54 protein-coding genes and 2 pseudogenes (1 of these 56 only partly in view) are annotated in these 56,643 nt (G+C 70.3%); 22 read left to right on the plus strand and 34 right to left on the minus strand.

Features of this window, described 5'->3' with window-relative positions:
• The 3 genes and pseudogenes from AU196_RS26120 to grcC1 form a co-directional block, all read right to left on the minus strand.
• Positions 1-184 (minus strand): annotated as a pseudogene (locus tag AU196_RS26120) (hypothetical protein); the annotation flags it as partial.
• A 108-nt stretch (positions 185-292) separates the two neighbouring features.
• Positions 293-1,171, minus strand: coding sequence for a zinc metalloprotease HtpX (htpX, locus tag AU196_RS13510; protein ID WP_059095590.1), 879 nt, complete (start codon positions 1,169-1,171; stop codon positions 293-295).
• Positions 1,172-1,237: 66 nt separating this feature from the next.
• On the minus strand, positions 1,238-2,245 hold the full coding sequence (gene grcC1, locus AU196_RS13515; RefSeq protein ID WP_197415782.1) for a nonaprenyl/(2E,6E)-farnesyl/geranylgeranyl diphosphat synthase: 1,008 nt from the start codon (positions 2,243-2,245) through the stop codon (positions 1,238-1,240).
• 14 nt (positions 2,246-2,259) lie between these two features.
• On the opposite strand from grcC1, the gene menJ reads away from it, so the two are divergent.
• Positions 2,260-3,486, plus strand: a complete 1,227-nt coding sequence (gene menJ, locus AU196_RS13520; protein ID WP_197415783.1) for a menaquinone reductase MenJ — start codon at positions 2,260-2,262, stop codon at positions 3,484-3,486.
• Here menJ and AU196_RS13525 read toward each other — a convergent pair.
• Positions 3,479-3,706 carry a hypothetical protein gene (locus tag AU196_RS13525; protein ID WP_059095593.1) on the minus strand — a complete coding sequence of 76 codons (228 nt, stop codon included), beginning with the start codon at positions 3,704-3,706 and terminating at the stop codon, positions 3,479-3,481. The genes menJ and AU196_RS13525 overlap by 8 nt on opposite strands.
• A 41-nt stretch (positions 3,707-3,747) precedes the next feature.
• Between AU196_RS13525 and AU196_RS13530 the strand changes: the two genes are divergently transcribed.
• From AU196_RS13530 to ygiD, 5 genes are all read left to right on the plus strand, one after another.
• The gene (locus AU196_RS13530) at positions 3,748-4,188 is read left to right on the plus strand and encodes a hypothetical protein (protein WP_059095594.1); all 441 of its coding nucleotides are present in this window, start codon (positions 3,748-3,750) and stop codon (positions 4,186-4,188) included.
• A 69-nt stretch (positions 4,189-4,257) separates the two neighbouring features.
• Complete coding sequence (locus AU196_RS13535) at positions 4,258-6,450, plus strand: phosphatase domain-containing protein (RefSeq protein ID WP_197415784.1); 2,193 nt, start codon at positions 4,258-4,260, stop codon at positions 6,448-6,450.
• A 22-nt stretch (positions 6,451-6,472) separates the two neighbouring features.
• Positions 6,473-7,111: a trimeric intracellular cation channel family protein gene (locus AU196_RS13540; RefSeq protein WP_059095596.1), complete on the plus strand. Its 639-nt coding sequence runs from the start codon at positions 6,473-6,475 to the stop codon at positions 7,109-7,111.
• Positions 7,112-7,174: 63 nt separating this feature from the next.
• Positions 7,175-7,777 (plus strand): DedA family protein, encoded by a 603-nt coding sequence (locus AU196_RS13545; RefSeq protein ID WP_059095649.1) that lies wholly within the window; start codon positions 7,175-7,177, stop codon positions 7,775-7,777.
• 29 nt (positions 7,778-7,806) lie between these two features.
• Positions 7,807-8,646, plus strand: a complete 840-nt coding sequence (ygiD, locus tag AU196_RS13550) for a 4,5-DOPA-extradiol-dioxygenase (protein ID WP_502687259.1) — start codon at positions 7,807-7,809, stop codon at positions 8,644-8,646.
• 4 nt (positions 8,647-8,650) lie between these two features.
• On the opposite strand, the gene AU196_RS13555 is transcribed toward ygiD, so the two are convergent.
• Positions 8,651-10,369, minus strand: coding sequence for an FAD-dependent oxidoreductase (locus AU196_RS13555; protein WP_059095598.1), 1,719 nt, complete (start codon positions 10,367-10,369; stop codon positions 8,651-8,653).
• Between the two features lie 97 nt (positions 10,370-10,466).
• Entirely contained in the window at positions 10,467-11,159 is a 693-nt protein-coding gene (locus tag AU196_RS13560) for a demethylmenaquinone methyltransferase (protein ID WP_059095599.1), read from the minus strand.
• Positions 11,160-11,230: 71 nt separating this feature from the next.
• Between AU196_RS13560 and AU196_RS13565 the strand changes: the two genes are divergently transcribed.
• Positions 11,231-12,055: an SDR family oxidoreductase gene (locus AU196_RS13565; protein WP_059095600.1), complete on the plus strand. Its 825-nt coding sequence runs from the start codon at positions 11,231-11,233 to the stop codon at positions 12,053-12,055.
• Positions 12,056-12,065: 10 nt separating this feature from the next.
• On the opposite strand, the gene AU196_RS13570 is transcribed toward AU196_RS13565, so the two are convergent.
• The 6 genes from AU196_RS13570 to AU196_RS13595 all read right to left on the minus strand — a co-directional run bounded on the left by AU196_RS13570 (position 12,066) and on the right by AU196_RS13595 (position 27,099).
• Positions 12,066-13,193 carry a glycosyltransferase family 4 protein gene (locus AU196_RS13570; RefSeq protein ID WP_059095601.1) on the minus strand — a complete coding sequence of 376 codons (1,128 nt, stop codon included), beginning with the start codon at positions 13,191-13,193 and terminating at the stop codon, positions 12,066-12,068.
• Positions 13,194-13,255: 62 nt separating this feature from the next.
• The gene (locus AU196_RS13575; protein ID WP_059095602.1) at positions 13,256-14,947 is read right to left on the minus strand and encodes a hypothetical protein; all 1,692 of its coding nucleotides are present in this window, start codon (positions 14,945-14,947) and stop codon (positions 13,256-13,258) included.
• Complete coding sequence (locus tag AU196_RS13580) at positions 14,944-19,392, minus strand: hypothetical protein (RefSeq protein ID WP_059095603.1); 4,449 nt, start codon at positions 19,390-19,392, stop codon at positions 14,944-14,946. Before AU196_RS13580 ends, AU196_RS13575 begins: the two co-directional genes overlap by 4 nt.
• A complete protein-coding gene (locus AU196_RS13585) occupies positions 19,389-22,493 on the minus strand; it encodes a hypothetical protein (protein WP_059095604.1) in 3,105 nt (1,034 codons plus the stop codon). Before AU196_RS13585 ends, AU196_RS13580 begins: the two co-directional genes overlap by 4 nt.
• Positions 22,490-25,531 carry a DUF6603 domain-containing protein gene (locus AU196_RS13590; protein ID WP_231737562.1) on the minus strand — a complete coding sequence of 1,014 codons (3,042 nt, stop codon included), beginning with the start codon at positions 25,529-25,531 and terminating at the stop codon, positions 22,490-22,492. Before AU196_RS13590 ends, AU196_RS13585 begins: the two co-directional genes overlap by 4 nt.
• Positions 25,516-27,099 carry a M14 family zinc carboxypeptidase gene (locus AU196_RS13595; protein WP_353647247.1) on the minus strand — a complete coding sequence of 528 codons (1,584 nt, stop codon included), beginning with the start codon at positions 27,097-27,099 and terminating at the stop codon, positions 25,516-25,518. Before AU196_RS13595 ends, AU196_RS13590 begins: the two co-directional genes overlap by 16 nt.
• Between AU196_RS13595 and AU196_RS26350 the strand changes: the two are divergent.
• A pseudogene (locus AU196_RS26350) lies at positions 27,073-27,267 on the plus strand (DsbA family protein); the annotation flags it as partial. The gene AU196_RS13595 and the pseudogene AU196_RS26350 overlap by 27 nt on opposite strands.
• Here the strand turns inward: AU196_RS26350 and AU196_RS26355 are convergent.
• The gene (locus AU196_RS26355) at positions 27,253-27,429 is read right to left on the minus strand and encodes a hypothetical protein (protein WP_353647248.1); all 177 of its coding nucleotides are present in this window, start codon (positions 27,427-27,429) and stop codon (positions 27,253-27,255) included. The pseudogene AU196_RS26350 and the gene AU196_RS26355 overlap by 15 nt on opposite strands.
• Between AU196_RS26355 and AU196_RS26360 the strand changes: the two genes are divergently transcribed.
• The gene (locus AU196_RS26360; RefSeq protein ID WP_353647249.1) at positions 27,428-27,568 is read left to right on the plus strand and encodes a hypothetical protein; all 141 of its coding nucleotides are present in this window, start codon (positions 27,428-27,430) and stop codon (positions 27,566-27,568) included. The two genes, AU196_RS26355 and AU196_RS26360, sit on opposite strands and share 2 nt — an antisense overlap.
• Here the strand turns inward: AU196_RS26360 and AU196_RS13605 are convergent.
• The 12 genes from AU196_RS13605 to AU196_RS13660 all read right to left on the minus strand — a co-directional run bounded on the left by AU196_RS13605 (position 27,565) and on the right by AU196_RS13660 (position 39,910).
• On the minus strand, positions 27,565-28,095 hold the full coding sequence (locus tag AU196_RS13605) for a DUF3592 domain-containing protein (protein WP_059095605.1): 531 nt from the start codon (positions 28,093-28,095) through the stop codon (positions 27,565-27,567). The two genes, AU196_RS26360 and AU196_RS13605, sit on opposite strands and share 4 nt — an antisense overlap.
• Entirely contained in the window at positions 28,092-29,723 is a 1,632-nt protein-coding gene (gene menD, locus AU196_RS13610; protein WP_059095606.1) for a 2-succinyl-5-enolpyruvyl-6-hydroxy-3-cyclohexene-1-carboxylic-acid synthase, read from the minus strand. Before menD ends, AU196_RS13605 begins: the two co-directional genes overlap by 4 nt.
• A 2-nt stretch (positions 29,724-29,725) precedes the next feature.
• Positions 29,726-30,508: an alpha/beta fold hydrolase gene (locus AU196_RS13615; protein WP_059095607.1), complete on the minus strand. Its 783-nt coding sequence runs from the start codon at positions 30,506-30,508 to the stop codon at positions 29,726-29,728.
• A gap of 70 nt (positions 30,509-30,578) precedes the next feature.
• The gene (locus AU196_RS13620; RefSeq protein ID WP_059095608.1) at positions 30,579-31,082 is read right to left on the minus strand and encodes a nitroreductase/quinone reductase family protein; all 504 of its coding nucleotides are present in this window, start codon (positions 31,080-31,082) and stop codon (positions 30,579-30,581) included.
• 9 nt (positions 31,083-31,091) lie between these two features.
• Positions 31,092-31,829, minus strand: a complete 738-nt coding sequence (locus tag AU196_RS13625) for a DJ-1/PfpI family protein (RefSeq protein ID WP_059095609.1) — start codon at positions 31,827-31,829, stop codon at positions 31,092-31,094.
• Positions 31,830-31,840: 11 nt separating this feature from the next.
• Positions 31,841-32,806, minus strand: a complete 966-nt coding sequence (locus AU196_RS13630) for a GlxA family transcriptional regulator (protein ID WP_059095610.1) — start codon at positions 32,804-32,806, stop codon at positions 31,841-31,843.
• Between the two features lie 160 nt (positions 32,807-32,966).
• Positions 32,967-33,548, minus strand: coding sequence for a TetR/AcrR family transcriptional regulator (locus AU196_RS13635; protein WP_059095611.1), 582 nt, complete (start codon positions 33,546-33,548; stop codon positions 32,967-32,969).
• A gap of 4 nt (positions 33,549-33,552) precedes the next feature.
• On the minus strand, positions 33,553-34,476 hold the full coding sequence (locus AU196_RS13640; protein WP_059095612.1) for an oxygenase MpaB family protein: 924 nt from the start codon (positions 34,474-34,476) through the stop codon (positions 33,553-33,555).
• A gap of 60 nt (positions 34,477-34,536) precedes the next feature.
• The gene (locus tag AU196_RS13645) at positions 34,537-35,673 is read right to left on the minus strand and encodes an LLM class flavin-dependent oxidoreductase (protein WP_059095613.1); all 1,137 of its coding nucleotides are present in this window, start codon (positions 35,671-35,673) and stop codon (positions 34,537-34,539) included.
• Between the two features lie 45 nt (positions 35,674-35,718).
• The gene (locus AU196_RS13650) at positions 35,719-36,681 is read right to left on the minus strand and encodes an o-succinylbenzoate synthase (protein ID WP_059095614.1); all 963 of its coding nucleotides are present in this window, start codon (positions 36,679-36,681) and stop codon (positions 35,719-35,721) included.
• A 19-nt stretch (positions 36,682-36,700) separates the two neighbouring features.
• Positions 36,701-38,269 (minus strand): long-chain-fatty-acid--CoA ligase, encoded by a 1,569-nt coding sequence (locus AU196_RS13655; RefSeq protein ID WP_059095615.1) that lies wholly within the window; start codon positions 38,267-38,269, stop codon positions 36,701-36,703.
• A gap of 30 nt (positions 38,270-38,299) precedes the next feature.
• On the minus strand, positions 38,300-39,910 hold the full coding sequence (locus AU196_RS13660; protein ID WP_059095616.1) for an amidohydrolase: 1,611 nt from the start codon (positions 39,908-39,910) through the stop codon (positions 38,300-38,302).
• A gap of 170 nt (positions 39,911-40,080) precedes the next feature.
• Here AU196_RS13660 and AU196_RS13665 point away from each other — a divergent pair, with 170 nt between their 5' ends.
• The gene (locus AU196_RS13665; protein WP_059095617.1) at positions 40,081-40,545 is read left to right on the plus strand and encodes a YciI family protein; all 465 of its coding nucleotides are present in this window, start codon (positions 40,081-40,083) and stop codon (positions 40,543-40,545) included.
• On the opposite strand, the gene AU196_RS13670 is transcribed toward AU196_RS13665, so the two are convergent.
• Positions 40,542-40,793, minus strand: a complete 252-nt coding sequence (locus tag AU196_RS13670; RefSeq protein ID WP_059095618.1) for a DUF3253 domain-containing protein — start codon at positions 40,791-40,793, stop codon at positions 40,542-40,544. The two genes, AU196_RS13665 and AU196_RS13670, sit on opposite strands and share 4 nt — an antisense overlap.
• A 60-nt stretch (positions 40,794-40,853) precedes the next feature.
• On the opposite strand from AU196_RS13670, the gene fadD8 reads away from it, so the two are divergent.
• The 7 genes from fadD8 to AU196_RS13705 all read left to right on the plus strand — a co-directional run bounded on the left by fadD8 (position 40,854) and on the right by AU196_RS13705 (position 47,273).
• Entirely contained in the window at positions 40,854-42,494 is a 1,641-nt protein-coding gene (gene fadD8, locus AU196_RS13675; RefSeq protein ID WP_502687258.1) for a fatty-acid--CoA ligase FadD8, read from the plus strand.
• Positions 42,495-42,567: 73 nt separating this feature from the next.
• The gene (locus tag AU196_RS13680) at positions 42,568-43,824 is read left to right on the plus strand and encodes an RNA polymerase sigma factor (RefSeq protein ID WP_197415786.1); all 1,257 of its coding nucleotides are present in this window, start codon (positions 42,568-42,570) and stop codon (positions 43,822-43,824) included.
• A gap of 12 nt (positions 43,825-43,836) precedes the next feature.
• Complete coding sequence (locus AU196_RS13685; protein ID WP_059095620.1) at positions 43,837-44,529, plus strand: HAD family hydrolase; 693 nt, start codon at positions 43,837-43,839, stop codon at positions 44,527-44,529.
• A gap of 7 nt (positions 44,530-44,536) precedes the next feature.
• A complete protein-coding gene (locus AU196_RS13690; protein WP_059095621.1) occupies positions 44,537-44,995 on the plus strand; it encodes a nitroreductase family deazaflavin-dependent oxidoreductase in 459 nt (152 codons plus the stop codon).
• An 11-nt stretch (positions 44,996-45,006) separates the two neighbouring features.
• On the plus strand, positions 45,007-45,918 hold the full coding sequence (locus AU196_RS13695) for a 1,4-dihydroxy-2-naphthoyl-CoA synthase (protein WP_059095622.1): 912 nt from the start codon (positions 45,007-45,009) through the stop codon (positions 45,916-45,918).
• 85 nt (positions 45,919-46,003) lie between these two features.
• Entirely contained in the window at positions 46,004-46,879 is an 876-nt protein-coding gene (locus AU196_RS13700) for an SDR family oxidoreductase (RefSeq protein ID WP_059095623.1), read from the plus strand.
• A gap of 22 nt (positions 46,880-46,901) precedes the next feature.
• Complete coding sequence (locus AU196_RS13705; RefSeq protein ID WP_059095624.1) at positions 46,902-47,273, plus strand: VOC family protein; 372 nt, start codon at positions 46,902-46,904, stop codon at positions 47,271-47,273.
• 5 nt (positions 47,274-47,278) lie between these two features.
• Here AU196_RS13705 and AU196_RS13710 read toward each other — a convergent pair whose 3' ends face one another.
• The 3 genes from AU196_RS13710 to AU196_RS13720 are packed head-to-tail and all read right to left on the minus strand — an operon-like array spanning position 47,279 to position 49,161.
• Entirely contained in the window at positions 47,279-47,584 is a 306-nt protein-coding gene (locus AU196_RS13710) for a DUF3349 domain-containing protein (RefSeq protein ID WP_059095625.1), read from the minus strand.
• Between the two features lie 10 nt (positions 47,585-47,594).
• Positions 47,595-47,873 (minus strand): hypothetical protein, encoded by a 279-nt coding sequence (locus AU196_RS13715; RefSeq protein WP_059095626.1) that lies wholly within the window; start codon positions 47,871-47,873, stop codon positions 47,595-47,597.
• Positions 47,874-47,910: 37 nt separating this feature from the next.
• Positions 47,911-49,161 (minus strand): inorganic phosphate transporter, encoded by a 1,251-nt coding sequence (locus tag AU196_RS13720; RefSeq protein ID WP_059095627.1) that lies wholly within the window; start codon positions 49,159-49,161, stop codon positions 47,911-47,913.
• Between the two features lie 216 nt (positions 49,162-49,377).
• Here AU196_RS13720 and AU196_RS13725 point away from each other — a divergent pair, with 216 nt between their 5' ends.
• From AU196_RS13725 to AU196_RS13735, 3 genes are all read left to right on the plus strand, one after another.
• A complete protein-coding gene (locus tag AU196_RS13725) occupies positions 49,378-49,677 on the plus strand; it encodes a DUF3349 domain-containing protein (RefSeq protein ID WP_059095628.1) in 300 nt (99 codons plus the stop codon).
• Between the two features lie 68 nt (positions 49,678-49,745).
• On the plus strand, positions 49,746-50,813 hold the full coding sequence (menE, locus tag AU196_RS13730) for an o-succinylbenzoate--CoA ligase (RefSeq protein ID WP_059095629.1): 1,068 nt from the start codon (positions 49,746-49,748) through the stop codon (positions 50,811-50,813).
• A gap of 44 nt (positions 50,814-50,857) precedes the next feature.
• Entirely contained in the window at positions 50,858-51,472 is a 615-nt protein-coding gene (locus tag AU196_RS13735; protein WP_059095630.1) for an MSMEG_1061 family FMN-dependent PPOX-type flavoprotein, read from the plus strand.
• Positions 51,473-51,480: 8 nt separating this feature from the next.
• Here AU196_RS13735 and AU196_RS13740 read toward each other — a convergent pair whose 3' ends face one another.
• Positions 51,481-51,912: a hypothetical protein gene (locus AU196_RS13740; RefSeq protein WP_059095631.1), complete on the minus strand. Its 432-nt coding sequence runs from the start codon at positions 51,910-51,912 to the stop codon at positions 51,481-51,483.
• Between the two features lie 2 nt (positions 51,913-51,914).
• Entirely contained in the window at positions 51,915-52,451 is a 537-nt protein-coding gene (locus AU196_RS13745; RefSeq protein WP_231737566.1) for a DUF2231 domain-containing protein, read from the minus strand.
• A gap of 108 nt (positions 52,452-52,559) precedes the next feature.
• Here AU196_RS13745 and AU196_RS13750 point away from each other — a divergent pair, with 108 nt between their 5' ends.
• Positions 52,560-53,282, plus strand: coding sequence for a helix-turn-helix transcriptional regulator (locus AU196_RS13750; RefSeq protein ID WP_059095632.1), 723 nt, complete (start codon positions 52,560-52,562; stop codon positions 53,280-53,282).
• On the opposite strand, the gene AU196_RS13755 is transcribed toward AU196_RS13750, so the two are convergent.
• From AU196_RS13755 to AU196_RS13765, 3 genes are all read right to left on the minus strand, one after another.
• Positions 53,273-54,157 carry a universal stress protein gene (locus tag AU196_RS13755; protein WP_059095633.1) on the minus strand — a complete coding sequence of 295 codons (885 nt, stop codon included), beginning with the start codon at positions 54,155-54,157 and terminating at the stop codon, positions 53,273-53,275. The two genes, AU196_RS13750 and AU196_RS13755, sit on opposite strands and share 10 nt — an antisense overlap.
• A gap of 112 nt (positions 54,158-54,269) precedes the next feature.
• Entirely contained in the window at positions 54,270-54,725 is a 456-nt protein-coding gene (gene cynS / locus AU196_RS13760; protein WP_059095634.1) for a cyanase, read from the minus strand.
• Positions 54,722-55,576, minus strand: coding sequence for a formate/nitrite transporter family protein (locus tag AU196_RS13765; RefSeq protein ID WP_059095635.1), 855 nt, complete (start codon positions 55,574-55,576; stop codon positions 54,722-54,724). The genes cynS and AU196_RS13765 overlap by 4 nt, the downstream gene beginning before the upstream one ends.
• Positions 55,577-55,763: 187 nt before the next feature.
• Here AU196_RS13765 and AU196_RS13770 point away from each other — a divergent pair, with 187 nt between their 5' ends.
• On the plus strand, positions 55,764-56,643 hold the 5' portion of the coding sequence (locus AU196_RS13770) for a glycosyltransferase family protein (protein ID WP_059095636.1). 476 nt of this gene lie beyond the right edge of the window; the window shows 880 of its 1,356 coding nt (coding positions 1-880); it begins with the start codon at positions 55,764-55,766; its stop codon lies beyond the right edge, outside the window.

Genomic DNA, 56,643 nt, shown 5'->3' on the forward strand with positions numbered 1-56,643 from the left:
CCCGGGCGGCCCCGGGGGCGCGGGGGGCGCGGGGGGGGGGGGGGGGGGGGGGCGGGGGGCCGGTGGCGAGGCCCGCGGTCATCACCGCCGCGCCGACGACCGTCGCGGTTCCTGCCAGGATTCTGCTGAGCACGCCCACACCATATGTGCCGGGGTCGCGGCGCGCAGCGGCTGACTGCTTCATGGCTTGATCATCGGCGGGTGCGCGGCGTTCGTTTCGCCGAATGTGAACCCTCTGCGATTTCGCGGACGATTTCTCGCAGCGAGTTCACACTCGGCGTGACACCACAGGTCAGTAATAGCCCGGCCCGCGCCCGGCCATCTCCTCGAGCCGGCGGATCCGGTCAGCGATCGGCGGATGCGTCGAAAACATCTTGCCGATCTTCTCCCCTGACCGGAACGGGCTCGCGATCATCAGGTGCGCCTGATCGGCCAGCTGCGGCTGCGGCGGCAGCGGCGCGGCCTCCACGCCGCCGGAGATCTTGCGCAACGCCGACGCCAGCGCCAGCGGATCACCGGTCAGCTCGGCGCCGGACTGGTCGGCCTGGTACTCCCGCGACCGCGACACCGCCAGCCGGACCACCGTGGCCGCGATCGGGCCGAGCAGCGAAACCAGCAACAGCGCAAGCGGATTCGCGCCGCCCTCGCGGTTTCCGCCGAACATGCTCGCGAACACCGCGATGTTGGCCAGCGCGGTGATCACCGACGCCATCGCCCCGGCCACGCACGAGATCAGGATGTCGCGGTTGTACACGTGCGACAGTTCGTGGCCCAGCACCGCGCGCAGTTCGCGTTCGTTGAGGATCTGCAGGATGCCCGTGGTACAGCAGACCGCCGAGTTGCGCGGGTTCCGCCCGGTCGCGAACGCGTTCGGGTTCGCGGTGTCGGAGATGTAGAGCCGCGGCATCGGCTGGTGCGCGGCGTTGGCCAGCTCGCGCACAATGCGGTACATCACCGGCGCCTGCAGTTCGCTGACCGGCTGGGCGTGCATGGCTTTGAGGGCCAGTTTGTCGCTGTTGAAGTACACGTAGACGTTCATGCCGACCGCGAACAGCACCGCCAACGCCATGATCGACCGGCCGAACAGCGAACCGACGAACACGATCAGCGCAGACATCCCCACCAGCAACAGGAACGTCTTGAACCTGTTCGCGTGCGGATTCCACGTCATCAGCTACCTCCTCGTGAGTCTTCGCTGATCCAACGCTGCATACCGCCGTCTGGGTTCCGGCGAGATTCAGCCGTGCCGGGTGATCGTGTAGTCGACCAGCGACGCCAGCGCCTGGCGCCCGGGCACGTCCGGGAGCGCCGCCAGCTCGTCACGGGCCTGCTGCGCGTAGCGGGTGACGGTGGACTTGGCCTGCTCCATGCCTGGTGAGCGGCGCAGCAGACGCAGCGCTTCGGCCAGATCGGCGTCGTTGTCGACGGGCCGGGCGAGCAGTTCGCGCAACCGGTCGGCGTCGGGACCGGACTCCCGCAACGCGTACAGCACCGGCAGAGTGTGAACACCCTCACGCAGGTCGGTGCCCGGAACCTTGCCCGACTCGTCGGGATCGCTGTCGATGTCGATGATGTCGTCGGAGATCTGGAACGCCGTGCCGACGATGCCGCCCAGGCGCGAGAGCCGCTCGATCTGGGCGTCGTCGGCACCGGAGAAGGTCGCCCCGAACCGGCCGGACGCCGCGATCAGGCACGCGGTCTTCTCGTAGACCACCTTGAGGTAGTGCTCGATCTCGTCGACACCCTCGACGGCGCCGCGCGTCTCCCGCATCTGGCCGGTGACCAGCTGGGCGAACGTGTCGGCGATGATCCGCACCGCCTCGGGTCCGAGCCTCGACACCAGCCGCGAGGCGGTGGCGAACAGATAGTCGCCCGCCAGGATCGCGATGTTGTTGCCCCAGCGGGCGTTGGCGCTCGGCGCCCCACGCCGAACCTGCGCCTCGTCCATGACGTCGTCGTGGTAGAGCGTGGCCAGGTGCACCAGCTCGATCACCGAGCCGGCCACCGTCACCTGCCACGCGTTCGGATCGGGGCCCAGCTGCGCCGACAACACCGTGAACAGCGGACGGAACCGCTTGCCGCCGGCCTGGAAGAGGTGCTGGACGGCCTCGGCCATCAGCTCGTCGGCCTTGCCCAGCTCGGTGGACATCAGATCCTCGATGCGGGCGACTCCGGCGCGGACTTCGGCCGCGAAGGCCGCGTCACCGAAATCCACGCCCGCCACCACAGTCGCCGGTGTCCTCACCCTGCCAACATACTGTGACAATGAAGACCCGGGCGGATGTGGTCGTTGTCGGCGCCGGACCTGCGGGTTCGTCGGCCGCGGCGTGGGCGGCGCGCGCCGGCCGCGACGTGTTGGTGATCGATTCCGCCCAGTTCCCGCGCGACAAGGCCTGCGGTGACGGGCTGACCCCCCGGGCGGTCGCCGAACTCGAACGCCTCGGACTCGGGCCGTGGCTGGACACCCGCATCCGCCACCGCGGTCTGCGCATGTCGGGTTTCGGTGCGGACGTGGAGGTCCCCTGGCCCGGGCCGTCGTTCCCGTCCACGGGCAGCGCGGTGCCGCGCACCGAACTCGACGACCGGATCCGTTCCGTCGCCGCCGACGACGGCGCCAAGATGCTGCTCGGCGCCAAAGCGGTTGACGTCCGGCATGATTCGTCCGGCCGCGTCGACACGCTGGTGCTCGACTCGGGTGCGGAGGTCGGGGTCGGGACGTTGATCGTCGCCGACGGGGCGCGGTCCACCCTGGGCCGGACGCTCGGCCGACGGTGGCATCAGCAGACCGTCTACGGCGTCGCGGTGCGCGGATACCTCGCCAGCCCGCGCAGCCACGAACCGTGGATCACCTCACATCTCGAGTTGCGCTCCCCCGAGGGCAAGGTGCTGCCCGGGTACGGCTGGATCTTCCCGCTGGGAAACGGCGAGGTGAACATCGGCGTCGGCGCCCTGGCCACCGAGAAACGGCCCGCCGACGCGGCACTGCGCCCGCTGATGTCGTACTACACGGCGCTGCGCCGTGAGGAGTGGGGCTTCGACGGCGAGCCCCGCGCACCGCTGTCCGCCCTGCTGCCCATGGGTGGCGCGGTCTCCGGAGTCGCCGGCCCGAACTGGATGCTGATCGGCGACGCGGCCGCGTGCGTGAACCCGCTCAACGGGGAGGGCATCGACTACGGGCTGGAGACCGGCCGCCTGGCCGTCGATCTGCTCGGCGCCGACGACCTCTCCCAGGCGTGGCCCGCTGTGCTGGGTGAGCATTACGCCCGGGGTTTCTCCGTCGCCCGCAGGTTGGCATTGCTGCTCACGCTGCCGAAGTTCCTGCCGGTGACCGGTCCCGTGGCGATGCGGTCGACGACGCTGATGCGCATCGCGGTCCGGGTGATGGGCAACCTGGTGACCGACGAGGACGCCGACTGGATCGCCCGCGTGTGGCGGGCGGGCGGTCTCGCCTCACGCGGGCTGGACGCCCGCAAGCCCTTCAGCTGATCGTGCGCCCGCGTCGCTGATCGTCGTCCGAGCGGGTCCCGTCGGTCAGCGCGAGTGCGATGAGGATGTCGGCGGTGGTGATGAACAACCCGAACCAGTACGCCCACTTCATCGACGGATCGGGCTGGGTGGCGAAATACAGGATGAGGAAGATCGGACCCACGATCCCGAAGACGAACATCATCGCCTGGAACCGCACGTACCGCCAGAACGTCTGCATCCGCACTCCCGCCACCGGTGTGGGGCAGCATATCCCGGAAGATGACGGACATGGTGGCGGTGTACCGGGCGCCGATGCGCTCACGCGACGACGGCATCGACGTCGCGCAGACGATCGAGCGGGCCCGCCGGCTCGGGGTGGCCGGCTTCGGCGAACTCGGGGTCGACGAGGACCGCCTCGCCCGCCGCATCGCCCGGTTCGCCGACGCCCCCGACGGCGCCCTGGTCTGGACGCGCGACCCCGAAGGCCTGTTCTGGTTGGGCCGCCTCGACGGGCCGTACCGGCGCGACGGCACGCGGGCCGCAACGGCCGTCGACCTGGTGCACGTCCGCCCGTGCCGGTGGCTGTCCGCTCCGCTGCTCGAACCCGAGGTGCCGTCGGCGGTGCTCGCGACGTACCGCCGCGGCGGGCGCAACTTCCAACAGACCCACGATTCGGCGGTCGGCGTCGAAAGCCTGCGCCTGTGGACGTCCCGCTCCTGAAACTCCCTGCGCCGCAGGCGAATCCGGATTCATGAGGTCACCGCGGGCCGATCGGGGCACAATTCAGAGGTGCCGAGCCCACAGGACGGACCCGCGTTCGGGGTGGTGTGCGATGTCGACGGAGTCCTGACGATCACCCATGTGCGCAGGCAGTGGGGCCGGGTGCGGGCGCTCCTGAACCGCAGTCCTCGCGACCGCCGGTCGGTGCTGGGTATGCCGCACCTCGTCCGGCATCTCGCCCAGTCCGAACTCGACCCGGCCGTGTTCTACCTGACCGCGGCCCCCGATCTGTCGGCACAGGTGATCTCCGAAGCGCTCGACAACGCCGGTTATCCGACCGGAACCACGCTGACCGCCGGCGGCGACCTCGCCCCGGGCTGGCTCGTCGGTCGGAGTCTGGCGACCAAACGGGCGGCGCTCGACCGGCTGGCCGACCAACATCCGCACCGGCGGTGGATCCTGCTGGGCGACGACGCCGGAGCCGATCCCGAGCTGTTCGCCGGATTCGCACGCCGCCATCCCGGCCGGGTCGCGGTGATCGCGCTGCGGCAGGACCGCCTGCAGCCCTCGCGGCCGCAGCTCGGTGACGACCTGCCCGGCGTCCGGGTGGTCGCGGCGCCCAACGCCGAGGAGATGCTGCCGTCGCTCAACGCGGCCCTCGGCCTGCGCACACGGCGGCACACCGCCGTCAACGGCTGGTTTCTCACGGCCGCGGAACGCGGAAACGACGCCACCCTGCTACGGGCCTGGACGACGCAGAACGCGGTCCGGCCGCTCGTCCACGGGTGCACATACTTCGGCGCGCTCGCCGAGGCGTTGGCCGGCGCCGGCGCCGGCGACGTAGTCCTGATCGCCGGGTGGCGTGCCGACGCCGACGAGTTGCTCACCGGTGACGGGCCGACGGTCGCCGAGGCGCTCACCGCGGGTGCGCGCCGCGGGGCGCTGGTCCGCGCGCTGCTGTGGCGCGCGCACCTCGACGCCCTCGGCTACCACCTGCCGCAGAACCGCCACTTCGCCACCACCATGGCAGCCGCCGGTGTGACAGTGCTTCTCGACCAACGCATCCGGGCACTCGGCAGCCACCACCAGAAGGCCGTGGTGATCCGCTACGCCGGGCGCCCCGCCGAGGACGTGGCGTTCGTCGGGGGGATCGACCTGGACCGCGGCAGCCGCGACGGCATCGACCACCGCGGTGACCCGCAACCCGATTCGTCCGACGACCTCTACGGCCCCACCCCGGCCCGCCACGATCTGCAACTGGAGGTGCGTGGACCCGCCGTCCGCGAGATCGAAGAGGTGTTCCGCGAGCGGTGGGCCGATCCCGCCCCGGTCAGCCGGTTGCCGTGGCACGTCGTCTCGGACCTCTTCTACGGCACACCCAGAACCGCGACACCGCTGCCCGAACCTTTTCCGGATCCACCGGCCGCCGGCCCGTGCGCGGTGCAACTCCTGCGCACCTACCCGCGTCGCCGGCCCGCGTACCCGTTCGCACCGATGGGGGAACGCAGCGTCGCGCGTGCGTACGCCAAGGCGCTGCGGCGTGCGCGGCGACTGATCTACCTCGAAGACCAGTATCTGTGGTCGGTCGACGTGGCGCGCATCTTCGCCGCCGCGCTGCGCCGCTCACCGCAGCTGCACCTGATCGCGGTGGTCCCGCGCCGCGTCGACCAGAAGGTGGCGACCCGCGCCGCCGAGATGGGCCAGCTCGAGGCGATGGCGATGGTGCGGGCCGCCGGAGGTGACCGCGTCCAGATCTTCGACATCGAGAACGACGAGGGCCGGCCGATCTACATCCACGCCAAGGTGTGCGTCGTCGACGACGTGTGGGCGGTGGTGGGCAGCAACAACCTCAACAACCGTTCCTGGACCCATGATTCGGAGTTGGCGGCCGCGGTGATCGACGACGAACGCGACCCGCGGGAACCGCTGGATCCGGGCGGGTTGGGTGACGGAGCGAGGCTGTTCGCCCGCCGGCTGCGGCTCGACCTGATGCGCGAACACCTCGCCCTCGACACCGACGAGGAGTTGCTCGACCCGGACCGGACCGCCGCCACCGTGCGGGAGCGGGCGGCGACCCTCGAGGTCTGGCACACCGACGGTCGCGGCGGGCAGCGGCCGCCGGGACGGCTGCGCCCGCACGTGCTCGATCACGACCGGGCCCGCCCGCCCGCGCGGCACCGCTGGCTGACCATCCCCGCCTACCGCATCGTGCTCGACCCCGACGGGCGACCGCCGGGAATGCGGCTGCGCCGCGCCTACTGATCCCCCGTGATAGGCAGGTCGCGTGGACACCCAACCGCCGCTGCTGTTCGCGCTCGACCTCACCGGCACCTTCGTGTTCGGTTTGAACGGGGCGCTGACAGCGCTGCGCGCGACGCACCTCGACGTGGTGGGTGTGGTGACCCTCGGGATGATGACGGCGTTGGGCGGCGGCGTGATCCGTGACGTCCTGATCGGGGCGATCCCTCCCGCGACGTTCGTGTACTGGGCGTACTTCGCGCTCGCGGTGGGCGGGGCGCTGATCGCGTTCGCCCTCTACCGTGCGCTGGGGCGGTGGGAGATGTCGATCACCGTGCTGGACGCGATCGGGTTGAGCGTATTCGCGGTCATCGGCACCACCAAGGCGCTGGCCTACGGCTTGGGCGTCGCTCCGGCGGTCCTGCTCGGCGTGATCACCGCCGTCGGCGGCGGCACGATCCGCGACGCCCTGGTCGGACAGGTTCCCACGGTGCTGCGCAGCGAGTTGTACGCGATCCCCGCCCTGGTGGCGGCGTCGATCACGGTCGCCGCGGTGCGGTTGGACCTCTACGGTCTGACCGCCGCGCTCGGGGCCGCGGCGGTCTGTTTCGTCATCCGGATGCTCGGCGTGCGCTACCACCTCAACGCGCCCCGCCCACCGGGATTCTCGACCGACTCGCCGTAGGCCCGGCCCGGCGGCCCGCGCAGGTGTTTCGGTCGCGGCCCACCGGGGCACCGAAGAGGGATGATGGACTCCCTGCTCGGCGCCCTCGGGCACGCGTGGTGGGCCTATCCGCTCCTGCTGGCGTTCTGCCTCTTCGACGCCGTCGTGCCCGTCATCCCGAGCGAGTCGGGTCTCATCACGGGCGGCATCCTCTCCGCGGACGGCGCGATGTCGCTGCCCCTGGTGATCGCGATGGCGTCGATCGGGTCGTTCGTCGGTGACAACCTCGCGTACTGGATCGGGCGGTCCGCTCAGGACCGGGCCTGCCGCTGGATCACCCGCGGGGAGAAGGGGCGCCGGGGTCTGGAGTGGGCCAAGCGGGAACTCGACGAGCACGGCGGATCGATCATCATCGTGGCCCGGTTCATCCCCGGTGGCCGCACGCCGACGATGATCGCCTCCGGCATACTCGAGTTCCCGTATCGCCGGTTCCTGGTGTTCGACGCCATCGCCGCCGTGCTGTGGGGCAGCATCAACACGCTGATCGGCTTCGTCGGCGGGAAGGCGTTCGCCGAGAACACCATCGGCGCGTTCGCGGTGTCGTTCGGCGTGGCGCTGGCCGTGGGAGGTGCCGTCGAGGTGGTGCGCCGGGTGCGCCGCAAACCGGAGCTGGCCGAACAGCGCTAGCCGCGTGGGATGGTGGTCGAATGGATCTGATGCCGGTGGCGTTCATCGGACACGGCAGCCCCATGAACGCGCTCGAAGTGAACCGATACACCGCGGCGTGGCGGGCGTTCGGCGAACAGGTCACCCGTCCACGCGCGATCCTGGTGATCAGCGCGCACTGGTACATCAACGCGACGGCGGTCACGGCGATGGCGCGGCCCAGGACCATCCACGACTTCTACGGTTTCCCGCAGGAACTGTTCGACGTGCAGTACCCCGCCCCCGGACTACCCGAACTGGCCGACGAGGTCGGCGAGGTGGTGCATCCGACATGGGTGGGCGCCGACATCGACAGCTGGGGCATCGACCACGGCACCTGGTCGGTGCTGGTGCATGCCTTTCCCGACGCGTCGATACCCGTCGTCCAGCTGTCGATCAACGCCGACAAACCGCTCGGGTACCACCTCGAACTGGGCGCGAAGCTGGCTCCACTGCGCGAGCGCGGAGTGCTCATCCTGGCCAGCGGCAACGTGGTTCACAACCTGCGGGCCATGGACTGGACACTCGACACCGGTTTCGACTGGGCCCGGCGGTTCGACGACGCCGCCAGGGAGTTGATCCTGTCGGGTCCCTCGGAGGCCGCGAGCCTGAGCCGGCACGCCGACTTCGGCATCGCGGTACCGACGCCCGACCACTTCATCCCGTGGCTGTATCTGGCGGGGTTGGCATCCACCGCCGCCGACGGTGTCGACGTGCTGGTCGACGGCTACTCGTACGGATCGCTGTCGATGACCGCCTACACGCTGGGGGCCGCGGCGGTGGCCTCCCCCGAAGCCCCTGCCGGACAACAACAGCCGCCCCGCGCCCCCGCCGACGGCTCGAACATCTGAGGCGCTACGGCCAGCGGGTGTCCAGGACGTCGAGCGCGTTCGGCAGCTTCGCGCGGTACCGCGCCCGGTCGGCCTGTTTGAACGGAACCCACCACGGCGCCTGGAACAGTTCGACGATCCGGACCATCTGGCCGCGATAGCCCGACGCCTGCAACACCCCGTTCGCGGCGTACCGGCCGCCCTCGTTGGCGCCCTCCATGGTGGTGACGTTCTGATCGGTCTTCACCCATTCCCCGGCCAGGAACAGGTTGTCGATCCCCGTCGCGGCCTCCGGACGGCGCGCCCACGACCCGGGGTCCTGGATGAACAGCGGTTCGTCGTTGCGGACCTCCGGTGTGCCCGAGGCGATGATGGCCGGGTCGAGGAACCACGAGTGCAGCATGTCGTCGGTCAGCACGGTGTCGGTGTCGTTGAGGTGTGCCTTGATCTGCGCCCAGGCCTCACGCGCGATCTCCTCGGGTGTGCAGTCCCTGGCGCTGCGGCGGTTGACGTTACCCGGGGTGGTCCAGTCCGAGATGATCGCCGACAGACAGTCCTTGACCGTGCCGTCGCCGTAGCTGGTCAGGCTCCGCTTCCAGAACTGGGCCTCGCTGATCGAGGTGATCGCCCAACCCGAATCCACGTAGTTGACATGGCCTTTGGTGACGTCGACGCGCTCTTTGAGGTAGAACATCAGCCCGTTCATCCATTCGGTGCGCAGCAGCGCGACGTCGGCCAGTTTCGGGTCTGCCGCGACGACCGGACGCGCGGCACCGCCGGGGCCCACGACCGTCGCCGACGCGATGTGCCGACCATCCGGAGTCAGCCGCGTCAGTGCCTCACCCACGTGGAACGTCACACCCTTCGACCGCAGATGGGCGACCCACGGGTCGAGCCACTGCGAGCTCGTGGGCCCGTTCAGGACGCGGTCGAAGCCCTTGTTGTCGTAGTCGTTGCCCAGCAACAGGATCGACCACACCGAGGCCTCACCGACCAGACCGATGGAGTGGGCGCTGGCGTCCTTGGACTTCGAGGCCGCCAGGTTGCGGATGATGCCGTCGGCGAGATAGCGGTTGTACTCCTGTGACCGCTTGTTCGCGCCGATGTAGTCCTCCCACGTCATGTTCTCCCACTGCCCGAGCTTGCGCTCGTCACAGCTGGTGACGTAGACGGCCAACTTCTGCGCGGCGTAGGCCGCCTCCCACAGCGGCAGCCGGTAGAGCGTCTGGAACACGGTGGTGACCGACTCGATGAACGCCTTCGGGGTGACCGGATTCGGCAGCGTCGGCAGCGGGAACGGCAGCGGCACAGTCAGATCGGCCCGGTTGAGGCCCGAGTGCAGATAGGACGTCGCCCGCGTGAGGTTCTGCCACGTGCCATGGCTGTTGCCGGGGAACGGAATCCGTCGCATGGTGTCGGTGACGTTGCGGTAGAAGCCGGGGAAGAACCGGAAGCCGTGTTCGGCCGGCAGCGGCGTGGCGCCGGAGTTCGGCACCGGAATGGATCTGGCCTTGCCGCCCAGAGCTTTCCGCTCGTAGACGGTGACGGTGTAACCGCGGTCGACGAGTTCGTGTGCGGCCGTGAGCCCGGCGATACCGGCGCCGAACACCGCGACCGATCCACCCCTGGGGGCGGCACGCGCGGTCGGCGGCACGGCCGACAGCGTCGCCGCGGCCAGACCGGCGCTCGCGGTGCCCGCCAGGAACGACCGGCGCGACACGCGTTGTTGTTGAACCCGACCCATGACCCACCGCCTCGCCGCGGAACCCCGTCGGCGATAAGTTAACGGTGATTCGCGTCACAACCGCGCATTTGGGCCTGCGCTGCGCGTGTCGGTGCGTTCAGCGCGGCGGTTTGACCGCGGCGTGCAGTGCGACGATGCCACCGGTCAGATTGCGCCAGCGCACCTGCGACCAGCCCGCGTCCTCGATGCGCCGCGCGAGGCCCGCCTGATCGGGCCACGCCCGGATCGACTCGGCCAGATAGACGTAGGCGTCGGGGTTGGAGGCGACCGCGCGGGCCATCCGCGGCAGCGCCTTCATCAGGTACTCCTTGTACAGCGTGGCGAAGGCGCAGTTCGTCGGCGTGGAGAACTCGCACACCACCAGCCGCCCGCCCGGCCGCGTCACCCGCGCCATCTCCCTCAGGCCCGCCACGTGGTCGACCACGTTGCGCAGACCGAAGCTGATGGTGACCGCGTCGAACGACTCGTCGGCGAACGGCAGTCTGGTCGCATCACCGGCGACCTTCGGGACGTCGCGTTGGCGCCCCGCCGAGAGCATGCCCACCGAGAAGTCCGCGGCCACGCACCACGCGCCGGAGGCCGCGAGTTCGACCGTCGACACCGCGGTGCCAGCCGCCAGGTCGAGCACCCTGTCGCCCGGGCCGATCCCCAGCGCCGAGCACGTCTCGCGGCGCCAGAACCGGTCCTGTCCCAGCGAGAGCACGGTGTTGGTCAGGTCGTAGCGGCGCGCCACCGCGTCGAACATCGACGCGACCTCGTGGGGGTTCTTGTCCAACGTCGCCCGGCTCACGACGCCGACGCTACCTGTGAATCCGCTGCCACCGGGAATGGGGGACGCCGCCGGCGGCCTTGTAACGGGTCATGAGCGGAAAAGTGTGGTTCATCACCGGTACATCGCGCGGATTCGGCCGGGAGTGGGCGATCGCCGCACTCGAGCGGGGTGACCGCGTGGCGGCGACCGCGCGGGACACCTCGACGCTCGCCGATCTGGTCGAGAAGTTCGGCGACGCGCTGCTGCCCATCGCCCTCGACGTCACCGACCGCGACGCCGACTTCGCGGCGGTCGGACAGGCCCACGACCACTTCGGGCGCCTCGACATCGTGGTCAACAACGCCGGCTACGGGCAGTTCGGCTTCATCGAGGAGCTGTCCGAACAGGAGGCGCGCGACCAGATCGAGACGAACGTGTTCGGCGCGCTGTGGATCACCCAGGCGGCGCTGCCCTTCCTGCGCGCCCAGGGCAGCGGCCACATCGTGCAGGTGTCGTCGATCGGCGGGATCAGCGCCTTCCCCAATGTCGGGATCTACCATGCGTCGAAATGGGCGCTGGAGGGTTTCTCCCAGGCGCTGGCGCAGGAGGTGGCGCCGTTCGGCGTGCACGTCACGCTGATCGAGCCGGGCGGTTTCTCCACCGACTGGGCCGGCCCGTCGGCCCGACACGCCACCCCGTTGGACGACTACGCCGAGATCAAGGAGGAGGCGCAGCGGGCGCGCAGTCAGCGCTCCGCGAACCCGGGTGACCCGAAGGCGTCGGCCGGCGCGATCCTCAAGGTCGTCGACGCCGAGAACCCGCCGCTGCGGGTGTTCTTCGGTGAGGTGCCGCTCGGCATCGCCAAGGCCGACTACGAGAGTCGGCTCAGCACGTGGGAGGAGTGGCAGCCCGTCGCGATCGAGGCGCAGGGCTGACGCCGGTAGGTCAGGCGGCCCGAAGCCGGCGCTGCCCCAGCACCGCTTCGTAATGGCCCAGCAGTTCGTCGCAGATCGCCGGCCATGTGCGGCCGAGCACGCTGCGCCGGGCGGCGGTGGAGTACCGGGTGCGCTCGGCGATCAGGTGGTCGACGGACTCACCGAGCCTGCGTTCGAAGTCGACGACGTCGAGCAGCAGCCCGGTGCGGTACGGCGCGACCAGATCGCGCGGTCCGCCGGCGTTCGGGGCGATCACGGGCAGCCCCGACGCCATCGCCTCCTGCACCGCCTGGCAGAACGTCTCGTGCTCGCCGGGGTGGACGAAGACGTCCATGCTGGCGTACGCGGCGGCCAGCGCGTCACCGTGGAGCGCTCCGGTGAAAACCGCCGTCGGCAACACTGATTCGAGCTTCGCCCGGTCCACCCCGTCGCCGACCACCACGATCTGCAGATCGCCGCGGGCGCTCAACGCCGCCAGCCGCTCGACGTGCTTCTCGGGCGCCAACCGCCCGACGAACCCGACGATCGGCCTGCCGTCGGGCGACCACCGCCGGCGCAACCCCTCGTCACGGGCCGACGGCGCGAAGCCGGTGATGTCGACGCCGCGGGCCCAGCGGTGCACCCGCGGGACGCCGTGCGCCTCGAGGTTCTCCATCGCCGACGTCGACGGCGCCAGCGTCCGGTCGGCCCGGCTGTGCAGATGCCGCGTCCACGCCCACGCCGCGCGCGACATCGCCCCGACGCCGTAGCTCTGCGCGAAGCCGGCGATGTCGGTCTGGAACACCGCGACCGTCGGGACGCCGAGACGGCCCGCGGCGTGCAGACCGCCGTAGCCGAGCAGCGCCGGGGACGCCAGGTGGACGACGTCGGGGTCGAACCCGCGCAACACCCCCACCATGCGGGGCCGCGGCACGCCCAGAGGCAGGGAGGTCACCTTCGGGAACATCCGCGACGGCACCCGGTGGACCCGGACCCCGTCGTGCACCCGTTCGGCCGGCGGTTCACCGCGCGGGGTGTCCGGGGCGATGACGATCACCTCGTGTCCGGTGCGGCGCAGATGCTCGAGCACCCGCAGCACCGAGTTGGTGACGCCGTTGACGTTGGGGAGGAAGGACTCGGCAACGATCGCAACGCGCACGACCCGAGGGTTTCAGCGCCGCCTGTCGCGCAGGTTGCGTCCCGGGATACGCGACACGAAGATCACGTGCGGCCTCGCTCGTGCGGCACCGCGGAGTCGAAGGCCAGCCCGCTACGGCCTTCACCCCGCCCGACGCTGACCCGCCTGGCGATCCAGCTGACGTACGTGCCGTCGGGTCGTCGCGCCAGCACGGGCACCCGTTGCACCCGCACTCCTTCGCGAGGCACCTCCGCGTCGAACAGCACGCTGTGCCGGTCCTCGGCCAAGAGCCGGCCCCAGATGTCGGTGGCCGCCGAGGCGTCGCAGTCCAATCGTCCCTGGACCAGCCGCATGGCCACCCGGTCCCCCAGCCCGTCGAGCTGCGGCGTGCGCATCAGCCGCGGCACATAGGGCACCCACCAGGCGGGCACCGACGTCGCGAGCAGATACCGCAACTCGGTGTCGGCGGCGACGTCAGCGGGGGCGGCGGCGTCGACCCGTGCGGCGCCGCGCGGCATACCGCGACCCAGGCCGTCGGGCACGATGCGTTCCACCGCCCACACCAGATTCGCCGACTCGTCGCGCAGGAAGAACACCTCCTCCAGCGGCGGTCCCTCCACCGGCGGCGCGCTCACCGGCGGCGTCACCAGCCCGTCGATCACTGCGGTTTCTGAACCGGCCGCGGACACGGCGAACATCCGCCATGGCGCAGTCGGGTTGCCGATCCGTGAGGGCGGCACCGTGAACGTCTCACCGAAGGTGGTGCGGTAATGCACGGACTTGACGGTGACGAGCGAGGAACCGTCGGCGTCGATCGGGATGTTGAGCCAGTCGCAGCCGAAGATCAGTGCGCATTCGGCCACCAGCAGCCGCGCCAGGTCGTGCGGTTGCACCTCGAGCGCGCCGAGGTTGACCTTCGCATCCTCGAACTCCCAGAACCTGTCCGCCGGCATCCCCGGGTAGCGCAGCGGTGTGGCGGCCGCCGTGTGCGTCGTCGTGCCGGGCGTCGGGGCGAACCCGACCGCGCCCGTGGAGGCGTCGAACGACCACCACTGCCCGCGGCCGCTGGTGGCCTCCTTCGCGGTCAGTGTGGTGCCGACGGCGCCCGACTGCACCTCGAGCCGGTAGCTGTACTCGAGCCGCGGCCCGTTCCAGGTCGACGACGGCGGGCTCGGCGTGGCCGCCGTGTAGACGGCCTTCCAGTCGGCGACCACCCCGCGAAACGTCGCCTCCTGCCCCGGTCTGACACCCCACAGGATCGGGATTCCGGTGGGCCCGGCGGCCTGCAGAGCCCGGTACAACGCGTCCGGGTCCGCCGATCGCGACGTCAGCAGCGGGGCGACCGCCGCCGCGGGCGCCCCGGGTGGTGCGTCGAGTGGGGCGAGCCTGGGCAGCCCGTCGGCCACCGCACCCAGCCCGGCGGTGCGCAGCCGCTTGATCAGGTCGAACCCGAGCCGGGCCCGGGTCAGGTAGTCCCGGTCCCCCGCCGGTTCCCGCTCGACGACGGAGTCCACCGGATCGGGGCCGACGGGGAACGTGAGGCCCGCCGACGGCCCCCACGAGTGCACCGCGGCGGACGTCGTCTGCACCTGCACGCTCACCGGTGTCCCGGCGTCCTCTCCGACGAACTCGCCGAACTGGTACTGCCGCATCAACATCCACAGCGGATCGGCCACCGCCGCCGACAGCGCGGCCGCCGGATTGCCCGAACGGCTCAGCGGCTCGAGGCGGGTGTGGGACGCCGGCGGGAAGAAACCGATGATCGGGTCGGTCATGGTCCGTCCTCGTCGCCGATGTGTGACAGCACCTCGCCGATGTCGAAACCCTCGTCGACGAGCGCACCGATGTCGAGCGACGGCTCACCCTGCAGGGAGTAGTCGGCCAGCGACGTGGCGGGCACGATGCGACCGGCCAGTGACACCTCTTCCAAGGTGAGCGCCCGCTGGCGGGCCGACATCACGACGTCGAAGAGGATGTCGCCCACCTTCTCCGGGCTCCACGGCTGGGTGTCCGGGTTCACCGCGAGCAGCAACGCCTGCGGCGCACGGGCATTGGGCCCGTTGGCATTGACGGCCAGGCCGAGCGTGTGCCGGCCGGAGGCCCGCGGGACGACCTCGCTCCAGGCGTCGAAGACCAGCAGTGCGACGGGGTCGTCGTCGCGTGGCGGCAAGAGACCGTCGACGACGAAGCCGGTGACCGGCTGCTCGGGAGGCTTGCCGGGGAACGGGGCGCCGATCCACGTCTGCAGTGCGTCCGAGGGCAGCTGCCAGGCGCGCATGGGGCGGGGCCGGCCGACCATGTCGGCGAGCACCCGGAGCTCCGTGTAGCGGGACAGGTCGCCTCGGACGGTCGCGCAGCGGTGCAGCCACTCGTCGACCGCGGCGGAGTGGCCGGCGTCCGACAGCCCGGCACGCAGGGCGGCGAGGAACGGATCTCGCACGGGCGCAATGAGTTCCGGGACGACCGGCATACGGTCGTCGAACAGCAGTGCCGCCATCTCGGTGAGCGCGGTGAGGGCGTCGGCTTCGGCGGTCGGCGGGGTGGCGGTGAAGGACGCCATGGCCTCGCGGAAGGCCGCGAGCCGCGCCTGATTCTCGGCGACGACGGCGGTCTGCCCGCCCGCCGCGACATCGGGGTGATTGCGTCCGAAGTGACAGGCGAGCGCGTCGATCAGCGCGTCGGCGTCGGGCAGGCGCAGTACGGCCTCGAGGTCGTCGTGGGCGCCCTGGAGGCGGTTCCGCACCCCGAGCAGGTCCATCCGGCGCCGCTTGCCGAGGTCCCGGCCCGCGTCACTGGGTCGGCGCAGGTCGTCGGGTGTCCCCGTACGGGCCCCGCTCAGCAGCCGGAAGGCGGCGGCGGCCAGCACCCACGCTTCGGTGAACGCCGCCGTCGGCTCGGCCGCCAGCCCCGCGACGCGCTGCGTCAGCCGCTCCCAGAGTTCCTGCGGACGGGTGACGCCGCCGGCGAGGACGACGAAATCCAGTGCGCTCCACCCTGAATGACTCATCGTCAGCGACGCACTCAACGTGATGGCACGGGCTCCGCCGAGCACCGTCTGCGCCCACATCTCGACGTGCGGGTGCATGCGGGCCCGCGGGGTCTGCGCCCAGAAGTTCGACAGACCGCCGGCCGCGGGCAGCAACGCCAGGACCCGGTGCATGACGACCGAACCTTCGGTCGGGTTGGCGGTCACCTCGATCGGCGGTGGGGTGCCGTCACCGGCCAGTACGTCTGCCGCCGCGGCGGCGCGCGTCGGCGACCCGCGCAGCAACTGGTGTACCGATTCGGACAGCAATACGTCGGCGATCGCATCGTGCAGACTGCGCAGCCGTTTCACATACTTGAGGACCAGATCCAGGTCGGACTCCGCCACGGCCGGGAAGCCCTGAAGGTACTTCCGGTACGCCGCAGGCGGATTCCTGAGCGCGTCGCGCACCGGGCGTTCATCGGAGGTACACAGTTCGAGGAGCCGGACGCCGTCGACGACGTCGTTCACGCTGGCCACCTCGAGACCGGGATCGGCGATACCCGTCGTCCGGTTGGTGTCCTTGGCCGCCACGAGGGGGGCGATAGAGCGCAGCGAGTAGATGAAGCGGTCCAGCGGCCGGTCGTCGTCGTGCAGCCAGCGTTCGAGCCGGTAGCCCAGCAGTGCGCCCAGGGGTTGTCCGGCCCGGACGCCGTCGAGCACCGTCAACGCCTCGCGCACCCTGGTGCTCGACAGGTCGATGTTCAACGGCCCCTTGCCCGTTCCGTCCGGGTCGTGGGTGAGTGCGGCACCGCGCAGCACCGCGGCCGTCGCCGAGTGCGCCAGGCTCGGCGCGAGGATGTATCCCCCGTCCCCGGCGGCGCCGGGCGCATGCTCGACGTCGATTCCGTACACCCAGCCGTACACCCCGACCGCCACACCGCGGCCCCCGTCCGCGCGGATCCTGTCCAACCGCCGGGTGGCGCGCGAGGTCTGCCAGGCATCCACCCGGTAGGACGCGCAGTCGATCGTCTCGGCCGTGAGCAGGGTGCGGTCGACGGTCTCGGCGACACCGCCGATCGTGCGGACCGCGCGCCGGATCTCCACCAGCTGCAGCACCGCACGCATCGCACCGCTGAGCGCCTTGCCCACGGTGACCCCGGAACCCGCGACACCGATGAGATCGATGGGGTGCTTCGTACTCCCGGGATGGCGGACCGCGAAGGCGACCGGGTCGAACACGTTGGCCCGGGGGTCGGGGTCGAAGTGATACTCCCAGGGATTGGATCTCTCGGCCTGTTCGGCCACGAACCGCGCCCACGCCGCGGTGAGTGGTTCGTCGATGCGGTACGGGTCCAGCACGTCGTCGAGCACGCGCGTGGTCTCCTCGAGCGCACGCGTCTGCGGCCATGCGCGCCCGACCGCCCGGAACAGCGCCAGACGGCGCGCCTGGATCTTGTCCACGGCGAACTGCGCGGTCGACAGCGACAGCGCGAGCAGGGCCTGCAGCACGCTGGCGGGTTCGACGATGGCGTGACCGTCGAGCATGTCGGCGCACGCTTGCGGATCGCTGTCGTGGGCGAGGGGAAGTCGCAGCATCCTGGCGTTGTCGGACACCAACTCCGGCACCCGGAAGTCCTCGAACCGGTAGCCCGTCCACTGCGCCACCTTGGCCATCAGATCCCGCAACGCCTTCTTCTTCGGCGGCTCGAGGACGTCCGGGATGAACGGCATCGCATCCACCTCGCCGACCAGCACATGACGAACGCGCAGCGCCCTCGACGTCGGCTGCATGGCCAGGATCCGCGGCAGGTCCCGGTCGAGCTGTCCACTCGACACGGTGGGAACCTGGAATTGTTGCGCCGCCCAGAGTGTGCGCACCGCGGGCACGACCTTCGACAGTGTGACGTCGACGGGGTCGTCGGGGTCCGGTTTCCAGGTCGGCGGATCGTTGTTGATCACGGCGAAGTTCGACACCGGGAGGATGCCGTACGGTTGGCGGCCCACCCGGATCGCCGGCAGCGGCCCCCGGCCCCGGACGTACCGGATGTCGTGGTCTCTGAGCTCGCGACGAGCCCACTCCGGGAATGCGCTGCCCTTCAGAGTCGGGGTCATGATGCGGTCGAACAGCGGCGCCCACGTGACCGGCCACAGCGCGGTGTTCAGTGCGCCGGCCCAGTCCTGTTCGGGCCGGTCCGGTTCGTCGAGCGACGCGAGCGCCGAGACATCCACGCCGAGGGCACGGCCGAGTGCACCGGCCGGCGTCACCGCCGGCGGGAACGACGCGTGCTCGGGCGGTTGGGGTTCGAGGAAGAGAATCGGTTCGCCGACGGTTTTCTCCTCGCCGCCGACCAGGGTGATGCCGCTGGTCACCGGACGCGCAGACGACGGCGCAGGCCGGAACCGGGGCTCGGCGGGAAAGCCGTCCGGACGGCGCCACGTCGTGCGGTGGTCGGCGGTGTTGTTGGTGATCGCGCCGGTGGGCAGGAAGTCGAATCCGTCGCTGTGGGCGTGCACCCGCAGCAGTCGGCAGAACTCCGCGGCGGCCGCCTCCGGTGGCTGCATGCTGACCCCGACGACCTGCACCGGCGGCATCAGCGGGGGCGACGGCGGTGAGATGTCGACGGTCACGGCCATTCCGGCGCGGACGGCCGCGTCGTAGTCGGTGAGCCACTTCAGTTCCGGATCCTGTTGTGCACCGGCGCTTCCCGTCAGCGCGTTGGCGGCTCCGGACAGTGTGCCTGCGGCGGCAGGCGCCGCACCGTCGGTGTTGGGCGCAGGCCCCAGCGCGGGCGCCCGCTCGATGCGTGCGCCGGCCTTGACCTTCACCTCGGGCTGGTGGACGAGCACCCAGAACCGCTCGGGCATCAGCGCCGCACGCACCCGGTCGGCAACCGCCTGCGGGGCGAGGCTGGGGAAGATCGGCTGGCCGGTGGTCGCCCCGTAGTTCGTCGGCAGGTAGAGCGCCGCGACCCACCCGGCGCGATGGGGACCGACCTCGGCGACCAGCTTCTGCCACCGGTCCGATGCCGGGGCGTCGTCGCCCTCGGTCCAGCGACGTCGCCAATACCGCGCGCCGGCAGCCTGTTCCGCGGCCGACAGACCGCGACCGAGCCGGTCGACATGGATGTCGTCGGGATAGATCCGCACCTTCAGCTGGGTGCGGTTCGCACTCAGCCGGGTCTCGATCCGGATGGGCAGCAGGAGCAGCGGGGTGCCGGGATCGACGTGTGCCCACTCGTAGCGGTCGCTCATGGTTGCCGTCGCATCCGGTTGGCGATCAGGATGTCGCGGGCGGCGAACGCTGCGCGTTCGGGGTGACGGAACAGCAACCACGCGAACCGGGCACTGTCGGCGCGCATCATCGCGCCGTCGACGGGCACCGGTGGCGCCTTCGCGGCCAGGAATCCGGTGTTCTTCGGGTCCAGGTCGTCCCAGGTGAGTCCGTCCCGGTCCCAGGCGGTCGCCGTCGAGGGGCGCCCATCGCCTTCGAGCAGCCCGAAGCGGGGTTCGCCGACGTGCTCGCTGAGGGTGAACCACCACGACATCGGTTTGCCGGGCGGCGGATCCTGAAGCCGCTGCGCGGGTTTCGGTGGCGCACCCGGCAGGCTGAAGCCCAGCAGCAGGATGTCGGGGTTCAGCTGCAGTCGGAACAGGGGTGTCGCGGCGCCCTGCGGGTTGAATCCGGGCGGCGGATCACCCTGGCCGCGCTGGGTGACCAGGGCGGCCAGCATCGTCGGATACCGGCGCACCACCTCTCCGCGGACGACGACGACCAGGGCGTTGGCCACGTCGTCGCGCAGGTGTCCACCGAGCGGCGCCTGTGGATCGAAGCGGTGCACCGGCTGGGTCAACTCGTCGGCCGCCGTCCAGAACGACCGGAACGACGTCGCCCGGCCGTCGGTCGGATAGCCCCGCCACACCAGTTCAGAGGCGAACTCGGTGTTGCACCCGACGAGGAATGCCTCGACGAAGCGGCGGTTGGTCTGCAGCACCGTCACCAGCTCCGCCGGCTGGATGTCGGCGACGCCGGGCATCAGCCACTCCGGGTCGTACCGGTGCAGCGCCTCGTACATCGGGTGGTCGAATTTCGGGCCGGCGAGCACCGGTTCGACGCGGCGGTCGTCGAACCAGTCCGGCGGCAGCCATTCCGGCCAGTCCACCAGACGCGGCAACCGGCCCAGCACCCGGCGGGTCGCGGACACCGAGGGACTCAGCGCCGGAACGAGTTTCAGCGCGGACACCGCGAAGGTGGGGCGGGCGTTCTCCACCGTGACCACCGGCGTGGCGGCGGCCGCGAACATCCTGTCGACGTCGCGCCGCCATGCTGCCGGGCTCGGGACGGCAGCGACGGACCGGTCGACCGTCACCGGCTCGGGCCACCTGTCGATGAGCTCCGAGGTGCGCACCGCCGGGCGTCCGCGCGCGTCGGTGCGTACGGTGGCCCTCACCCTGCGCGCCGAGTCGGCCGTGACGAAACACTCGGTGACGCGCAGGCTCAGCGCCGTCTGCAGGAGTTCGGTGATCCTCGGCCGCACGTCGTCCACGTCGTCGACATCGCCGGTGCCCTCACCGGGTTCGGGCAGCTCCGCCAACAGTTGTTCGAGGCTGGCCCCGAGCACTCTGGCGGCGAATTCGCCTGCGGGCGCGGCGCGCTCACGCAGCGCCGCACCACCGTCGGCCGCCACCCGCAGGTCCGGCGTGCTCAGCGCGATCAGGGAGTCGGCGTCGAAGTCGATCTCGGCGGCCACGGCCGCGAGCACGGCCGGGCTGGGAGAGCCCAGCACGTCGCCCAGCGGGCGCACCCAGCTGCGGGTACGGCCGGCGTCGTCGGTCAGCATCCGGCGCACCGCGGTGGAGCGGGCGGCCGAGGTGCCGGCGAACCTGGTCGCGGACCCGCGCGGCGCGGCGAAGCGGCGCAGTTGGCCGATCGCCGCCAGCGGCAGCACGCTGGCGGCCAGCCGCGCCCGGACGGTGCCGAAGGACGGGTCCGGCAGCCGGCCGGTGACGGGGTTGGTCACCGTGAGCAGACTCGACCCGTCGAGCTTGTCGAGCCGCTTGTGCAGCGATTCGCTGACGTAGCGGCCCAGCTGCGCCAGCCGCAGCGCCTGGTTGGTGGCGAGCACACCGCCGACCTGCGTCCAGGCCGACGCCATCAGGTCCTCTTGATCCATCTGCACCACGCGGGTGCCGAGACCGGCCACGAGCCGATCCGCGGGGTCGAGGTTGAGGGTGCGGAACCAGCCCGGCGCGGCTTCGGAGACGTCGCCGCGCGCGATGTGGGCACCGCCGTAGAGCGGCGGCCCGACGGTCGGTTTCTCGGGAGCGGCCGCACCGTAGCGGTAGGCGGCGACGGCTTCGAGCTGCCGTCTCAGTTCGGCGGTGGTGGCCGCGGGCCACTTCTTGCCATCGGTGAGCGGATCGTCCACGGCGACGAGCGCGCCGCGGACGGCCCGGGTGCGACCCGCCTCGCCCGCCGCGACGGCGGCGATTCCGTGACCCGGCCGTCCGGTGTCGACGTGTCTGATCCCGACATCGACGCGGGAGTCGGCGTCGGGTGGACGGAGGCGGCCGGCCAGCGTGGCGAAGTCGCCGTCGCGTCCGGTGCGGAAGGTCCACGAGTCGTAGACCGGCAGCACCACCCGGGCATCGCCGGTCCGCCACGCATACGCGAGCGTCGCCGTCTGGGCGGTGCCGGTCAGCCCGGCTTCCTGGCCGGCCCGGAAGACCGGCACCAGACAGGCGATCCATTCCTTGTCCTCGGTGAGGCGGCGCGGACACACCAGGCGCGACAGGTTCAGCGCGGGACTGCCGTCGTCGAGGCCGCCCGCGACATCGGACCCCAGCACCTGCGCATGCGCCCACGCCCAGGCGTCGTCGGGTGGCGGGAGTTCGCCGGCAGGCACGGTGACGGTCGCCGATCGGTCGGCGCTGCGCGCGGTGAACACGGCCTCGGCCGCGTCGACGACGACCAGCCGCAGCCACGGCGGCAGGTTGCCGTCGGCGCCGGGTCCGGTGGGGGTGAACTGCCACGGCAGGTCCGGGCGGTCGAATTCGACGTGCGCGAGGTCGCCGGGTTCGGCGTTGACGGTTCCGGGCGCGGGATGCCTGCGGATGATCTGGCTCGGATCGACGGACACGACGTCGCCGGGTCCCCGGACGGTGACGGTGACGTCGGCTCTGGACGGTTGTGCGGTGGCCTGATCGGCGGGAAGCGCCCGCACGGCCACCGATATCGTCATGGTGGCCCGGACGGCGGCGGTCGGGCGGAAGGCCTGCCGCAGCGCCGACACGGCGCCGGTGCGGTAGTAGGGCAGGAACGCGTAGCGCGATCCGGCCGGCCTCGGAGCCGTCACCCGACACCGCCCAGCGCCATCAGTTGTACGGCGCCGCCGCCGAGCGCGGTGAGTTCCTGCTCGGCGAGCGTGAACGTCATCGCGGTCGCCGGTCCCCCGGACAGCGCCTGCAGCGTGTCCGCGGAGACCACGACCATCTGCGCCGGGCCGGCGATGGAAAGGTCGCTGCCCGCCGTGTCGTAGCGGGGGCGCGCGGCGCTGGTGCCCGCGGCGGTCGCCGCGACCGCGAGCCCGGTGACCGCCGACGCGTCGACCGAGTCGAGAAAGCCGCCCGTGTCGTGGTGCGGGAACGAGGTGACGTAGTGCGGCTGGACCCAGACCACGCCGGGCACCTCGTCGGCGTCGCGCAGGTCGACGTGCAGTCCGGCGGGCATGGCTTCGAACGAAGGCCGGCGCAGCACGTCGTCGTCGGACAGGTCCAGGTACTGACCGGGCGCGAATTCCCCGGTGAGCGTGGTGGTTTCCGCGGTGTAGCCCGGCGCCGACTGCTGGGAGACGGTGGCCGGGCCCACCACCACGCGCCGCTCACCCTCGGCGAGACGGCTCGCGCCGATCCGGACGATGTCGACGTCCAGCGGCACCGCGCTCTGGGTCACGGACACCTGCGACCACGGGTCGACGAGGATGCCCGCCCCCGGGTCCGCCGCCGCCAGCGCGACACCGTATTGCGCGGCCGCGCCGGTGGCGCTCCACGCCTTCGGCTCGCGCAGCGCGTCGATGACCATCGCGCGTGCCGAGACCACCGGCGCAGGCGCCGGACGCTCGCTGCCCCAGGTGACCGGTCCGACGTCGATCGAGATGTCCGGCAGCGGCCACGGCAGCTCGACCTCGCCTGTCCCCCATGCCTTCCAGGGGGCGGGACCCTCCAGATGCAGGCGCAGGGTGACGGCGAGCAACGTGATGTCGAGAACCCGGACCGCCACGCCCGCCATCAGGTCGGCCTGGAAACCGAACGGCTCGAACTGGATCAGCGCATCGAGAGCCGCCGAGCCGTACACACCGGTGCCGTCGATCCCGTAGCGGACGTCCAGCGCGCCGCCGAACTGGACGGTGTTGGTGGTGACGGCGGCATAGGCCTCGAGCCGCAGATGAAAGGCCGGTGGCGAGATCTCCGCCGTGATGCGCCGCAACCCGGCGAGTTCGCCGGGCGGTTGATAGCGGGGGTGGAAGCCGCCCGCCGACAGGACGAAGGTCGGGTCGGTGCCCAGTCGTAGCAGCATGCCGAATTCGCCTGCTACGGAGAAGAACCCGATTCGGGAATCGACCAGCGCGGCGAGGATGAGGACGCGGTCGCCGCTGAACTCCCCGTAGATCTCGGCCTTGAGGTCGATGATCGGGGCGAACTCGGCGGGTACCGCGATGCGCAGTCGTCCGAGGACGAGGACTTTCGGATCCGGCAGGGACAGGATCAGCGCCACCTCGGCGGTGACGAACGAGATGGGCCGGCCCCACCCCAGCTTGACCATGGGCCCGACCACGAAACCGCCCTCGTGCACGGGGAACACCGTCGCCAGCGTGTCGAGGATGGCCGGCGCGGCGCGGGCCGGGTCGTCGGGGAACAACAGCCTGCTGATCGTGCCGTCACCGACGCCGGCGGCCAGCGCCCTGGTGTCCGCGGTCACGTTGGCGCCGATGATCCCGCCGACACCGTTGAGGGTGAACAGCAGGCCGAGTTCGACGGGCGGGACGATCTGCACGGAGACCGACACCGCGAACGAGAAGCCGTCGGGCCGGTCGGTGAGTACGGCGAAACCGGTGACCGCGACCGGCCCGATCCGCAGCGCCAGCGCTCCGGAGTACCGCGTCCAGTCGGGGTGGCCGGGCACCGTCACCCGTTCGAGGAAGCCGCCGCCGCGGACCGGACCCGCGTCGAGCGCGACACCGAATCCGTCCGGCGAGGTCGTCGACGCCTCGCGCAGTGGTCGGTCGCCCAGTGGGTCGATCTCGAACCGCACGCCGAGGTTCTTCGCGGTGAGGGTCAGCGGTGACCCGATGGAGCCCTGCACCGAACTCGTCAACGCGACGAAGAGCCGGCTCCCGGTGGGCACCACGTCGAGCACGAGGCTGGTGATCCGGACCGGGCCCTTCGACGCGGGCGGCACCAGCGTGATGCGCTCACCGCGGGCGCGCCCGTTGACGGTGAAACCGGTTGCCGTGTCGACGCGGAGCGTGACGGTACCGCTCACGTCGCCGAGCCCGAGCGCGGAGGTCAGCGAACCGGTGACCGGGTCGGCCAACCTGACATCCTGCAGCCGCAGGCTCAATCCCAGTTGCGGCGCACCGCCGTAGCGGAAGTCGGCGGCGAGCGTGACGGCACCGATCGCCACGACCCCGAGCAGCGATGCGTCGACGGCGGTGACCTTCAGCTCGGCCGACGCATCGCCGGCCGCCATGGTGACCTGCGAGCCGGACAGGCCGAGCAGCTCTGCGAATTCGCCGCCCACCGACCCGGTGTCCAGCACGCGCCGCGCGATCGTGCGCAGGCCGTCGAGGCCCACCGCAGCCTTGACGGCCTTGACGACCTCGGCCAGTGAGGCCGCCGCCGACTGGGTGAAATCGAGTGCCCGCGGCTCGAATCCGGCGTCGATCGAGGTGGAGAACCGGTCGATCGCCGCGATCACCGCGTCATGGGCCGCGTCGTCGACCGGGACGCCCAGCTGAGTGCCCAGCACGTCGGCCGTCCGCATCACCTCCAGCACCACCCGGTTGAGCCGCCCCCGCAGGTGGGCGAGCGCACGCAGCAGCAGTTCGACCGCGATCTCGCTGCGAACCGCATCCGGCAGCGGCGGACCGCCGAGCACCTGGGCGGCCGACACCGCGAACCGGGCTTCGCTCGCGCCGTGGTCCTCGAGCGTTTCGAAGCGGAACCCGTTCTGCCTGAGCCAGTCTCGGGCCGCGCCGTCGGCGTAGGCCAGGATCATCCAGCCGCCGGACGGTGACGGTGTGGTGGTGACGAGGTAGAGCCCCGGCTGATTCATCAGCCGCTGACTGGACGGCGACCCGGTGATCGCGATGTAGGTGATCACGGGTGATGCCACGTGCTCCACGAGCCGTGCTTGAGCAGACCGAACAACGCGGCATGCACCTCGCGCTCGATCTTGGGGTACACGTCGGTGAAGCTCGGGTGGAAACCGCCCTCGTCCTCGTCGGGGTTGTCGGGGTTCTGACTCTTCGCCAGGCCGCATTCGACGGTGAAGGCGACACAGCGTCGGGTCACTCCCGCGGCGAACTGACGGCTGAAGGCGTAGTCGTCCGCGACGCCCGTGTAGGTCTCGTCGTCGCCCTGCATCCCGGCGGACTGCGACACCGCATAGGTCGAGCGCCGGCGTGCGACGGGCGAGGCACCGGCCGAGTCGACGATCTCCTTGGCCATGGCCAGCCCGAGCTCGGCGAGCAGGTTGTTGAGATCGTTGTCGACGAACTCGCCGTAGCGTGTCGCGGTCGCGGTGACGCCGTCACGCTGCCGGTCGTAGGCGGCATTGCCGAAAGACTTTGTGCGTTCGGTGCTCTGGTTGGTCTCCATCCCCCAGGGGAAGCTGACGCTGCGCCCGCTCATGTGGACGTCGACGAAGACCTCCACCTTCTCGGCGTCGATCAGGGTCGCCACGTTGCGGGTCTCGGGTTCGGAATGCGGGCTCGGCCCGTGAAACGTGCCCGCACACGGTTGCGTGGACGCCTTCACGCGAGTCGCCGCGGCGGTGTCGTAGTACTTCTCGTAGTTCCAGGCGATGTCGTAGTTCCGGTTGATGTCCACACCGCGGCATGGCCCGGCAACCGCGCTGCGGCGGTTCTTGCGCCACAGGAGGTTCTCGGCGTCCCCCTTCGCAGCGGTCACCGAGACCCATCGACCGTCGGGATTCACCAGCGGAAGCACGATGACGTCGAACCGTCGGAGTATCGCCGCGACATCCGCGGCCGCGACGACATACGGCGCCTTACCGTGCGCGTCGTCGGCCGGATTCTCGTAGGGCACACCGCCGCTCTCGAACCGCGGATAGACGATGTCCCGGGCGAACGTCTTCGCCTCGGCCAGTTTCTCCGCGAAGCGCAGGAGGGCGTCGGGCGGAACCCACTCCCTGGCGTGCGCGCCACCGATGAACAGCGCGGGGATCTTGGGCGTCGTCACGGTCCGGTCGGTCAGCGCGACCGCCGTGATGGGAAAGCCGTTCGGCGCCACCCCGGGAGCGCCGACCGGCGAAGCGGTGAGGTGCACCGGCCGACACAGCTCTCGGTAGTACAGCGCGAGGTCGGCGAGTCGGTCGACCAGTTCATCGGGTTTGAGGTATCCGCCGATGGCTCCCCCTCGGCCAAGCGGGCAAACGATTACGGTGACGATATCGCCCACATGGGCTGACGGCGCGTCGAATCGGCGCGGACGTCGACGGGTACGTGCATAGGGAAGGAATTTGCCGGTGCGCACAGCGAGGGTCCTCATGGCGGCACTGTTGGTCTGACCGTCGGCTGCACCCGCGAGGTCACCGGCACCGCCCGCCAGGACCCCGACCAACCGCGCGCGGCGGTGACCGAGGACGGCTACGGCATCCTCGTCGGCGATCCCGACGCCGCAGCGCAGATCGAGGTGTTCACCGAACCGCAGTGTCCGCACTGCGCCACCCTGCAGGCCGAGTTCGGACGCGAGATGGCCGGCTACATCAGCCTCGGGCAGTTGGCGGTGACCTACCGGCCGGTGACGTTCCTCGACCAGAACGGCGACCACTCGGCCCGGGTGAGCAACGCGATGTTCGCCGCCGCCGACGCGTCACCGCGTGCGGTGGCGTTCCAGGCGTTCGTGGAGGAACTGTGGGCCCATCAGCAACCCGGCGGCACCGGACCGACCGATGCGGACATGGCCGACATGGCCCAGGACAGCGGCATCCCCGCGCCCGGGGTCCAGGCCGTGGGGGCGCGGCGGCGACGCCGTCGACACCCAGGCCATGTCCGACCTCAACGTCGAACTGCTCACCGAGATCAACGTGTACGGGGTCGGCACCCCGACGGTCTACGACCTGGTCAACGACGAAGTGCTCGACATCGACGACGACGACTGGCTGTCGAAGCTCATCGCCACGATCTAGCCCGTCGTCGCCGGTTCGCCTGCTTCGGGCTCCCGGGCCAGGCGCTTCTGCAGCACCGCCAGGCCGATCAGCGCACCCCCGGCGACCAGCCACCCCACGACCGCGATCGACCCGGCCGGGATGATCGCCAGCGACGCGTCGCGGTCGCGCACGCGGACCAGATCCGGGTCGTTGCGGTCGTATTCGACGTAGATGCGCATCCCCGTCTCCAGCTCCGACGGATACAGCACGCCGAGTTCGGGACGGTAGGTGACGCGGTCGGGGGTGACGAACTCGATGGTCGACCGGCGGGGGCCTGCGCTGAGCACCGTCGCCTCCGCCACACCCATGTGGCGTTCGATCTGGCGGTCGTTGCGCCAGGCGCCGACGACCATCAGCGTCGACTGCAGCGTGACCAGGCAGGCCGCCAGGATGATCCCGATCCGCACCCGCCGGATGACCCGTTCGGCGCGGGTCTCGTCCTGGTCGCCCCACAGGTGCGGGATGACCACGCGCCGGACAGTCGCCACCCGTTCCGCCAGTGTCACAGTGCGGCCTTGATCGAGGCGTGCAGCGCGCGCAGCGACGACCTGTCGGCTTTCACCTCCAGCACGCGCATCCCCTCGTGCGGTTCGTCGAGCGCGTCGGCGAGCTGACCGACCTCGATCTGGCGGTTGTCGACGTGATAGGCCCGGCACAGTGCGCCGACGTCGACATCGTGCGGGGTGCCGAACACCCGCGAGGACACGTCGCTGAAGCGCGGATCGCCCTGTTCGAGCAGTTCGAAGATGCCGCCGCCGTTGTCGTTGGACACCACGATCGTCAAATCGCGCGGGGTCGGCTCGGTCGGCCCGATCAACAGTCCCGAACTGTCGTGCACGAACGTCAGATCTCCCATGAGCGCGACCGTGCGGCCGCCGGTGCGGTCGTGGGCGAGCGCGGCGCCGATCGCCGTCGACACCGTGCCGTCGATACCGGCGACCCCGCGGTTGGAGCGCACCTGCACACCGTGCGGGGTGAACCCGACCAGCGCGGCGTCTCGCACCGGGTTGCTCGCGCCGAGTACCAGCTGATCACCCGGGCGGACGGCGTCGGCCACCGCGGCGGCGACATGCAGGCCGGTGGTCAGCGGGTGCGCCTTCAGCTGGCCGCGGACCGCGGCGACGGCGTGGGCGTTGACCTCCGCACAGCGGCGCAGCCACGCCGGATCCGGGGCGCCGGTGGTGACCGCGCGGGTGCCGGTGGCCTGCGAGTTACCGCTGACGTCGGGCCAGCGCGGCCCGGTGGTGAGCGCGTACACCGGCACCGACGGGTCGGCGAGCAGCGCGGAGACCGGCCGGTGCAGTGTCGGACGGCCGAGCATGATGACCTGTTTGGGCCGCAGCAGCCGCAGCGCCAGGGGGTGCAGCGGGTTGGCGGCCGGCGGTGCGGTCGGTTCGGCGACGGTGGGCAGGTCGGCGAGGTTGGGGTGCACACCGGCGCCGTGACCGGCGATCACCACGGTGTCGGGGGTCAGGTCGATGTCGAGCGGCTGGTCGAACGTCACCGGCGGGGTGTGGGTCCACGGTTTGCCGTCGGGGCGCCCCGGCGGGCAGGAGCCGTCGTCGTCGAACGTGGGCACCAGCGGTTCGCGCAGCGGGATGTCGAACTGCACGGGTCCGGCGTTGGCGCTGCGCGAGCCCGTCGCCGCCACCACGACCCGGCACGTCGCCGACCGCCACTGTGCATTGAACGCATCCATCCGCTCCGGGCTGTCCTCCGCGAGACCCAGGCTGATGTTCGCGCGGACCTGGCTGCCGAAGTAGCCGAGTTGCTCGAAGGTCTGGTTCGCACCGGTGCCGAGCAGTTCGTAGGGCCGGTTGGCGCTGAGCACGATCAGCGGCACCCGCGCGTAGTTCGCCTCGACGACGGCGGGGCCCAGGTTCGCGACCGCGGTGCCCGACGTCATCGCCACGCACACCGGCGCCCGGTCGGCGACCGCCAACCCGATCGCGAGGAAGCCGGCGGTGCGCTCGTCGATGCGGACGTGCAGCCGCAACCGGCCCGCGCGGTCGGCGTCGGCCAGCGCGAACGCCAGCGGCGCGTTGCGCGACCCCGGGCAGAGCACGACGTCGTGCACGCCGCCGCGAACGAGTTCGTCGACGACGACACGCGCCTGTGCCGTCGAGGGGTTCATCGCTACAGGATATCGGCGAAGAATTTCAGCGCCGCGGCGTTGACCTCCTGCGGCCGTTCGATGAAGCCGAGGTGGCCGGCATCGGCGATCTCCAGGTACCGCCCGTGCGGCATCGCGTCGGCGACCTCCTTGCCCAGGTGCGGGGGCAACAGGACGTCGTCGGCGAACCCGATCACCAGGGTGGGGATGCGGATGCTGCGGTAGGCGGGCAGGCGGTTGTCCTTCGGCCCGACCGACCCCTGTGTCCGCAGACCCGGGGTGTACTTGGTCGGCCACATGGTGAACATCTCGATCCAGTCGCCGATCGCGCGGTCGTCGTTGATCGTCTTGGGTGAGAAGTTCTCCAGCACACGAACTTTCGCGTCGTACCGGGGCGGCAGCGTGACGCCGGCGTCGACCAGTTCGCGTTCGGCGTCGGAGAAGAAGTTGCGGGCACGATCGTGACGGCCACGGGTGGCCATCAGCACGGCGGAGCGGACGAGTTCCGGGCGGGCCAGCATGAGTTCCTGGGCGATGAAGGAGCCCATCGACACCGCCACGATCCGGACCGGCGCCGCACCCAGTTTCTCGATCAGCGCGGCGGTGTCGGCGACCATCTGCTCGACGCCGAAGCCCTCGGCGTTCTCGGTGGCGCCCACGCCGCGATTGTCGAAGGTGATGGCCCGGTAGCCGTTGCGCACGAACTCCGGGACCTGGTGCAGGTGCCAGGTGCGGCCGGCGCCGCCGCGACCGGCGATGAACAGCACCGGGATGCCGCTGCCGCGATCGTCGTATGCGAGATTCACGCCTCCCGACGCTACTCGACGGCGAATTCGGTGTAGTTGGTCGCGCCCAGCGCAACGAACTACACCGAAATCACTCGGCGACCTCGGTGAACGCGAGGATCGGGATGGTGCGGCCCTGCGTCAGCTTCTCGTAGTCGGCGTAGCTGGGGATCCAGTTCTTCGCCAACTCCCACAGCCGGTCGCGCTCGGCGCCGGTGACCTCCTCGCCGAGGAAGGTGCCCTCGTAGCCCCCCGCGGTCAGCGTGACGCGCGGCTGTTTGCGCACGTTGTGGTACCAGGCGGGGTGGCGGCGGCCGCCGTAGTTCGAGGCGACGACGATCACCCTGCCGTCGTCGGTGAAATAGGTCAGCGGTGTGACGCGCTGTTCGCCGGTCTTCGCGCCGACCGAGGTGAGCAACAACTCCGGGGTGACCATCGCCGTGGACACCCGGCCGCGGCTGAGGCGCAGCAGCGGCGGGTCGATCCGCGGCACGATGTGACGAACCAGATAGCGCACCGGCCGGGGGCGCAGCAGCCGTGCGCCGACCTTCAGCATCGGCGAGCCTGCGGTCGGGTCCACCTCGGGTATGCCCATGCGGCGATCCTATGCAGACGCCCTCCGGCGGCCCCTGCGCGTGCGGACGGACTGCAGTGCGGTGTCCCACAGCAGCTTCGCCGACGGCCCGAGTTGGCGGTGGGTGACGAAGGTGTCCTTGCCCAGCGCCGCGGTGGCGGCGGCCTTCGTGGCGGCCGACGCCTTCGACACGTGGCCGGAGTCGAACGGCGGCTGCGGGTCGTACTCGAGGATGAGTTGCGTGGCCTTCGCGTGGTCCTCGCCCGCGATCTGCCCGGCCAGCCACATGGCCAGGTCGATGCCGGCCGAGACGCCGGCGGCCGTGACGACCTTGCCGTCACGCACCACGCGTTCGTCCCCGACGGGGGTGGCGCCGAAGGTCTTGAGCAGCGGGACGGCCATCCAGTGCGAGGTGGCGCGCCTGCCGTCGAGCAGCCCCGCGGCGGCGAGGACGACCGATCCGGTGCACACCGACGTCGTCCACTCGGTGGTCTCGTCGGCGGTGCGGAGCCACGCGAGCAGCTTCTCGTCGCGCGCATGTTCCATGGAGGTGGGGCCGCCCGGTACGAGCAGGACGTCCGGCGAGGGGGTCTCGTCGAACGAGTGGGTGGCCCCGACCACCAGCACGCCGGAGTCGGCGGTGACGGGTCCGGGTTCGTGCCAGACGAAGCGGATCTCGGTGTCGGGCAGATTGCGCAACACCTCGTAGGGGCCGATGAAGTCGAGTGCGGTGAAGCCGGGATAGAGCACGATCGCGATCTGGGGCATGGCCGGTCCTCTCAGGCGGTGAACGTCTTGCGGTAGTGGTCGGGTGAGACGCCGAGCCTCCGGATGAAGGTGCGGCGCATGGTTTCCGCGGTGCCGAAGCCACAGCGGGCGGCGATCGTGGTGACGGTGTCGTCGCACTCCTCGAGTTGGCGGCGCGCGGCTTCGGTGCGGACGCGTTCGACGTAGGCGCCGGGGGTTTCGCCGACCTCGGCGGTGAACACCCGGGTGAAGTGACGCGGGCTCATCGCCGCGCGCCGGGCCAGGTCGGTGATGCTGTGCGCGGCACCGGGTTCGGCCTCGACGGACTCCTGAACGTCGCGGATCGGGGCGCGTTTGGCGCGTGGCGTCCACACCGGCGCGGCGAACTGTGTCTGCCCGCCGGGGCGGCGCAGGTACATGACCAGCCAGCGGGCGACGGTCTGCGCGGCCTCGGTGCCGTGGTCGTCCTCGACGAGTGCCAGCGCGAGGTCGATGCCCGCGGTCACCCCGGCCGCGGTCCACACCCGGGGAGAACTGCGCACGAAGATCGGATCGGGGTCGACGGCGACCGCGGGATAGCGGGCGGCGAGGCGTTTGGCGAAGGCCCAGTGGGTGGTCGCCGGACAGCCGTCCAGCAGACCGGCCTCGGCGGCGAGGAAGGCGCCGGTGCAGACGCTGACGACACGGCGGGCGTGTGGGGCGGCGGCGCGCACCCAGCCGATGAGATCCGTGTCGGCGAGCGCATCCTCGGTGCCGGCTCCACCGGGCAGGACGAGGGTGTCCAGCGGACTGTCCGGCCGCGGAAGGGGTTCGGCGGCCAGCGAGAGGCCGGTGCCGGTGGTGACGGGCCGACCGCCGAGCGAGCCGATACCGACCCGGTAGCCCTCGGCGCCCTCGGCGGCGAGGTATCGCGTGGCGCCGGTGAACACCTCGAACGGGCCGACGAGGTCGAGCGCCTGGATGCCGGGGAACCCGACGATCAGCACGGATCTCGTCATGGGTTCAGTGTGTCGGTCGCAATGCGTGGCGTCTACGCCATGGATCCCACAGATCAGGCCATCCGCGCGGTCGCCCATCCGCGCGTAACGCTGCGGCGCCCAGAAGGCTCGACTTCCGCCGTGGCGTCACGCAGCCCGGAAAAGTGGGCGTCTGCACGTACTAGCGGACCAGCGGCGCGAGGTGGGTGCGCGCATAGCGGGTCACCGCATCGTCGTCGGTGACGTCGAGGACGGGGGTGCTCACCTGGACCAACGACGCCGCGAGGCGGATGTGCATCTCGGACACTGCGAGCAGGTCGTCGTCGGCCATGGTGGCGCCCGCGGCCCGCAGCGCCCTGGCCATCGCGATGGCCGCATTGACCAGGAACACGCGCGCCTCGTCGTACATCCCCACCGTGGCGGTGAAGTCGCCGTCGAGTTGCAGGAACCGCCGCATGACCGGTTCGCCCGTCAGCAGCCGGACCCCCTCCCGGAACGCGGCCACCGCGGCCTCCTGCGGATCGGCGCCCCCGCCGACGGTCTGCAGCCGCGCCATCGCGAAATCGAAGGTCTGCCTGCCGAGTTCGGTGATCAACGCGTCGCGGCTGGGATACCGGCGGTACAGCGTGCTGCGGCTCACCCCGGCCTGGCGGGCGACGACGTCCATGCTCAACCGGCCGACGCCGACGAGCGCGACCTCCTCGGCGGCGGCCTTGAGGATCGCGGCTTCCTGTTCGGACCGGTTGGCATTGGTGCGACGCATCGGCTCAGCCCGCCGGACACCCGGGCGGAGGCGCGAACGACTCGAGCGCGACGGACCGGTGCAGCCGGACCAGCTTCTCGTATTCGATCCTGTTGCGGGCCAGCGGAATCAGCAGCAGTTTGTCGGGCAGTACCCGCCACGCCACCTGGAGCAGGCGGCAGTACAGATCGAACTCCCGGTCGTGACGGGCCTGCCAGTCGAAACCGGTCATCTCGCGGATCCCCGGGTGCAGGATCCCGAACGAGCACACCTTCACGACGCGTCCGGCGACGGGCCGCAGCAGCAGCCACGGCGGGGTCAGCGCCCGCCGGACCGGGGCCGGCAGCAACAGCGTCGGCAGCGGCAGCCGGGTCAGGTCGGTGGTCACGCGTTGCAGAAACGGGTTCGCGCGCAGTTCGGTGGCGACCATCGCGTCGTAGTACGCCACCGCCTCGGCGTAGGTGGCAGGCAGTTTGGCGTTCTTCCCGGGCAGTTCAAGGCCCCGGAAGGCGTCGAGCAGTTGCAGATAAGCGGCGTCACGTTCGGCCTCGGAGAGCGTGATGCCGGTGCACGGCGTGAACGAATTCAGCACCAGGAAGATGCCGCTGACCGCGATCCAGTTCCACAGCTTCGGGTCGAGCGCGCTGTAGCGGACGTCGGCGAAGTCACCGCTGCCGCGTCCGCGTACGTCGCGATGCAGCAGCTTGAGCCGCTCGGACTCGGCGACCCGGTCCTCGGCGTCGCCCCAGATGGCCAGAAAGGCCGAAAACCCGCTGCGGACACCACGATCGGCGAAGTTCGCGGCGAACCGGCCGGTCCTGTCGACGGCGGCGGCCACCGGCACCAGGGCCACCTCGTCGAAGGCGGCCGCACCGAAGAAACCGCCGAGCGTGCTACCGCTGTGCTTGCGGAACTCGCGCATCACCCTCGGTCGTATGGCGCCGACCATGTCGCCTCCAGCCGTCGACGTTGACACAAAGACTATGCGTTTGTGTCAATATGTCAACGGCTACAGTCGCTTGAGCATCCGCACCACCTTGTAGAACGGCACCGACGCCTCGACGCTGCGCCGCAAGCTGCGCTGCAAGAAGGTGACGTTGAGCAGAACGACGTGGCGTACACCGCAATCCCGCCACTGCGCCGCCTTCTCGACGATTTCGTCCGGCGTGCCGATCAAACCCAGATGCTTGACCACCTCGGGCGGCACGCCCTTGGCGTACGACAACGCGGTCTGTTCGTCCCAGCCCTGGGGCATGATGTCGTGCGCGCCGCCGAATCCGGCCCCGAGCGGATGGGTCGCGCCGTGCTGAGCGAACGCCGAGTCCGGGATGTTCAGCGCGCCGGCCCGGACCACCTCGGACTCCAGCGCTTCATCGAGCAGGTCGCTGGTGCTGGCCGTGAGCGTCGCCAGCACCACCGCGGGCACGATCGACATCGGATCGCGGCCCGCGTCGGAGGCCGCGCTGCGCACCGCGTCCAGACGGAGCGCGTACTCCCGCGGTTCGGTGAGGAACGCGGGGAAGTACCCGTCGCCGTACTTGCCGACCGCGCGCAACATCCGCGGGCCGTGCGCGGCGATCCATATCGGCGGCCATTTGCCGCGGTACGGCGGAAGCGCGAACACCGCGTTGCGCAACGGGAAGTACGGCGAATCGCGGTTCAGCAGTTCGCCTTTGGAGTCCCACAACGCCCGGATGGTGGCCATCGCCTCTTCGAAGCGCGCGACCGGCCTGGACCAGTCGACTCCGTAGGGTTCGTTACCCTCCCGCTCCCCCGTGCCGATGCCCAGAACCGCCCTTCCGCGCGTGAGCAGATTGAGGGTGCAGGCCGCCTGCGCCGTCACCGCGGGGTTGCGCCGGCCGGTGTCGGTGACGGCGACACCGAGTTGGAGCCGGCCGATCCTGTTGCGCGCGGCCAGGTTTCCCAGCATCGTCCACGGCTCCATGTAGGCGTCGACGGACGGGGTGATCTTCGCCGTCTCGCAGTACTGCGGCTGCCACAGCGCCTTCGGGAACAACGCGTTGAGGTGATCGGGAACCCAGAAGGAATCGACCCGGCTCGCCGCCGCTCCCAGATAATTCAGCCGGGTGACCGTCTCGGCCCTCGGCCGGCCCGCCACGATGAGATCGCTCAACCCCACCTGCATGTGCCCAGTGTCCTCGCGGCCGGATGTGTTGCCTAGAGGCGTTGATCAGCCCTCTAGCACTTGCAAACACTCAGCAACGCGGTGGATCCACCACTGACGCCGCTCCGGCGCCGCGGCCAACGCGGTGAGGCGGTCCGGGTCCGGCGCCACGGCCGTCACCGCCAGGTGACCGTCCACCGGAACGAGCGGCGCCGCGACGTCCTCGACGAACAGCCCACCGGTGCCCAACCCGCACGCATGGTCCAACCGCGGCAGCGCCGCCGCCGCGTACAGTCCGCCCGAGATGCCGACCGCCGAATCCAGCGCACTGGACACCACGACCGGGATGTCGATCTGCGTCGCGATGTCCAGCAGTGGACGCACCCCGCCCAGCGGGGCGACCTTGACCACCGCGACGTCGGCGGCGTGGGCCCGGACCACCTGCAGCGGATCGTCGGCTTTGCGGATGCTCTCGTCGGCGGCGATCGGGATGTCGATGCGCGAGCGCAATTCGGCGAGTTCCGGCACCGTCCGGCACGGCTGTTCGAGGTACTCCAGCGGTCCGTCGGCCGCCAGCGCCGCCGCGGCGGTCACCGCCTCCTCGACGGTCCAGCCGCCGTTGGCGTCCACCCGCACGGTCGGCACCGTCGCCCGCACGGCGTTCACCCGGGCGACGTCGTCGGCCAGCGTCTGCCCCGGTTCGGCGACCTTGACCTTGGCCGTCCGCGCCCCGGGGAACCGCGCCAGCACCTCGGGCACCTGCCCGGCGCTCACCGCGGGCACCGTCGCGTTGATCGGGATGCGGTCGCGCCGCGCGGTGGGCGGGGCCGAGTAGGCCGCCTCGATCGCCGACGCCAGCCACGTCGACGCCTCCGACGGTCCGTATTCGAGGAACGGCCCGAACTCCCCCCACCCGGCCGGGCCGTCGATCAGCGCCAGTTCGCGGACCGTGATGCCGCGGAACCGCACCCGCATCGGCAGGGATACGACGTGCAGGCGGTCCAGAAGGTCGTCGAGCGCGGGGTTCACCCCGTCAGTGTCGCCGACCTCACACCGTGGTCCGGTCCCGGCCCTCCCAGAACGGCTTGCGCAGATCCTTCTTGAGGATCTTGCCGGTCGGGTTGCGCGGCAGTTCGTCGACGATGTCGATGCTGCGGGGGCACTTGTAGCGAGCGAGCCGCTCGCGGCACCATTCGGTCAGCTCTTCTTCGGACGCCGAGTCACCCACTGCAACAACGGCTTTGACAGCCTCGCCCCACTTCTCGTCCGGCACGCCGATCACGGCGACTTCGGTCACCGCGGGATGTTCGGCCAGCACCCGCTCCACCTCGATCGAGTAGACGTTCTCGCCGCCCGAGATGATCATGTCCTTGAGCCGGTCCTCGACGAAGATGAATCCGTCGGGGTCGATGCGGCCGACGTCGCCGGTGCGGAACCAGCCGTCGGGAGTGACGGCCTCGGCCGTCGCCTCGGGTCTGTTGTGGTAACCCTTCATCAATTGCGGTGTGCGGAACCACAGTTCGCCCTGTCGGTCGGTCTGCACCTCCTCGCCGGTGTCGGGGTCGACGACCCGCAACTCGGCGTTGGGGATGAGCTGACCCGCGCTGACCAGCCGCTCCGGATGCTCGGTGTCGCGGTGCGCCTCGGGCATCAGATGGCTGATCACCCCGCACACCTCCGTCAACCCGTACACCTGGATGAAATCGGTGTCGGGCCAGGCCTCCAGGGCCTGTCGCAGCAGCGGGAGCGGCATCGGCGACGCGCCGTAGCAGAAGGTCTTCAACGCCCCGAACAACTTCACCGCGTCCGGGCCCGTGTCGAGCACCTTCGCGAGCACGGCCGGCACCAGGAACGTGCGGTTGGCTCCGGCGAGGATGGCGCCCGCGAGCGAGGCCCCGTCCACCTCGCGCGTCATCACGCTGGGAACACCGTCGTGGATCCCGAACTGCACGTACGACTGGCCGCCGACGTGGAACAGCGGCATCGACACCATGTTCTTGTCGCCCTCGTCGAAGCCCCACCCGTCGTGGGCGTTGACCGTGTGCGCGATGAGATTGGCCTGGGTCAGCTCGACACCCTTGGGCCGCCCCGTGGTGCCCGACGAATACATGATCACGCAGGTGTCGTCGGGTGAGACGTCCTCGGCGCGTCCAGCCGGCGTGGCCCCGGCGAGCAGCGCCTCGTACTCGTCGCCGTCGGCACCGTCGGGCGTCACCTCGATGACGTGCTCGACGTGGGTGAGCCGGTCGCGGATCCTGTCGATCGTGGGGCGCAGCTCGCGGCCCACGATCAGCACCGTGGCTCCGCTGTCGTTGAGGACGTAGTCGAGTTCGTCGCCGGCGAGCCGGAAGTTGACGACGGCGTTGGCGGCGCCGAGGGACGCCGCGGCGAACGTCGACTCGACACACGCCGGGTGGTTCTTGTCGAGGAAGGCGACCGCGTCACCGTGGCCGACGCCGAACCCGCTGAGCGCACCGGCGAGCCGGCGGACCCGGTCGTCGAACTGAGCCCACGTCCAGGTCCGGTCGAGGTAGACGACGGCCTCGCCGTCGGGTGTGGCGTGCGCCCAGTGGCTCAGCCGGTCATCGAGGAAACGGGGGTCAGGCAGCGCGGGCATACGACGAGCCTGCCATGACAACGGCAGTTGTCAGAGTTGTTTGGCGTAAACGCAGCGCCCCGCAAGGTAGGTGGCCACGACGTCCAGGCCGGCGATGTCCTCAGGCGGCACGCTGCGCGGATCGGCCGACAGAACCACCAGATCGCCGTACTTGCCCACCTCGATGGATCCGATCACGTCGTCGGCGAACAGCTGCCACGCGGCGTCGAGGGTCTGGGCGCGGATCGCCTGGTCGACGGTCAGCCGCTCCTCCGGCGCAAGGACCCGCCCGCTGGGCGCCGTTCGCGTCACCGCGACGCTGATGTTGCGCAGCGGTTCCTCCGGGGTGACCGGTGGGTCGTTGTGCAATGAGATCCGCATCCCGGTCGCGACCGCCGATCCGCAGGGCATCCACCGACTGCCGCGTTCGGGGCCGAACAACCCGTCCACGATGACGTCGCCCCAGTAGTGGATCTGGTCGACGAAGATGCTGCAGGTGACGCCGAGTGCGTGCGCACGCTTCAGCTGCTCGTCGGTGATGGCCCCGACGTGTTCGAGGCGCAGACGGTGATCGGGCCGCGGGTGGGATTCGAGCACCTCCTCGTACACGTCGAGGATCGTGTCCACCCCGGCGTCGCCGTGGACGTGACACGCCATCTGCCACCCCAGCGGGAAGTAGGCGCCGACGATCTCGCGCAGCTGCTCGCGGGTGTAGTTGGCGTGACCGCACGAGCCCGGCACCACCCCGATGGTCCGGGTGGCCGCGGTGTCGAGGTAGGGGAAGGTCAGGTCGACGTTGCCGATCCACGGCGAACCGTCGACCCAGATCTTGATCCCCACCTGGCGCACCAGATCGTCGCCGTCGCCCGGCCGCGCGTCACTGGTCATCTGCGGATTGGAGATCTCGTACGAGCGCAGCCGGATCGTGAGCTCGTCACGCAGCGCGGTGAGCATGGGCCGGAACACGGGGTCGAACGCCATGTCCGAACACGTGGTGAGGCCCGCACGGTTCAACCGCGCGCACTCGGCCACCAGCATCGACGGATAGTCGCTGGGCGAGACCACACCGGCGAGCAGCGGGAACACCGCCGCCGTCTCCTCGGCGGTGCCGTCGAGCTCGCCGGCGGCGTCGCGGCCGAAGCGCGCGCCCTTCGGATCCGGGATGTCGCGGTGGAGCCCGGCCCGTGTGGCCGCGACGCTGTTGAAGAACGCCTTGTGGCCGGAGTTGTGCAGGATCACCAGCGGACTGTCCGGCGCGATGTCGTCGAGCCACGCCAGCGTCGGATCCGGAAGGCCGTTCTGCAACAGCGGATCCCACCCGTTGAGGTAGGCACCCTGCCGGCCCCGCCGCGCGACCTCGCTGCGAATTGCGGCGACGACCTGGTCGGCGGAGGTCATGGTGACCGGACGGATGTCGACCATCCGCTCGGACAGGGCTATGGCCTCCATCAGCGGATGCCCGTGCGCCTCCACCAGACCGGGCAGTACGCAGCCCGTCCCGACATCGACCAACTCGGTGCCGGACCCGATCCAGGCCTTCACCTCGGAGCGGGAGCCGACCGCGACGATGCGGCCGTCGGCGACCGCGAGTGCCTCGGCGGTGGGTTGTGCGTCGTTGACGGTGAGCACGGTGCCGGTCAGGACGAGGTCGGCGATCGACATTGCCGCATGTTAGCGGGATGACCTGCGAGTACTCGGGAGCGACGAAAAAACTCCGGGTAAATTTCTGCGTCCGTGTCGATTCACGGTCACGCCGTTCGACGTATGTGCGAGGGGCACCCTGGTACAGAGACGAACACGCCCCTTCATCCACTCGAGAAGGAGACACACCAATGGCGCGTTACATGCTGATCATGCGGGTCGGACCGGAGGCCGAGATGGCCATGACCGAGCAGGACATCGACTTCGACCAGATCCTCGAATCGATGGGCCGGTTCAACGAGGAACTCATCAAGGCCGGCGTACTGCTGGGCGGCGAAGGCCTCACCGGCCCCGAGGACGGCTTCGTCGTCGACTTCAACTCCGACCCTCCGGTGGTGACCGACGGCCCGTACACCGAGGCGAAAGAGCTGTTCAACGGGTTCTGGATCCTCGACGTGTCCTCGAAGGAGGAGGCCAAGCAATGGGCGAAGAAGGTGCCGTTGGGGCCCGGCGTGAAGCTCGAGGTGCGGCGCGTGTCGGAGACCGAGGAGTTCCCGCAGGACAACCCGTGGGTGCAGAAGGAGATCCGGTGGAAGGCCGAACTCGCCGAGAAGGTCGCGGCGCAGGCCCGGGCCGACGCCGACAAGCTGGGCTAGGAGTCGTCCCTGGCGCGGATCCGGATGGGTCCGCGCCAGGCCGCGTCCGGGTCGAGCACCTCACCCTTCTGGGTGATCTCGACGTCTCCGGCCCTGGCCAGCTCGCGGGCGGTCTCGCGCGCCTCCTCCATGAGCTCGCGCCAGCCGTCTCCGCCGACCGCGCGTGCGGCGTCCGACGGACAGATGGTCTTGGCCGGCCCGCGCTCGCGTGCCAGGCGCAGGATCGTCATCCGAAGGTCGTCCCCCATGGCTCGAGTCAAGCCGAATCAATGGGGTCTGGCTAGAAATCTGGAACACGTTCTAGTCTGATGCCCATGACTCAGGCTGATGCTTCCTCGCGCGAGCGCTCGTCAGACGCGCAGCTCCGCCATTTCCTGCACTCCGGACACCTCACCGTGGGCGCGTTGAAGCGCCACAAGGACAAGCCGGTGCTGTTCCTCGGCGACACCACGATGACCGGCGGCGAACTCGCCGACCGCATCAGCCAGTACATCCAGGCGTTCGAGGCGCTCGGTGCGGGTACCGGCGCGGCCGTCGGCCTGCTGTCGCTCAACCGGCCCGAGGTGCTGATGATCATCGGCGCCGGCCAGACGCAGGGCTATCGCCGCACCGCACTACACCCTCTGGGCTCCCTGGACGATCACGCCTACGTGCTGTCCGACGCCGGGGTGACGTCGCTGATCATCGACCCCAACCCGATGTTCGTCGAACGCGCGCTGGGCCTGCTGGAGAAGGTGTCGTCGCTCGAGCAGATCCTCACGATCGGCCCGGTTCCCGAGGCGCTCTCCGAGGTCGCGGTCGACCTGAGCGCGGAGGCGGCCAAGTATCCGGCCAAGCCGCTGGTCGCCGCGGATCTGCCGCCCGACCACATCGGCGGACTGACCTACACCGGCGGCACCACCGGAAAGCCCAAGGGCGTCATCGGCACGACGCAGTCGATCACGACGATGACGACCGTGCAGCTGGCCGAGTGGGAGTGGCCGGAGAATCCGCGGTTCCTGATGTGCACACCGCTCTCGCACGCCGGCGCGGCGTTCTTCACCCCGGTGATCGTCAAGGGCGGCGAGCTGATCGTGCTGACGAAGTTCGACCCGGCCGAGGTGCTGCGCGTCATCGAGGAGCAGAAGATCACCGCGACGATGCTCGTCCCGTCGATGATCTACGCGCTGATGGACCACCCCGATTCGCACACCCGCGACCTGTCGTCGCTGGAGACCGTGTACTACGGCGCCTCGGCGATGAACCCGGTCCGCCTCAAGGAGGCGATCCGGCGGTTCGGCCCGATCTTCGCGCAGTACTACGGACAGTCCGAGGCGCCGATGGTGATCACCTACCTGTCGAAGAACGAACACGACGACAAGCGGCTGACCTCGTGCGGGCGGCCGACGCTGTTCGCACGCGTCGCGCTGCTCGGCGAGGACGGGAAGCCCGTGCCGCAGGGCGAGGTCGGCGAGATCTGCGTATCGGGTCCGCTGCTGTCGGGCGGCTACTGGAACCTGCCCGACGCGACCGCGGAGACGTTCCGGGACGGCTGGATGCACACCGGCGACCTGGCCCGGGAGGACGAGGACGGTTTCTACTTCATCGTCGACCGCACCAAGGACATGATCGTCACCGGTGGGTTCAACGTGTTTCCGCGTGAGGTGGAAGACGTTGTGGCCGAACATCCTTCGATCGCCCAGGTGTGCGTGATCGGCACCCCGGACGAGAAGTGGGGTGAGGCGGTGACGGCCGTGGTGGTGCTGCGGCCCGACGCCGACAGTTCCGAGTCGGCGGTGGAGACCATGACCGCCGAGATCCAGGCGTCGGTCAAGGAGCGCAAGGGTTCGGTGCACGTGCCCAAACAGGTGGTCGTCGCCGAGTCGGTGCCGATCACCGCGCTGGGCAAGCCGGACAAGAAGGCGGTGCGGGCGCAGTTCTGGCAGGGCGCGGGGCGCGCCGTCGGCTGATTTCTCACCGCGAGCAGTCACAGAATCGCGCTGACAGGCCGCAGAACACGCGATTCTGTGTCTGCTCGGCAGAATGGGCGCCGTGGGCTCCGACATCCAGCAGACCGTCGACGCGGTGTGGCGGATGGAAGCCGCCAAGATCGTCGCCACGCTGACCCGCGCCGTCGGCGATGTCGGCCTGGCCGAGGACGTCGCCGCCGACGCCCTCGTCGACGCGCTCACCCAGTGGCCGTCGACCGGGGTGCCGAACAACCCCGGCGCCTGGCTGACCACCGTCGCCAAGCGCAAGGCGATCGACCACTGGCGGCGCCAGGACAATCTCGGCGCCAAGTACACCGAACTGGCCCGCGACCTCGAAACCCGCCTCGACGAACCCGCGTGGGACCCCGACCACATCGACGACGACGTCCTGCGGCTCATCTTCGTCGCGACCCACCCGGCGCTCTCGCGGGAGAACCAGATCGCGCTGACGTTGCGGGTCGTCGGCGGCCTGACCACCGAGGAGATCGCCCGCGCTTTTCTGGCGCCGAAAGCCACTGTGGCGCAACGCATCGTCCGGGCGAAGAAGACCCTCGCCGACGCGCATGTCCCGTTCGAGGTGCCGCCCCGCGAGCAGTTCCCGCAGCGCCTCTCGGCCGTGCTGAGCGTCATCTACCTCATCTACAACGAGGGTTACTCGGCGTCCTCCGGACAGCGGTGGATCCGCGACGAACTGTGCCGGGAGGCGCTGCGGCTGGGCCGCATCCTCGCCGCGCTGGTACCCGACGAGCCCGAGGCGCACGGCCTGGTGGCGCTGATGGAACTGCAGACCTCGCGGTTCGCCGCACGTACCGACGACGCCGGCCACCCGATCATGCTCGAGGACCAGGACCGCACGAAGTGGGACCGCGCCCAGATCGGCCGCGGCGTCGCCGCGCTGCGCCGCGCGGCCGAGGCGGTCGACCGGCGCGGCACCGGGTGGGGTCCCTATTCGCTGCAGGCCGCGCTCGCCGAATGCCACGCGACCGCACCGTCGACCACCGAGACCGACTGGCGGCGCATCGTGACCATCTACGACGCCCTGCTGCAGATCGCCCCGTCGCCCGTCGTCGCCCTCAACCGCGCCGTCGCCGTCGCGATGGACTCCGGACCGGCCGCGGCGCTGCAGATCGTCGACGGCATCTCCGGGCTCGCGGACTCGTACCTGCTGCCGAGCGTGCGCGGCGAACTGCTGGCCCGCCTGGGCCGCGCCGACGAGGCCGCCGCGCAATTCGACCGGGCCGCCGAGCTCGCCGACAACGACCGCGAACGAGAGGTGTTGAGCGACAAAGCGGTCCGCCTGCGCCGGTGACGACGTGGCACCATGGCTGAGATGACTGTCCGAGCGGCGTTGTTCGACTACTCCGGCACCCTCTTTCGCCTCGAGGAGGACGAGAGCTGGTTCACCGGTATCGAGGTCGACAACCAGGAGGTCGACGGCCACGTCCAGGCCGAGTTGCTGCGCCGCCTGACCGCGCCGACCGGGCGGTCGGTGCAGATGACCCCCGAGGCCGACCACGCGTGGGTCAACCGCGACCTCGCACCGCACCTGCACCGCGAGGCCTACCTGCACGTGCTGCGCGAGTCGGGGCTCGCCGACCACCACGCCGAACAGCTCTACCGCCGGGTGATCGACCCGGCGTCGTGGACGCCGTACCCCGACACCGCCGACGTGCTCGCGGGGCTGCGCCGTCAGGGCGTCAGGACCGCAGTGGTGTCCAACATCGCGTTCGACGTCCGGCCGGCGTTCGCGGCTATCGGCGCCGACCGGGACGTCGACGAGTTCGTGCTGTCCTTCGAGGTCGGCGTCACCAAACCCGCCCCGGAGATCTTCACCACCGCGCTGACCCGGCTGGGCGTCGAGCCGGCCGACGCGGTGATGGTCGGCGACAGTGACGAGGCCGACGGCGGGGCGCGCGCCGTCGGTTGCCGGTTCGTCCTCGTCGACCCGCTGCCCACCACGGAGCGCCCCACCGGTCTGCGCGATGCGCTGTCCGCCGTCGGAATCGAGATCTAGGAGGCATATGTCGGAGGAACGCATCCGCCCACCGTGGTGGCTCAAACCGTTGAACAAGGTCGTGATCGCCTCGTCGAAACTGGGGCTGCCGGTCTTCGGCAAGCAGGGTCCGACGGTCCTCACGGTGACCGGCCGTAAGAGCGGCAAGCCGCGGCCGACACCGATCACCCCGATGTACGTCGACGGGAAACGTTATGTGGTGGGCGGCTTTCCGGGTGCGGACTGGGTGCGCAACGCACGGGCCAACCCCGAGGTGACCCTGACGCAGAACCGCCGCGACGAGCGGGTCCGCATGGTGGAGGTGCCTGCCGACGAGGCCCGGCCGCTGCTGCGGCAGTTCCCCACCCTGGTACCCACCGGGGTCGAATTCATGAAGAACGCCGGACTGGTCACCGAGGCCACGCCCGACGAGTTCGAGGCGCTGGCGGGCCGCTGCGCCGTCTTCCGCTTCGACCCGATGACGTAGGTTCTCCTGCCATGAGCGACAACCCGTTCGACCCGTCGGTCTGGCAGCCGGTGCCCGGTTTCGACCTGACCGACATCACCTACCACCGCCACGTCGTCGACGGCACTCCTCAGCCGACGGTGCGCGTGGCGTTCGACCGGCCCGAGGTGCGCAACGCGTTCCGCCCGCACACCGTCGACGAGTTGTACCGGGTGCTCGACCATGCCCGGATGTCCCCCGATGTGGGCGTGGTGCTGCTCACCGGCAACGGCCCGTCGGCAAAGGACGGCGGCTGGGCGTTCTGCTCCGGCGGTGACCAGCGGATCCGCGGCCGCACCGGCTACCAGTACGCCGCCGGCGAGACCGCCGAGACCGTGGACGCCGCGCGCGCAGGCCGATTGCACATCCTCGAGGTGCAGCGCCTCATCCGGTTCATGCCGAAGGTGGTGATCTGCCTGGTCAACGGCTGGGCGGCCGGAGGCGGGCACAGCCTGCACGTGACCTGTGACCTCACGCTGGCCAGCCGCCAGCACGCGCGGTTCAAGCAGACCGACGCCGACGTCGGCAGCTTCGACGGCGGATTCGGCAGCGCTTACCTGGCCCGTCAGACCGGCCAGAAGTTCGCCAGGGAGATCTTCTTCCTCGGCCGCGCCTACGACGCCGAGCAGATGCACGCGATGGGCGCGGTGAACGCCGTCGTCGACCACGCCGACCTCGAATCCGAGGCGCTGCAGTGGGCCGCCGAGATCAACGGCAAGTCCCCGCAGGCGGTGCGGATGCTCAAGTTCTCGTTCAACCTCATCGACGACGGACTGGTCGGTCAGCAGGTGTTCGCCGGGGAGGCGACCCGGCTGGCCTATATGACCGACGAGGCCGTCGAGGGGCGGGACGCGTTCCTGCAGAAGCGCGATCCCGACTGGTCGGCGTTCCCGCGCTACTTCTAGACGGTGATGTGTGCACGATTTCGAGCGGTGAGCGCGCGGAATCGTGCACAAATCACGAGAAACTCGTCGGGCCTAGACTCCCGGGGTGAGCAACAACCCGCTGCGCCGCCTGTCCGACACGTTGATGCTGACCAGCATGCGGCCCTCGATGGCCGAGCAGTTCCTGCAGCCGCGCGCGGACGTCGACCTCACCGGTAAGCGGATCCTGCTGACCGGCGCCTCGTCGGGTATCGGTGAGGCCGCCGCGGAGAAGTTCGCCCGCCGCGGAGCCACGGTCGTCGCGGTGGCCCGCCGTCAGGATCTGCTCGACGCGCTCGTCGAGCGGATCACCACCGCGGGCGGCGCCGCCACGGCGCGCGCGTGCGACCTGTCCGACCTCGATGCGGTCGACGAATTGGTGGCCGAGGTCGAGGAGCGGCTCGGCGGCGTCGACATCTTGATCAACAACGCGGGCAAGTCGATTCGCCGCCCGCTGGCGGACTCGCTGGAGCGCTGGCACGACGTCGAACGCACGATGGCGCTCAACTACTATTCACCGCTGCGGCTGATCCGCGGGCTGGCGCCCGGCATGATGGAGCGCGGCCACGGCCACATCGTCAACGTCGCGACGTGGGGCGTGTTCAGCGAGGCCTCACCGCTGTTCGGGGTGTACGTCGCCTCGAAGGCCGCGCTGTCGGCGGTGAGCCGGGTCATCGAGACCGAGTGGGCCGAGAAGGGTGTGCACTCGACCACGCTGTACTACCCCCTGGTGAAGACACCGATGATCGCGCCGACCCGGGCCTACGACCGGGTGCCGGGGCTCAGCGCGCAGGAGGCGGCCGACTGGATGATCGCCGCGGCGCGCCACCGTCCGGTGCGGATCGCGCCCCGGATGGCCGTCACCGCGCGGGCCGTCGACTCGCTGGCGCCGACGTGGTTCAACGCGATCGTCAAGCGCCAACAGTTCCAGCCGGGCGCCTGACCACCGTGATAGACACGACCCCATGGAGATCCTCGCGAGCCGGATGCTGCTGCGGCCGGCGGACTACGAGCGGTCGCTGCGGTTCTACCGCGACGGGGTCGGGTTGGCGATCGCGCGTGAGTACGGCGGCGGGACGGTGTTCTACGCCGGCCAGTCACTGATCGAACTGGCCGCCCACGGCGGCCCCGACGCCGGCGGCACACTGTGGCTGCAGGTGCGCGACGTCCACGCCACCCAGGACGAATTACGCGGCCGCGGCGTCGAGATCGCCAGGGAGGCACGGCAGGAGCCGTGGGGACTGCAGGAGATGCACGTGACCGATCCCGACGGCGTCACGCTGATCTTCGTGCAGGTGCCCGACGACCATCCGTTACGCCGGGACACCCGCGGCTGACGGTCTCAGCGCACCGGTGAGGCCAACGGCCAGCCGACCGAGGCCAGCCGCGCGGCGACCTGGTGCACCTCTTCGGGGTTGGGCTCTTTCGAGATCACCTCGTGCACAGCCGCCCGGATCTCGTCCTCGGTGACCGTGTCGGAGTCCGTCGAGCGCAGGATCGACTGCGCGGCCCTGACGACCTCCTCCTCGGTGAGCGACCGCTTGAGCAGCGCCAGCAGCGGGAAGTAGTCCTTCGGCGGGACGCCCTGCGGGTATCCGTCGCGCAGCCAGGTGAGCACTTTGTCCATGACGCCGGTGTTGTCTGTCATCGCCGGTACCTCACTTGGCGAACGGGAAGAGGTCGAGGCCGAACTGATGCTCGATCGTGGACCGGGTGATCCACAGCAACCCCACCAGGATCACCGCCCCGACGATCGTGAACAGCGCCACCCCAAGGTATTTCAGCGCGGGATTCGGGGCGTGGGCGGCGCCGTCGCCGTCGCCGCCGTCGGTTCCGGCGGAATACGCCACCAGCCCGCAGGCGAACAGGGCGGGCAGGCCCGCGCCGAGGATCAGGCCGACGACCAGCACCCGCAGGATGCTCTCGAGGTGAACCATTCCCAGTGTCCTTCAGTCGTTCTCGGGTGTCGGTCGGTCAGACGGCCGCGACGTCTCGGTCCGGTGCGCCGGGCGCGGATTCACGCAGCTCGACAGGCACCACGGAGTTGGTGTCGGCGTCCCAGTCGGCGTTGACGTTGCGGTGGTCGACCTTCTGCTGCTGGGCGCGCCACCACAGCCCGAACGACGTGCCCACCAGGATCAGGAAGATCAGGCCGTCGCCCACCAGCTGGGTGGTCATCCCGGCCACCGAGTGCGAGAGCCAGAAGGCGAGCGCCCCGACCAGACCCGCGGCGGGCAGCGTGACCAGCCAGGCCACCGCCATCCGGCCGGCGACGGCCCAGCGGACGTGCGCGCCCGGCTTGCCGACACCGCTACCCAGGATCGAGCCGGTGGCGACGTGGGTGGTGGACAGCGCCATGCCCGCGGCGCTGGAGCTGAGGATGATCGCGGCCGACGACGCCTCGGCGGCCAGTCCCTGCGGCGACTCGATCTCGACCAGACCCTTGCCGAGAGTGCGGATGACCCGCCAACCGCCGAGGTAGGTGCCCAGGCCGATGGCCAGCGCGCAGCTGGCGATGATCCAGAAGGGCAGACCGTCCTCGGCCACGTCGCCGGTCAGGTGGCCGGTGGTGATCAGGGCCAGTGCGATGACGCCCATGGTCTTCTGCGCGTCGTTGGTGCCGTGCGACAGTGCGACGAGCGACGCGGTGGCGATCTGTCCCCACCGGAAACCCGATTCGCGGCGCTTGCGGGCCACCTTGCGGGTGATGCGGTAGACCAGCCAGGTGCCGCATCCGGCGACCAGACCGGCGATGAGCGGGGCGGCGATCGCGGGGATGAGCACCTTCTGGGTGACGCCGGACCAGTTCACCCCCGACAGTCCGATCGCGGCCAGGCCCGCGCCCATCAGCCCGCCGAACAGCGCGTGCGACGAACTCGACGGAATGCCGAACAGCCACGTCAGCAGGTTCCACAGGATGCCGCCGACGAGCCCGGCGAAGATGATGGTCAGCCCGGTGGACGCGTCGATGTTCGGGAGCAGCGATCCGGTCTTGCTGTCCTGGATCTTGAGCACCGAGGTGGTCACGGTGACGGCCACTTCCACCGACAGGAACGCGCCCACGAGGTTGAGCACCCCGGCCAGGGTCACCGCCGTCTTGGGCTTCAACGCGCCGGTGGCGATCGACGTGGCCATCGCGTTCCCGGTGTCGTGGAACCCGTTGGTGAAGTCGAAAGCCAGTGCCGTCGCGATGAGCAGCACCAAGATGATCAGCTCGGAACTCACGGCTTCACATTCTGCTGTGCCATGACTCCCAGAACCAAAAACTAGCGGGCCTAATTTCCGGTGTGTCCTGGACTTATGGCCCGTTCCCGGCGGTGTTCACCAAGTGTTCATCCGGCGTGCAGTCGCCGTTGGCCGTCGGCGGGCGTCACCGACCGGAGTTACCATCGACTGCCTGCGGGCGACCGGTCTTCGGCGCGCCCGGGAAAGTGACCCCACGTGCCCAACTTCCTCGCCAGAATCGTCGCCTGGATCACCGACGGCTATCCCGAGGGCGTCCCCGGGGCGGACCGGGTGCCGCTGCTCGCGCTGTTGCGTCGGCGCCTGACCGACGAGGAGGTCGCGGCCGTGGCGCAGACCCTCGTCGACCGGGGCGAATTCGATCAGTTCGACATCGCGGTGATGATCACCTCGATCACCGACGACATGCCCACCGAGGCGGACATCGACCGGGTCCGCGCCCGGCTCGCCGCGCGCAGCTGGCCACTCGACGACCGACAGTCCGGGGAGGACGCATAGCCGTCCTGCGCGCCCTCGCCGTCCCGCCCGGCCCTGCGGCGCTCGAGATCCTGCCCGCCGTCGAGGACATGCTGACCGGCCGCGGTCCGGCGCTGCTGCCCACCCCGGCCGGCGACGCCGCGCAGGGCGCGCTGCTGCGGGAGGCGCTGCGGGCCGGCGCGCCGATCGGCGACGACGTCGCGGTCGTGGTGCCGACGTCGGGTACCACCGGCAGACCGAAGGGCGCAATGCTCCCCGCCTCGGCACTGATCGCCAGCGCCGAGGCAGCCCACGAGCGGCTGGGCGGGCCCGGACGGTGGCTGCTCGCACTGCCCGCCCATCACATCGCCGGGCTGCAGGTGCTGGTGCGCAGTGTCGTCGCCGGTGAGCGGCCGGTCGCCGTGCCGGCGAGCTTCGAGGCACCGGATCTGGTGTCGGCGGTGGCGGGGATGGGCGCCGGACCACGGTACGTGTCGCTGGTGAGCGTGCAACTGGACAAGGCGCTGCGCGATCCGGCGGCCACCGCGGCGCTCGCCACGTTCGACGCGGTGTTGATCGGCGGCGGGCCGATGCCCGCGGGCCTGTCCGAAAAAGCCTCTGCCGCAGGGGTTCCCGTGGTGCGGACGTACGGCATGAGCGAGACCGCCGGAGGCTGCGTCTACGACGGGGTGCCGCTGGACGGGGTGCGGGTGCGCCTGGACGGATCCCGCATCCTGCTCGGCGGGCCGACGCTGGCCACGGGATATCGCAATCCCGTGCGGCCGGACCCGTTCGCCGAGCCGGGCTGGTTCCGCACCGACGACGTCGGCGCGCTGGACGGCGGCGTGTTGCGGGTGCTGGGCCGCGTGGACGACGCGATCAGCACCGGCGGGCTGACCGTGATGCCCCCGCTGGTCGAGGCGGTGCTGTCCCGCCATCCAGCGGTCGCCGACTGCGCGGTGTTCGGGGTCGCCGACGAGCGGTTGGGCCAGCGGGTGGTGGCCGCGATCGTCGTCGCCGCGGGCCGGCCGGCGCCCACGGTGGCGGAGTTGCGCGCGCACGTCGCGGGCGAACTGGACGTGACGGCCGCCCCGCGTGAGGTGCATGTGGTCGAGGAGGTGCCGCGCAGGGGCATCGGCAAGGTGGACCGCCCCACGTTGCGCGCGCGATTCGGCTGACGGCTGGCCCCCATCTTTCGTCCAAGGCCGGGCATGATGGCGCCATGCGTCGAGAAGTCACCTCCGTCGAGGAACTGCGCGACATCGTCGGCCATCCGAACAGCTTCGTCGCGAACAAGGTGAGGCCGCGCTTGTCATCGGTACAGCAGGAGTGGTTGCGGGCCGCGTCCCTCGGTTTCGTGGCGACGACCGACGCGGCCGGCAACCTCGACGTGTCCCCGAAGGGGGACCCGGCCGGCTTCGTCCACATCATCGACGACCAGACGATCGCGATCCCCGAGCGACCCGGTAACAAGCGGGTCGACGGATACCTCAACGTGCTGGACCGGCCGCGGGTCGGCACTGTTTTCGTCATCCCCGGCCGCGGTGACACGTTGCGCGTCAACGGCAGCGCGCGCGTGTTGGCCGACGCCGACTACTTCGACGCGATGGTGGTCAGCGGGAAGCGCCCGATCCTCGCGCTCGAGATCAGCGTCGAGGAGGTGTTCTTCCACTGCGCCAAGGCTTTTCTGCGTTCCGGCGCATGGAAACCTGAATCGTGGACCCCGGATGCCGTCCCGAGCGTCGCGCAGCTGGCCAAGGCGTTCACACCCGATCTGACGCAGGCCGAACTCGACGACTACTTCTCCGAGGACAGCTTGCGCAAGCAGCTGTACTGACCCGGCCGTCAGCCGCCGATCTCGAGGATCGCGAGCAACCCGAGCACCACGGTGGCGGCGGCGAGTACACCGTGTCCGAGCACCACCGCGACGGGGAACGAGCGCTCGGGCGCATCCGGAATCGGCGAGGCGCCTCCGCCGACCGGCTGGCGCCCGCTCCGGTACACCGGCAACCAGCGCAGCACCATGACGACGCCGAGCGCCGCGACCGGCACCAGAAGCGCCAGCGCGACCCAGCCGATCGGGTGGTTGTCGGTGACGACGTAGACGATCCAGAGCACCAGGCCGAGGGCCGCCAGGGCGAAGTGGCCGAACACCACCGCGGGCGGCAGATGGGTTCTCGTACGGTCGCGGTGACCACCACCGCCCACCCACTTGGCGAGCATGAAGGCGCCGCCGCCCGCGGTCAGGATCCAGGCGATCAGTGACGCGATACCCATGGTTACCTCCCTGTGCCGGTTACTCGACTCCCCTCGAACCCCTCCGCCTGCGTCGATTCGTCGGCGACGCGCACGCCGTACCGGTAGGACAGCATCCCGCCCAGATAGCCCGACATCGCGAGCATCGCGAAGCCGGCCAGCGACAGCGCCAGTTGTCCGTATCCCACCGCGGCGTCCTGGGGATAGGTCGCATGTCTCCAGGCGAAGCCGGCGATGTACAGCCCGGTGACGGTCAGGTTGAGCGCCATGTGGAGCAGGCCGATCCGGTGCGCGCGGGTGCCCGAGGGAATCCCGATCAGGTCGACGAAGCCGACCGTCGCGGCCGCCAGCGCGCCGAGCACGCCGATCGCGATCAGCCACTCGGCACCCCTGGCCAGGAACGCCGGTTCGTCGACGACGTGCGAGGCGATGTCGAAGACCAGGCTGGCCGCCCATGCGCCGATCGGGACGGTGACCAGGATCGGATGGAACGGGTGTCCGTAGGGTCCGGCCAGCATCGCACTGACGGGGCGCTTGGCCTGGTCGGGTGGTGTACTCACCTCCACCTCCCCACATCGCCGGGGTTTAGATAATCAATTTTGGTCTTATTGGCCCGGCCGGTCAAGAGCGCATTTTCGACCATCTTCGTTGGCGATATCGTGGAAAACGTGGACCCCGACGGCCGAAGCGCGCACCCCGGCTCGATCCGCGCGGTCGCAGCCCTGGGTGACGACATGCGGCGACGGCTCTACGACTTCGCCCGCCACGAGCGGCGCCCGGTGAGCCGTGACGAAGCGGCGTCGGCTGTCGGCATCTCGCGCAAGCTCGCCGCATTCCACCTCGACAAGCTCGTCGACGTGGGCCTGCTGCGGTTCCGCTTCCTCCAGCCGGCCGGGGACCGTGTTGGCCGACCGCCGAAGGTGTACGCACCCGCCGACGCCGAGTTCACGGTGAGCATCCCGCCGCGCCGACCCGAACTGCTCGCCGACATCCTGGCGCATGCGGTCCTCGCCGACGGCGGCGCTCAGGCATCGGTGCAGGCCGCTGCGGTCCAGATCGCTCACCAGCGCGGTGTGGCCGCCACCGCCTCGTCCCCCCGCCCGCGAAGGGGGCGCATGGGGGCCGAGCGCACGCTGCGCCTGGCCGAAGAGGTACTCGCCGGCAACGGCTTCGAGCCCCACCGCGACGGAGGCGGATGCATCCGACTGCGGAACTGTCCGTTCCACCCGCTGGCACGCGACCTGCCGGAGCTGGTGTGCCGGCTCAATCACGCCTTCGTATCGGGTGCGCTCGACGGGTTGGGCGGCGACGGCGTCGAGGCCGTGCTCTCACCGGCCGCCGGGGAATGCTGCGTCGAGGTGCGGCCGACGCGGCACCGTGATCAGGGCTGACGCGCCACGATCACCGGCATCCGGGCGGACTGCACGACCTCGGAACTGACCGAGCCGAGAAGCATGCCCGCGAAGCCGCCGCGGCCGTGGCTGCCGACGACGAGCAGCTGCGCGCCTTCGGACTGCTGCAGCAGCTGGTGCGCCGGCCGGTCGCGCACCAGCACCTTGCGCACCGTGACATCGGGGTAGGTCTCGCAGTAGCCGGCGAGCCGCTCGGCGATGATGCGCTCACCGCGGTCGGTGTAATCCACCCACTTGATGTCGGGGAACTCGTAATCGACGTCGTTCCAGGCATGCACGGCCACCAGCTCGACACCGCGGCGCGACGCCTCATCGAACGCGATCGCGATCGCGTGCTCGGCGGCCTCGGAGCCGTCGTCGTCGACCACGACGGGCGCCCGGTCCGGATGGTCCATCAGCGGATCCTCGTCGTGGATCACCGCGACCGGACAGTGCGCATGGTGCACGACGGCGGTGCTGACGGATCCGAGCAGGCGCCTGCCCCAGTCGCCGAGGCCGCGGCTGCCGACGACGACCATCTCGGCGTCCTTCGACATGTCGATCAGCGTGGCCTTCGCCTCACCCGGGATGACCTGTTTCACGACCGTGAGATGCCTGCCCTCGGCGGCACGCTCGGCGATCGCGGTCGCCTCGGCCATCACGCGCGTGCTGCGTTCGGCCTGCCAGCGCAGATACTCCTGGGGCGCGGGCACCTCGATCCACATCTGGATGTTCTTCGGCGCGATGACGTGGACGATCGTGAGCGGCACCCCGCGCCCCGCGGCGTCGCGTGCCGCCCAATCCACCGCCACCTTGCCGGCCGCGGAGCCGTCGGCACCGACGACGATGCCGTGAAGTGTTGTGGGCGAGGACATTCTCGACACCTCCCAGTGCGGTTGAGGCACAGGTTAGCCGAGGCGGATGTCCCGAGCGCGGGGCCATGGGGCCCCGCGCCGATGGACCAAAGTCCCTAACGCCCGCGGTGGGTCATTGCTCGGCGGCCGTCCAGTCGTAGGGCAGGAACTTGCCGTCCAGCGTGACCACCACGCGGTCCCCCGCGGGATGCGCCTTTCGCTGCACGTCGATGCTGAAGTTGATGGCGCTCATGATCCCGTCGCCGAACTCCTCGTGGATGAGTTCCTTGATGGCACCGCCGTACACCTGGAGCACTTCGTAGAAGCGGTAGATGGTCGGGTCGGTGGGCACCGCGGTGGGCAGGCCGCCGCGCATCGGGACCGCCGCCAGCACCGGAATCGCGGCATCGTCCAGATCGAGCATGTCGACGAGGATCTTGCCGCTGTCGGCCGGGATCGGGTGTTGGCCGAGCAGCGCGGCGATGGTCCACACCACCGGCCGGTCGATGGCATCGGCGAGTTGTTGCCACGTCAGCTGTTTGGCCAGCCGAGCGGCCACGATCTCGGCGGTGATCTGGTCCCGGGTCACGCGCGCGCCTCCACCGGCAGGGCGAACTGCTCCGGTTCGACGGGCCGGTTCCACTCCGTGCCGGTGCGGGCATGGGTGGCGTACAGCGTCAACCCGACGAACGCCAGGCCACCCACGAGGTTTCCGACCACCGTGGGGATCTCGTTCCACACGAAGTAGTCCATCACCGAGAAGTCACCGCCGAGCATCAGACCGGACGGGAACAGGAACATGTTGACCACCGAGTGCTCGAAACCCATGTAGAAGAACAGCATGATCGGCATCCACATCCCGATCACCTTGCCCGACACCGACGTCGACATCATCGCCGCCACGACACCGGTGGAGACCATCCAGTTGCACAGCACGCCGCGGATGAACAGCGTCAGCATGCCGGCGGCGCCGTGTTCGGCATATCCGACAGTGCGGCTGTGGCCGATCTCGCCGAGTTTCTGGCCGACCTCGTTGGGATCCACGGAGAATCCGTAGGTGAAGATGATCGCCATCATGAACGCGACGGTGAGCGCACCGGCGAAGTTGCCGACGAACACCAGCCCCCAGTTGCGCAGCAGGGACCGCACCGTCACTCCCCGCCGCTTGTCGAGCAGAGCGAGCGGGACGAGCGTGAAAACGCCGGTGAGCAAATCGAACCCGAGCAGGTAGAGCAGGCAGAACCCGACCGGGAACAGCAGGGCGCCGACGAGCGCGTTGCCGGTCTGCACGGTGATGGTCACCGCGAACGCCGCGGCCAGCGCGAGGATCGCCCCGGCCATAAAGGCGCGGATCACGGTGTCACGGGTGGACATGAACGCCTTGGTCTCCCCGGCGTCGATCATCTTCGTGACGAACTGCGCTGGATTCACATAGGACATGGGTCGTCGCTCCTTGTTGAAGTGAGTGGCAGCGGCGGACGACGGCACTGCCGGCAACCTTGAGCCCAGCTTGGCGAGCGCCTGTGTCGGGCACGTAAAACGACGTTGACGGCGCGTCACGGTTAGTTCACCGAAGCCGGAGCGCAGCTGTGAGCCGTGGCGGGCGGCGGCCCCATAGGCTGGCCGGGTGCGCGCCTATCGCAGGGAGACGATCGCCGCCGTCGTCGGTCTGGTCCTCGTGGTGACGGCGTTCGTGGTTCCCCACCTCCACCTCGATGTCGTCACACCGCTGATCAATGCGACCCCCGAGCGGTTCCGCAGCTTTGCCGCCACCTCCCCCGTGTTCGGCTGGTGGAACGCCCACATCGGATGGGGCACCGTGCCCGCCGTCGTCATCGGCCTCACCGCCGTCATCTGGGGCCGGGCGCTGGCGCAGCGACTCACCTGGCGGACCTTGGTGGTCGCGACTTGGGCGACGTCGGCGGCGTGGGCGTTCTCGCTGGCCATGGTCGACGGCTGGCAACGCGGTTTCGCCGGTCGGCTGACCGCCCGCCACGAATACCTGCGGCAGGTCCCGACCGTCACCGACATCCCGGAGGCCGTGCGCACCTTTTCCGACCGCATCCTCGACTACCAGCCCGACTCGTGGATCACCCATGTGTCCGGGCACCCGCCCGGCGCGCTGCTGACCTTCGTCTGGCTGGACCGCATCGGGCTCGGCGGCGGCGCTTGGGCCGCAGCGCTGTGCCTGATCGCCGGATCCAGCGTGGCCGCGGCCATCCTCGTGGCGGTCCGCGCACTGGCCGACGAGCGCACGGCGCGCCTCGCCGCGCCGTTCCTCGCGGTGGCGCCGACCGCGATCTGGGTGGCGGTGTCGGCCGACGGCTACTTCGCCGGAGTCGCCGCCTGGGGTATCGCGCTGCTGGCGTTGGCGGTGCGCCGCGCCGGCCGCCGCCCCGAACTGTTCGCGGTCGGGGCGGGTCTGCTGCTGGGGTGGGCCATCTTCCTCAACTACGGCCTGGTGCTGATGGCACTACCTGCCGTCGCGGTGCTGATCTGCTCGGCCG

The sequence above is a fragment of the Mycobacterium sp. IS-1742 genome, assembly GCF_001500125.1.
Classification (GTDB): domain Bacteria; phylum Actinomycetota; class Actinomycetes; order Mycobacteriales; family Mycobacteriaceae; genus Mycobacterium.

What these genes read in the sequence shown, in the direction of transcription:
- AU196_RS13645 (WP_059095613.1), bottom strand. Translation starts at nt 35,673, where the DNA reads ATGCAGGTGGGGTTGAGCGATCTCATCGTGGCGGGCCGGCCGAGGGCC.
- AU196_RS26360 (WP_353647249.1), top strand. Translation starts at nt 27,428, where the DNA reads ATGTCCGACCTCAACGTCGAACTGCTCACCGAGATCAACGTGTACGGG.
- AU196_RS13735 (WP_059095630.1), top strand. Translation starts at nt 50,858, where the DNA reads ATGCGTCGAGAAGTCACCTCCGTCGAGGAACTGCGCGACATCGTCGGC.
- AU196_RS13580 (WP_059095603.1), bottom strand. Translation starts at nt 19,392, where the DNA reads ATGAGCGACCGCTACGAGTGGGCACACGTCGATCCCGGCACCCCGCTG.
- AU196_RS13525 (WP_059095593.1), bottom strand. Translation starts at nt 3,706, where the DNA reads ATGCAGACGTTCTGGCGGTACGTGCGGTTCCAGGCGATGATGTTCGTC.
- AU196_RS13565 (WP_059095600.1), top strand. Translation starts at nt 11,231, where the DNA reads ATGAGCGGAAAAGTGTGGTTCATCACCGGTACATCGCGCGGATTCGGC.
- AU196_RS13695 (WP_059095622.1), top strand. Translation starts at nt 45,007, where the DNA reads ATGAGCGACAACCCGTTCGACCCGTCGGTCTGGCAGCCGGTGCCCGGT.
- AU196_RS13755 (WP_059095633.1), bottom strand. Translation starts at nt 54,157, where the DNA reads ATGTCCTCGCCCACAACACTTCACGGCATCGTCGTCGGTGCCGACGGC.
- AU196_RS13555 (WP_059095598.1), bottom strand. Translation starts at nt 10,369, where the DNA reads ATGGGTCGGGTTCAACAACAACGCGTGTCGCGCCGGTCGTTCCTGGCG.
- AU196_RS13530 (WP_059095594.1), top strand. Translation starts at nt 3,748, where the DNA reads ATGACGGACATGGTGGCGGTGTACCGGGCGCCGATGCGCTCACGCGAC.
- fadD8 (WP_502687258.1), top strand. Translation starts at nt 40,854, where the DNA reads ATGCCCATGACTCAGGCTGATGCTTCCTCGCGCGAGCGCTCGTCAGAC.
- AU196_RS13625 (WP_059095609.1), bottom strand. Translation starts at nt 31,829, where the DNA reads ATGCCCCAGATCGCGATCGTGCTCTATCCCGGCTTCACCGCACTCGAC.
- AU196_RS13630 (WP_059095610.1), bottom strand. Translation starts at nt 32,806, where the DNA reads ATGACGAGATCCGTGCTGATCGTCGGGTTCCCCGGCATCCAGGCGCTC.
- AU196_RS13545 (WP_059095649.1), top strand. Translation starts at nt 7,175, where the DNA reads ATGGACTCCCTGCTCGGCGCCCTCGGGCACGCGTGGTGGGCCTATCCG.
- AU196_RS13690 (WP_059095621.1), top strand. Translation starts at nt 44,537, where the DNA reads ATGTCGGAGGAACGCATCCGCCCACCGTGGTGGCTCAAACCGTTGAAC.
- AU196_RS13660 (WP_059095616.1), bottom strand. Translation starts at nt 39,910, where the DNA reads ATGTCGATCGCCGACCTCGTCCTGACCGGCACCGTGCTCACCGTCAAC.
- ygiD (WP_502687259.1), top strand. Translation starts at nt 7,807, where the DNA reads ATGCCGGTGGCGTTCATCGGACACGGCAGCCCCATGAACGCGCTCGAA.
- AU196_RS13740 (WP_059095631.1), bottom strand. Translation starts at nt 51,912, where the DNA reads ATGGGTATCGCGTCACTGATCGCCTGGATCCTGACCGCGGGCGGCGGC.
- AU196_RS13680 (WP_197415786.1), top strand. Translation starts at nt 42,568, where the DNA reads ATGGGCGCCGTGGGCTCCGACATCCAGCAGACCGTCGACGCGGTGTGG.
- AU196_RS13685 (WP_059095620.1), top strand. Translation starts at nt 43,837, where the DNA reads ATGGCTGAGATGACTGTCCGAGCGGCGTTGTTCGACTACTCCGGCACC.
- AU196_RS13635 (WP_059095611.1), bottom strand. Translation starts at nt 33,548, where the DNA reads ATGCGTCGCACCAATGCCAACCGGTCCGAACAGGAAGCCGCGATCCTC.
- menE (WP_059095629.1), top strand. Translation starts at nt 49,746, where the DNA reads ATGCTGACCGGCCGCGGTCCGGCGCTGCTGCCCACCCCGGCCGGCGAC.
- AU196_RS13665 (WP_059095617.1), top strand. Translation starts at nt 40,081, where the DNA reads ATGGCGCGTTACATGCTGATCATGCGGGTCGGACCGGAGGCCGAGATG.
- menD (WP_059095606.1), bottom strand. Translation starts at nt 29,723, where the DNA reads ATGAACCCCTCGACGGCACAGGCGCGTGTCGTCGTCGACGAACTCGTT.
- AU196_RS13715 (WP_059095626.1), bottom strand. Translation starts at nt 47,873, where the DNA reads ATGGTTCACCTCGAGAGCATCCTGCGGGTGCTGGTCGTCGGCCTGATC.
- htpX (WP_059095590.1), bottom strand. Translation starts at nt 1,171, where the DNA reads ATGACGTGGAATCCGCACGCGAACAGGTTCAAGACGTTCCTGTTGCTG.
- AU196_RS13640 (WP_059095612.1), bottom strand. Translation starts at nt 34,476, where the DNA reads ATGGTCGGCGCCATACGACCGAGGGTGATGCGCGAGTTCCGCAAGCAC.
- AU196_RS26355 (WP_353647248.1), bottom strand. Translation starts at nt 27,429, where the DNA reads ATGGCCTGGGTGTCGACGGCGTCGCCGCCGCGCCCCCACGGCCTGGAC.
- AU196_RS13705 (WP_059095624.1), top strand. Translation starts at nt 46,902, where the DNA reads ATGGAGATCCTCGCGAGCCGGATGCTGCTGCGGCCGGCGGACTACGAG.
- AU196_RS13765 (WP_059095635.1), bottom strand. Translation starts at nt 55,576, where the DNA reads ATGTCCTATGTGAATCCAGCGCAGTTCGTCACGAAGATGATCGACGCC.
- AU196_RS13575 (WP_059095602.1), bottom strand. Translation starts at nt 14,947, where the DNA reads ATGACCGACCCGATCATCGGTTTCTTCCCGCCGGCGTCCCACACCCGC.
- AU196_RS13655 (WP_059095615.1), bottom strand. Translation starts at nt 38,269, where the DNA reads ATGCCCGCGCTGCCTGACCCCCGTTTCCTCGATGACCGGCTGAGCCAC.
- AU196_RS13670 (WP_059095618.1), bottom strand. Translation starts at nt 40,793, where the DNA reads ATGGGGGACGACCTTCGGATGACGATCCTGCGCCTGGCACGCGAGCGC.
- AU196_RS13710 (WP_059095625.1), bottom strand. Translation starts at nt 47,584, where the DNA reads ATGACAGACAACACCGGCGTCATGGACAAAGTGCTCACCTGGCTGCGC.
- AU196_RS13620 (WP_059095608.1), bottom strand. Translation starts at nt 31,082, where the DNA reads ATGGGCATACCCGAGGTGGACCCGACCGCAGGCTCGCCGATGCTGAAG.